Origin of the sequence: Psychrobacillus sp. FJAT-21963 (assembly GCF_001420585.1) — a bacterium.
Classification (GTDB): Bacteria; Bacillota; Bacilli; order Bacillales_A; family Planococcaceae; genus Psychrobacillus.
Map to the genome: position 1 here is coordinate 197,369 of NZ_LJIY01000004.1, position 57,671 is coordinate 255,039.

Here is a 57,671-nt window from a genome sequence, read left to right on the forward strand (position 1 = left end):
TTTGCTTTTACACTCTTTAATTCTTCTGAAGCTGCCATTGACTTATCATATACTTCTTGTAAAGTTAACTCACTTTTCTCAGTTACATCCTTCTCATTTGCCGGGGCAGCTGTTTCATTACACGCTGCTAAACCTAATGTTAATGTGGCTACAGCTAAAAGTGTCGACCATTTCTTCATATCGTTTATCATCCCTTCCCTATTGATAATAACTTTACGAGGAAAGTTAAGGAAAGGTTTCATTTATTTTCTATTAGTTTACTCCACGCATGTATCTTTGAATAAGTGGTGTTAAGAAGAATAGTAAAAATCCTATTCCAATTGCTACCGCACCTATGACCCCGAAGTAAAGAATTTCATTCTCTGGAGAATAAAATTTAACGACTTGTGCATTGATCGCTTGAGCAGAAGCACTTGTCATAAACCACAAACTCATCGTTTGTGCAGCAAATGCAGTTGGCGCAAGCTTAGTAGTTGTAGATAGACCAACTGGCGAAAGTAATAATTCACCAAGAACAACTAAAAAGAAACTCAATACTAGCCACCATGGACTAACAAGTGATTCAGTCCCATTTACATACGCTGGGATAATCATGACGATAAACGACAGACCACCAAATAATAGGCCGTATGCGAATTTTTTCGGTGTAGATGGTTGTCGATCCCCTAGTTTTACCCAAAGCCAAGCAAACACTGGAGCAAACCCAATGATAAATAACGGATTCAATGATTGGAACCATGCAGGAGATATCTCAAAAGAACCGATCGTTAAATCTACACGTTCGTCTGCATATACCGCCAAGATGCTTGATCCTTGTTCTTGAATTGCCCAAAACATCATCGCTGAGACAAATAACGGAATATACGCAAGTAATCTAGATTTTTCATCTACCGTTGTCTTTTCACTTCTATACATAACGATAAAGTAAAGCGTTGGAATAACAATCCCTAAGATAGATACGGTCATTGTAAATGCATCGAATGTCATAATACCTTGTTCAATTAAAAAGTATCCGATGATTAGAAGTAGTAATACTCCAACCCCAATTCTAGTGAATACTTTTTTGCGCTCTTCTCTTCCCATTGGATTTGGAGCATAAGAGCCGGCTAAACCTAAATACTTTTTCTTTGTAATTAGGAATACAATTAAACCAATTGCCATACCTATAGCTGCAATTCCAAATCCTAAGTGGAAATTATACTTTAGTCCAATTGTTCCGACAATTAAAGGTGCAATAAATGCCCCCATGTTAATACCCATATAGAAAATACTAAAGCCAGAGTCACGACGAGGATCAGTTTCTAAATACAAATCTCCGACGACACTAGAAACATTCGGTTTTAATAAACCTGTACCGACAATGATTAAAGCCATTGAAATAAACAATGGTGTCGTTCCACCAGGAAACGATAACACTATATGTCCAAACATAATGAGGACACCACCGTAAAATACGGTTTTAGTAGTACCAAAAAGTCTATCAGCAATCCAACCACCAATAATTCCAGACATATAAACTAATGAACCGTAGATAGCCATTATGGAGTTAGCTGTAGTACGATCCATCCCTAGTCCGCCTGCTGTTACTTCGTAGTACATATAGTAAATTAATATCGCTCGCATTCCGTAGTAAGAAAAGCGCTCCCAAAACTCCGTAAAAAATAGAGACAATAAACCTTTTGGATGCCCAAAAAACCCTTTCTGCGGTACCGACTGAACTATTTCTTCTTTTGTAGCCATGTTTTATACCTCTCTTCTAATTTAGAAAACTCAAAGTAATCAAAAAGTTGTACAGATGTCCGACCTTTGAGTGTTGCTTATAAAAAACATATTATAAACTTCCCTTTTTTTATTGTCAAAAAACATTTACTTATTTCGAATTCTGAAATTATTCTATATAATAGTCGTTATGACATAGGAAAGGAGAGTAGATTTCTGTGCTTAAAAAGTTTTTTGCCTTTTACAAACCGCATAAACGATTATTCATTATCGACTTTAGCAGTGCAGTGTTCGTAGCTATTTTAGAACTTGCATTTCCGGTAGCAGTTCAATGGTTCATTGATGACCTTTTACCAGGTGGAGATTGGAATATGATAGTAAGGGTGAGTATTTTACTATTTATCGTATATATAATAAGTACATTTCTTCAATTTATCGTTAGTTATTTAGGTCATAAACTCGGTATAAATATTGAAACGGATATGAGACAGCAATTATTTAACCATGTACAACGGCAATCATTCCGCTTCTTTGACAATACAAAAACCGGGCATATTATGAGCCGGATTACAAATGACTTATTTGATATTGGTGAGCTTGCCCATCATGGTCCCGAAGATTTATTTATCGCCATTATGACATTGATCGGTGCCTTTGCAATTATGTTCAACATTAATCCAGAGCTCGCAGTGATCGCCATCATTATGGTCCCGTTCTTATCTATTGTTGCTACATACGGAAATATTATGATGAACAAAGCATGGAAGAACATGTACGGTAAAATTGCAGACGTAAATGCTCGCGTTGAAGATAGTGTGTCCGGTGTTAGAGTAGTACAATCTTTTACAAATGAAAACTTTGAAATTGCTCGCTTTAAAGAAGATAACGGTCAATTTCGACTAGCAAAGCTTATTGCTTATAAAGTGATGGCTGGAACGCATTCTAGCATTTATATGATGACTCGCCTTGTAACATTGGTAGTCTTGGTTGTAGGAGCATGGTTCACATACAATGGGACGCTATCCTACGGAGAGCTAGTAAGTTTTGTCCTTTATGTTAACGTGTTAATAAAACCAGTAGATAAAATTACTGCACTTTTAGAACTGTATCCAAAAGGAATGGCCGGATTTAAACGCTTTTTAGAACTTATTGAGCAGGATCCTGAGGTTCAAGACCGGCCGAATGCATTAAATGTATCTCATTTGAATGGGGACATTGAGTTTGAAAATGTCAGCTTTCGCTATGATGAGCATAAATCAGTGCTCGAGAATATTAATTTATCGCTAAAAGCTGGAGAAACCGTTGCATTTGTTGGTCCCTCTGGAGCTGGTAAAACAACTATATGCTCGCTCATTCCTCGTTTTTATGATGTGAATGAAGGTGCAATCTCCATTGATGGTTTAAATATTCAGGATGTTACGATGCAATCCTTACGTTCTCAAATTGGTATCGTTCAACAAGATGTATTTTTATTTACTGGTACAATTCGAGAGAATATTGCGTACGGTAAAAAAGAAGCATCGGAAGAAGAAATTCAGGAGGCAGCGAGAAAAGCACATTTGGAAGATTTTATTAGTTCGCTTCCAGATGGATATGACACACAAATCGGTGAGCGTGGACTTAAATTATCAGGAGGACAAAAACAACGTCTAGCAATAGCTCGCATGTTCCTTAAAAATCCTCCAATTTTAATTTTGGATGAGGCAACTTCTGCCCTTGATACAGAGACAGAAAAAATCATCCAAAAATCTTTAATGGAGCTTGCAGAAAATCGTACAACCCTTATTATTGCCCATCGTCTTGCAACCATCCGTGATGCGGATCGAGTAATTGTTGTAACCGATGACGGAATTGCAGAAGATGGTTCGTATAGTGAATTAGTAGCGCAGGATGGAATTTTTGCCAGACTTCATAATATTCAGTTTCAAGAATTATAAGATTCTAATTACTAATAGAAAAAGGTTGTTCGCAAGTAAAAATCCTACTTGTGAGCAACCTTTTTTTAATCACTACTCGGCATATACAAACTCTAGAAAACGGTTGTAATCGGATTGTTTTAATTCTACTTTTACAAGAGTACCCTCTTCTTCATAAGAGGTGGACATAATAGAGGCATGCTCATTTAAATATGACACGATATCTCCTCGATCAAATGGTACGAGTAAAGAACATTGTACATAATTAGAAAAAATATGCTTTTTAATCAATTCAAGCAGCTCGTCTAAACCCGTTCCTTCTTTTGCAGAAATCCAAATGTTATTGCCGGATACATGAGGATACTTTAATTCTGCCAAATCTGATTTGTTATATACATAGATAGTTGGTACATCTTCTACCCCGACGGCATGTAAGGTTTCGTTTGTAACCTCCATCATATAGCGGTGCTCTTCATTCGAAACATCTACCACATGGAGAAGTAAATTTGCATTTCGAGCTTCTTCTAACGTTGAGCGGAAAGCTTTGACAAGATGATGAGGAAGCTTACTAACAAATCCTACCGTGTCAGTTAATAAAAACTCTTTCTGATCCTGCAATTTTATTTGCCGAACAGAAGTTTCTAATGTCGCGAAAAGCATATCCTTTTCAAATACTTGCTTCGATTCTTCTTGACCAATTTTATGAAGAAGTTGATTCATAATAGTGGATTTACCAGCATTTGTATATCCAACTAGTGACACAACTGGTATGGCATTTTTCTTCCGTTGCTTTCTTTGTGTTTCTCGTTGGTCCTTTACATGCTCTAGCTCACGTTTTAACTTAGCAATTTGGTCTTCAATTTTACGTCTATCTAGCTCCAACTTCGTTTCCCCAGCACCACGGTTTTTAAATCCGCCGCCAGTTCCCCCACCCTGTCTACCAAGTGATGCTCTTAGTCCTACTAAACGTGGTAACATATATTGGAGCTGGGCAAGCTCTACTTGCATTTGTGCTTCATTCGATTTAGCTCGACGTGCAAAAATATCTAAAATAAGCATCGTACGATCGATTACCTTACATTCTAATTCTTTTTCTAAGTTACGAATTTGGGACGGTGAAAGTTCATCATTAAAAATGACAAGATTTGCTCCTGCTTCTTCATAGAAGTTTTTAATCTCTTCCACTTTACCTGTACCAACATAATGGGATGACGTAACTCTTTCAAGATTTTGTGTCACTTCTCCTACAACTTCCACATTTAACGCTTTAGCTAAGTTATGTAACTCCTCTAATTCATATTCAAAATGCTCGTCACTTTGCAAATTGACAGCGACGACAATCGCCTTTTCTAATAATTCATCCAAACTGATTCCCCCTATTCGCAAAAACAATAAGTCCCTTGCTCATAATAAATCGGCTCCTGCTTTCCGTGGCCATTTACATATATACAAGCAAGTCTTTCCTGTTCTCCTGTCTCAAGCTTTTTAAAAACTAAATTTGTATTAGCTAGTAGTAATGTTTGGTTATCTTGTTCTTTTATCTCAAAGTAGTTTTTCCATTTATCCATTACTTCCCTAGGATTTCTCACATGAAACTCACAAGTTGAAATAGTCAACTCTAAATTACTATCTACTATTGTTCCATCCTTTTGTAATAATTGATAGCGTTCTTCATCATCTTCCTGCCATTCAATGAAGAACGGAGTCGGTAAATCATTACTTATCTCTTCCCTTACGAAAAGCATTTTCCACTTACGAACCAAGCCACTTGTCGTTTTTCTTTCAGCATGTAAAACTCCGGAGGTTTCTATACCTTTTCGTTCTAGTTGATTAAATAGACTCTCGATGTTTTCAGTTCGAATACAAACTGTTCCAAAACCTGGTTTCGTTTTCAAATCATGTAGTAGAAGATTGATTAATGGATGATTTGCATTTAATGCAATTTCTTCATTTTCTAGTGCAAGCCATTCAATATAACTAGTTTTTGTGTAAAGAAGCGCATTATACGTACCCCATCGCGTATGCTGTCCTCCTATAACAGCATGAAACCCATTACCTTTCCACTCTTCTACAACTTCTGTTGGTTTTTTTGTTACAAGATGAACAATGTGATCTAAATACATGAATACACCTCTAATTCTATAAATTTCCTTTGTAATAGTATACAACAAATCCAAAAAGCATCGCTTCTATAAGGTCTTTTCAAATCTCTTCGTTGATTTCCACTTCTAGCGCCTAGTAATAAAATAACCGTTCTACCTACTGCGAAAGTTATAATAAAAATCATTACAAAAAGCGTCAATCCTCTTGGATCAACGCCTGCTAGTTATTAGAAATTAACTTTAATCTTTAATTTTGAGTGGCTCCCGTTTCATCGTAAAACATTATCTCCCATTGATGACCATCTATATCTTGGAAACTCCAAACATACATAAAACCATGATCAACAGGCTCATATGATTCTTTCCCACCGGCTTCCAATGCTTTATTTACAATTTCATCTACTTTTTCTTTACTATCTGCCGATAATGCCAAAATCACTTCAGCACTGTTCTTTGTATCTGAAATTTCTTTTTTCGTAAATGTTTTAAAATAATCTTTAACTAACAACATAACATAAATATTTTTATTTATGATCATACACGTTGCATTGTCATCGGTCATATTTGCATCAAATTCAAATCCAATCTTCGAAAAAAATTCAACTGACTTTTTTAGATCTTCTACAGGTAAATTAATAAATATATTGTCCGCTTTTAAACTCAATCTCTGTCACCTCATAATAATTTTTTAATTTATATATGGACCATTCAATTAAACAATTTACTCTTAATTTTTCACCTTACTATTCATTACCCTTCTAGACTCCAATTATTCAATCATCCTATCTTTCCTATCACCTACATACATTAGACGATAAACGAGAAAATGTGACATTTTCCACGGTAAAAATTTTTACGTAAAATAATATGTGCTACCGCTTGATTCCCCACTTTTATTTGTCTCTTCCATTATTGAATATGCATCTATACTTTTTATGTCTATTTCCCAGGAAATATGTCGCTAATTATTAAACTTCAATTTTCTCTTTCGACATTTCCCTTAAAAGGAACTTTTGAATTTTACCAGAAGCCGTCATTGGGTATGAATTGATAAACTCCACATACTTTGGTATTTTATGAAACGATATTTTCCCTTTACAGTACTCTTTTAAATCCTCTGAAGTTATGCTTTCACCAGCCTTCAAAATGACCCAAGCCATTAGCTCTTCTCCGTATTTGGCATCAGGCACCCCAACTACTTGCACGTCTTGAATAGCAGGATGCTGATATAGAAACTCCTCTACTTCTTTTGGGTAAATATTTTCTCCACCACGGATCACCATATCTTTAATGCGCCCTGTAATATCGATGTAACCATCTTCATCCATTACAGCAATATCTCCTGTGTGAAGCCAGCCATTCGAATCAATAACAGATTTTGTTGCTTCTTCATTTTTATAATAGCCTTTCATTACAAGGTAACCTCTTGTACAAAGTTCTCCTGGAACTCCTGCCGGTGCTTCTTCTCCTGTCACCGGATCGATAATTTTAACTTCAACTCCAGGGTGTGCTTTACCGACAGAGGAAACCCGTTTTTCAATTGCATCGTCTGTTTTTGTTTGTGTAATAACTGGGGATGATTCTGTTTGTCCATATGCAATTGTAATTTCGGATGCCCCCATATCTTCCATCACTTTTTTCATGACTTCTATTGGACAAATGGAGCCTGCCATAATCCCGGTACGGAGTGTAGATAAATCAAACTGAGTAAATTTTGGATGGTTTAGCTCTGCTATAAACATCGTTGGTACACCATGTAAGGCTGTACACTTTTCATCTTGTACAATTTGCAGGACTTTTCCCGCCTCGAATTGTTCCGCAATGACCATTGTAGTACCATGAGTAATCGATGCAATTGTCCCCATCACACAGCCGAAACAATGAAAGAATGGAACGGGAATACATAGACGATCATGTTCTGAAAGATGAATATAATCTCCGACAAGTTGTCCGTTATTGACTACATTTTTGTGTGAAAGCATTACACCTTTTGGAAAGCCTGTTGTTCCAGAAGTATATTGAATATTAATCACTTCTTCATTATTAATTGATTTAAACGTTTCATCTAAAGTTTCTTCAGATACTCCTTTTCCATGAGCAAGTAATTCCGACCAAGTATAGATTCCAGGATACTGATTTTCGCTCATCACAATGACACGTTTAAAATGAGGAAGTTTTTCGGATTGAATATTCCCTTTTTCCGAGTGATAAATCTCAGGACATACCGATCTCAAAATATCTAAATAGGAAGTACCTTTAAAAGACTCACATAAAATTAGGGTAGTAGAATCAGATTGTTGTAATAAATATTCTAACTCTTTTTCTTGATAGTTCGTGTTCACAGTAACGAGTACTGCCCCCATTTTTCCAGTCGCAAACTGACTTAGTAGCCACTCTCTTTTGTTGTCTGACCAAATTGCAACATGTTCCCCTTTTTGTATCCCCATTCCAATAAAAGCTTTTGCTAGCTCGTCAGTTTCTTCATCGAATTCCTTATAAGTTTTTCGGATACCGTGCTCTGGGTAAACATATGCTTCTGTTTCCGGATACTTTCTCGCTGCTTCTTTAACAATTTCTCCTACTGTTTTTTCATTTAACAAACAAATCTCCCCTTTGATTGTTTATATGCAGTATCATTTTATCATAAAATTCTGAATAAATAATAGTGTTAAAAAATTACTAGTTTACTTGACAGGGCGCTGAAAAGTGGTAAAATCCTAATTACTTCAGTGATTGAAAGCGTTGAATCGCGAAAGTGAATTATATAAGAGTGATTGTCATAGTAGTCTGCATGTTTACAGAAAAAAGAGACTGAACGGTTGGTGAAAGTTCAGGTAGAATGACAGATGAATTACAACAATTTTTAAAGCTCTTTTTGAAATGAAGTGGTTGGGTATGTATGGCCCAACAAATAGGGTGGTACCGCGGAGATTCCTTCGTCCCTAACAAATAGGGATATAGAAGGTTTTTTTAATGTCTAATATTAATCACCTTGGAGGTTTTACAGTGTTTCGTATTCAATCAAAAATCACTCCGTCATTTTGGGAGTCAATACTGCTTACTTTATCAATTATTTCTATAATGGCCATTTGTATTATAAAATTTGATACAGTTCCACATATGCCTATTTTACTCGCTATTCTTTTACTCATTACGTACGGACTCATAAAAAAAGTACCTTACAAACAATTAGAAGATGGACTTGTTGACGGTTCAAAGGCGGGGCTTGGAGCCATTTTCATCTTTTTCTTTATAGGCATTTTAATTAGTAGCTGGATGATAGGTGGAACCATCCCTACACTTATATATCTTGGTTTTCAGTTCATATCGCCACACTTTTTCTATGCCATCGTATTTATCATTACATGTATAATTGGTTTGTCTATCGGAAGCTCGTTAACTACTGTCGCAACAGTTGGAGTTGCCTTTATCGGAATGGCAGGTGCGATGGATATTTCTTTAGCTATTACAGCTGGAGCAATTGTTTCCGGTGCTTTTTTTGGAGATAAAATGTCTCCTTTATCAGACACTACAAATCTTGCCTCTGCAATTGTTCGTGTGGATTTATTCGACCATATAAAGAACATGGGGTGGACAACTATTCCAGCATTTGTTATTTCGCTAATAGGCTACGGTATGTTATCGCCAAATAAAGATTCTCAACATTTAGAGCAGATTTCAAGCTTTCAAGAAGGCCTTCTTCAAACAGGTATGATTCATTGGTACACATTATTACCACTTGCTTTACTTATTGTACTTTCCATAAAGAAAGTGCCTGCAATATTATCTCTTGCTCTAACTTCTATTGCAGGGATTGTAGTTTCTTACTTCCATCAATACCTTACAGCTGGAGAAATATTAAACATATTATTCACTGGCTATTCATCTCAAACAGGTATTGAAGTAGTAGACTCCCTGTTATCCAGAGGTGGTATGAATAGCATGATGTTCACTATCGGTCTTGTTTTACTTGCCTTAAGTATGGGGGGACTCTTATTCACTCTTGGTATCGTACAAAGTTTATTACTAAAAGTAGAGAGTTCATTAAAAACTGTCGGATCCGTTATTTCGGCAGCCGCTTTTACCGCAATTGGAGTAAACACATTAATCGGAGAGCAATACTTATCGATTTTATTGACTGGGGAGGCGTTCCAAGCTCCATTCCAAAAGGTCGGTTTAGCCAATAAGAACTTGGCAAGAGTAATGGAAGATGCAGGTACTGTCGTTAATCCTCTTGTTCCGTGGAGTGTGTGCGGTATATTTATCACGAATGTATTAGCTGTTTCTACTCTCGACTATTTGCCATTTGCGTTTTTCTGCTTGCTTAGCCCCATCCTAACCATATTATTTGGAGTGACTGGTAAAACTCTGACTTATATCAAAGAATAACCCCTTCAAGACTGAAGGGGATTTCTTTTACATTCCAACTAAAGGTCCGATAATTCCAACTAAACTTGCTTATTTACCAACTAATCGGCCTAAAATTCCAACTAATATATTCATTTTTCCAACTAACCCATCCTTCTACCCTAGAATCTCCTTGTTGTGATACACTATTGCCAAGGATCCTACTAAAAGAAGGCGGTTTTTATGGAATTTCAAGAAATGAAAGATTATCTGCTAGAGCAAATAGAGAAAAAGCAGTTGGTTACTGCTACAGTCAGTCAGCCTCGTGCCAAGTCAAATGAAATTAAACGAGTAAAACTAAAACCGATTGAAATAAAAAATGTATATCATATTCAGCTAGAGTATCAATATGAACGTATTTTGAAGCATGAAAATATTACAATAGAGGCATTTGAAACAACACTGACCGAACTATTGGAACAATTTCGTCAAATTCATGCTGATTTCACAATGGAAAAAGTACAAATCCAACTCTCCAAGAAAAACAAAGTAATGTGGAAGTCCGAGAAATTAGCTACAGCAAAACCAGTAAACCTATCACATAATCGAAAAAAAAATTATTTGCTAGATGAAAATACACCGTATCCATTCCTTATACATTTAGGCGTCCAAACCGCTGAAGGAAAAGTAAAAAAACAAAAGTACGATAAATTTAAACAAATCAATCGTTTTGTTGAATTTATCGATGATACCCTTGTTCACTTACCAAAGGACAAAACCGTTCGAATTCTGGATTTTGGATCAGGTAAATCTTACTTAACATTTGCCCTCTATCATTATTTAAAAATTGAAAAGGGTCTCGACATTCGAGTAACAGGCTTAGATTTGAAAAAAGAAGTTATTGAAGAATGCGCGAAAATTGCTGAGGACTTAGGCTATGATCAGTTAGAGTTTTTAGTAGGAGATATTAATGATTACAACGAGGAAACTTCTGTGGATATGGTAGTCACGCTCCATGCTTGCGATGTTGCAACAGATATGGCTCTTGCCCGCGCTGTCAAATGGGGTGCTAGCGTTATTTTAAGTGTTCCTTGCTGTCAGCACGAACTGAATAGACAGCTAGATGCACCAGGTCTAGATATTATGATGAAACACGGTCTTATAAAAGAACGTTTTGCAGCACTTGCTACAGATTCTATTCGAGCTGAAATCTTAAATATAGTTGGTTACGAAGCACAATTAGTCGAATTTATCGATTTAGAAAACACTCCTAAAAACATCTTAATACGTGCATATAAAACAGGGAAAAAGGCAACATCTGAACAACTGGAAGGATATAAGCATTTTAAACAAATGCTCCATGCGAATCCTTTCTTAGAAAAAGAACTAAAAGAGTATTTTAATTGAAAAAAGTCGGTTCTCCTTGCTTGAGAACCGACTTTTCCCTATATAGCTCCTTACTAGGAGTTATTTCCTTCCATTTTCCTTTTTCTATAAAAAATAACTATTAACAGGGCAATGGCCACTATAAATATGCCGATATACACGAATCCTAGCGGAATTTCGATAACACCAAATAGAGATAAAGCTAAGACGATGCCTAGCACAATTAGGATTACTGACAATGTATTACTTAGCATTTCAAAACCTCCAGTTAATTGTTTTATGCTCCAGCCATTCCTATGCAGGCAAATCCACAGTCTCCAAAGAGTGCAGTATTAGCCTAGGCTACAATTCCTTTACTTGCTAAACAGTCATTAAAATTACTCACTAACCAGCTTCTGCAACTTGGGGTTATAATAAGGTTAACATAGAGTTACTCGGGTTAACACTTGTTGTGGCGATATAATGAAATCCCATTGCGATGTCCTTGAAAATAAAGAATTAAAACAAAAATTCAAAGTGAATTGAAACTAGTAAAGGAATTATCTTAAAAAGAAGTTATACTTATACAATAAGTTATTTTTAAAAGAAATGGAGCAAAATCAGTGAAAGAACCAACCTTAAAGAAAGTTGCTTATGGTATTGCCATGGCTATTGCAATCATTATCGTTCATTTTGTCGATGTACATGTATATCCAATGCCGCCAATTCTTGCTTTGGTTTTAGCAATTATCATTACTTATTTAGGAGTTAAATTCATTAACAAATCTGATCGATTCGATAAAAAAATTTCTCGTTCTAAATACAATTTAATAAATGCACTCGTTGTATTTGTTCTATTTATTGCTTATTTTACAATCGCACAATAAACAAGGTCGTCCCAATCAAGGACGACCTTTCTTTTATAATTCCTGTCTTAAAGCATTGATTACATCAATATTCGTTGCCTTTCGTGCGGGTCTCCAACCAGAAATCATTGCAACCCCTATGCTAATGATCGATGCAATAACAACAAGCTGCCATGGAATCAACGAAAAAGTAATGGATAGATTTTGAATATCTTCATCCCCTAACGCTGCTCCTACTACCATTGGTAATACCAAATTTGCCAGGAAACTCACTGCATATGAAATGATCACAGCTAAAACTGTTCCAATAATACCGATCCAAGCACTTTCCATTAAAAATAACCGTTGAATAAGTTTGGGACTTGCCCCTATCGCCTTCATGACTCCTATTTCTCGAGTTCTTTCAGTTACAGCCATAGTCATTGTGTTAAAGATTCCAATGGATGAAATCAATACTGCAACTGTGCCTACAAATATAAGGCCAATTTTAAATGCCATGAAAAAAACATCTATTTGTTCCAACTGTTCAGAGACCGAATAGACATTATAGCCTTTTTTCTTTAGATCTTCTGTAACTGATTTTACATGCTCTAAACTAGAGGTAAATACTTTCGTTTGTGCATAAAATAAATCTGCTTCTACTACTTCTATTTCTGAATTCGCAACAATTACTTCTTTAAACTTGTCCTTCCAAGATTCGTTGACCAACACATTTGTATCTATAATCCAATCTCTTGCTGGCTTTTCTGTAACTCCAACAATTGTAAAATTCCATTTCTCCTGAAAAGCTTCCTCAGTTTCATAAGACTGAAGTGATAAAGAGATTGTTTTTCCGATTAAAGAGTCCTTGTATCCTCCGATTTGTTCTGCATTTTCTTCTGCATTTTGTTCCATTTCTTTACGTTCTGCATCCGTTAACAAACTTTCCGCAAACTGATAGCCAACTATTATTTCATTATCCTTTTCGGGCATTCTGCCTTCTGATAATTGTAGATTTGATTTTTGTTCTTCGTCAAAGTTTGTAAGAATTACATTTCCTTGAAGGGTACGGTCCTCTATTTGAGAATTAGCCATAGCATTTAAATTTAACCTTTGTACAATTGCATCTACATGCTCAAGAGATCTTATTTGTGAAATATCCAGTTCCTCGTCAGCATTTGGATACACTTCTACTTCTGTAATCGCTTGATCTTGTAATATTTCTTTCCGCATTGTATCTTGAATCCCGAACCCGATGGAGGCAAGCACGATTAAAAATGCACATCCCATTGTGGCAGCTAGAACCGTCATAAATACTCTCAGTTTATTCTTCTTAATATGTTGACGTACAAAATCAACTTGGTCTTTAAACAACATATGGAGCACCTCCTTTTACTAGTTCCCCGTCATGCATTTTAAATTTACGATGTGCAATACTTGCAACCTCTTCATCATGGGTAATAATGACAAACGTTACACCTAATCCTTGATTAAGATCCTGTATAAGCAATAAAATGTCTTGCTCTGTTTCCGAGTCTAAGCTACCAGTAGGTTCATCTGCAAAGATAATCGGTGGATTAGTTATGAGTGCACGCGCAATACTTACACGCTGTTGCTGCCCCCCTGATAATTCATTTGGATAATGATCTGCTACTTCTTGTAGTCCAACTTTTTGTAGCAATTGTTTTACATTAGCTTTTCTTTTTTTAGAAGATACTCCCTTTAATTTAAGCGGAAGCTCTATATTTTCTGACGCTGTTAGTCCCGGCATCAATTGAAAATTTTGAAAGATGAATCCAAAATTATTTAATCGGAACTGTGCTCTTTCTGCTTCATTTAAATAAGCAGTTTCCTTACCATTCACAGTAATGGATCCTTGTTCAGGACTCATAAAACCCGCTATTGTGTGAAGCAAAGTAGACTTACCTGAGCCGCTTTTTCCAACTATCGCAACAATCTCTCCTTGCTCCACTTCAAAAGATAGCCCTTTTAAAACAGGCACTTTCTTTTCCTTTCCTTTTTTCCCGATTAAAAATGTATGATTTACATCCTGTACTTGTATCATTTTATTTCTCCTTCCGTTTACTATGAACATAGTATATCGATTGTTTCTTAACATTTTAGAAGGATAAATATGAAGAATTTCTTAAGAAAAGGGACATCGCCATTCATATTTACATTTGAAGGATTGTTGCTGGGGAAAATATTCTTTATATAAGGCAAACTTTCCACTCCAGTTCTTCGTCTAATTTTTGTTACATAATTATGTTACTGAAATGAAAAAGGAGTACAAAGATGTCATGACAAAAAAAGAAAAGTTTCAGCTAGTTGAAAACTATATTATTGAAAATCAACATGCGCATTATCGTCTTGCTTTTAGCTATGTTAAAAGTAAGGAATCTGCATTGGATATAATACAGGAAAGTATTATGAAGTCTCTACGATCCATTGATTCCTTAGACCATATTCATTATTTAAAAACGTGGTTTTATAGAATTTTAATCAATACCTCGATTGATTATATTCACAAAAATAAAAGAATCGCCTTAGTTGAGGATGATGTGTTAGACTTTCATCTACCAATTCAAGAGGACGAAATTCGAGATATTGATTTGTATGAAGCAATAGACCATTTATCAGCGCAGCACAAAACCATAATTATTCTTCGATTCTTTGAAGATATGAAAATCGAGGATATCGCCACCATGCTAGGAGAAAACACTAATACTGTTAAGACGAGATTATATGCTGCCTTGCGAAAATTACGAACAAATATGGAAGAGAAGGTGCATGCATGAGTAAGTTACATGATTCTAAAAAACAATACGATAATATTGGAATACCAACTGAGCTAAAACATGTTGTAAAGGACACCATTCGTGAGTCAAAAGGAAAGAGGAAAAAAAGTATGCCATTTAAAAAATGGGGCATCGGAATGGTAGCAGCGGCCGCTATCTTTGTGGCAAGTGTAAATGTAAGTCCCGCATTGGCCCAAACTCTATCATCTGTACCCGTGCTAGGTTCTATTGTTCAAGTAGTGACAGTACAAGAAATTCAAGTATCTGAGGACACATACAACGCTGATATAAAAACTCCTAACGTCACTGGACTAGAAAATGAAGAATTAGAAAATATTTTAAATGAAAAATATATTGCTGAAAACGAAGCACTTTACGAAAGCTTCCTAATTGAAATGGAAGCATTAAAAGAAGCTGGTGGGGGCCATCTTGGTGTAGCATCTACGTATGAAGTGGTCACCGATACAGAGGAAATTCTATCGATAAGTCGTTATGAAGTGAACCTTGTAGGTTCCTCATCTACTACGCTAAGAACAGATACAATAGATAAGAAAAATGAAGTTCTTATTACGTTACCGAGCTTGTTTAAAGATGATGCATATATAGAAGTAATTTCCTCCTATATCAAGGAAGAAATGATAAGACAAATGGAATCGGATGAAAGTATTGTGTATTGGATTGCGAGCGAAGAGGAAATAGGCTTTGAAGCAATTCGCCCGGATCAAACGTTCTCTATTACAGCAGACCATAAACTGACCATTTCTTTCGATAAATATGAAGTAGCACCGGGTTCAATGGGTCTCGTAACATTTGAAATTCCAACGGATGTCATACAAGAATCATTAGTGAGTAATGTATATATAAAATGATGGTTCTGCAGTTTTCCAAAACCGAGCAGTCGCTTCTCCATAACAATCTGTAACCTTCCTTCTATAGGAGTTTATGTTTTAACAGGAAGTGTCTGAGATGTAAATAGCTCTCTGGTACAAAATTTACAAGTTGCGGTGGAAACTTCTTCTTAAAAGAAAACAGCCCATTCTCACTAAATTAGTGAAACGGGCTGTTTTTTTATGATGGCATCGGTGTATCTGTTGGAGTTGCATAGCCTTCTTTATATGCTTCATCGATTGCATTTCGAATTTCTACAAGTGACTTACCCTCTTGTGTCATATTAATCGACATAACAGCAATTTCTAAACATGCTGCACAACGTGTACCATGGTCATCCCATACTACTTCGCCATTTTCTTTAATCTCCTGTACAAAGCAGTTAAAGTTACTCATGTGACCAGCACTGTCACCACATCCACAATAGCAAGGCATCCATTTTAGGATATCATTTGCTTTTGCCGCTGCTTGGTACACAAGCTTCATATCCTCAGATTGACTGTCTAAAAATGTTGGTAAAATTTCAGCTGATGCAGTTGTTTCTTGTATATCGCCATTTTCTGAATGAGCAATATGCTCGGCATGTTCTTCATGGCCTACTTCCGTCTCTTTCTGACCACACGCAGAAAGCACTAATATAGAACTTAGTAGTATAAACAATATCTTTTTCATTCTGATAGATAACCTCTTTATATTCAAATTTCACCTTAAGAAGATTTGCATACACCAATGATTTTTGGTTAAATCATTTTTTCAGGACGTACAATTTCATCGAACTTTTCAGAAGTCAATAAATCTAATTCAATTGCAGCTTCTTTTAATGTCGTTCCATTTTTATGTGCATGCTTTGCTATTTTCGCTGCATTTTCATATCCAATATAAGGATTTAAAGCAGTTACAAGCATTAATGAATTGTTCACATGATGTTTAATTGTTTCCAGGTTTGGTTCGATTCCCACAGCACAATTGTTGTTAAAGCTAATGATTGCATCACTTAGTAAACGAGTAGACTGAAGGAAATTGTGAATAATTACTGGCTTAAATACATTCAATTGATAATTCCCTTGGCTAGCTGCAAAAGAAATTGTCGTGTCATTCCCCATCACTTGAGCAACAACCATTGTCATCGCTTCACTTTGTGTTGGGTTTACTTTTCCAGGCATAATAGAGCTTCCTGGTTCATTTTCTGGAATAGTAATCTCTCCAATTCCGGAGCGTGGACCACTTGCAAGCAAGCGAATGTCATTTGCAATTTTCATCAAGTCAGCAGCAAGTGCTTTAACTGCTCCGTGTACATATACAACATCATCATAGCTAGTTAAGGAATGGAATTTGTTTTTAGCCGAAGTGAATTCAATACCTAGTTCTTTAGATATTTCCGAAGCAACTAAATCACCAAATCCCTTTGGTGCATTTAGCCCTGTTCCTACAGCAGTACCACCGATTGCAAGTTCCTTCATGTCATGAACTGCCTGGGTAATCATTTTTGCTGATTTCTCTAACATTCTGTGCCAACCACTAAACTCTTGTCCAAGAGAAAGCGGAGTTGCATCTTGTAAATGAGTACGACCAATTTTCACGATATCCATGAATTGTTCTGATTTTTTCCCAAGTGTTTCTTTTAAGACCTCAATAGCAGGCAAAAGTTGTTTTTCAACTGCTAGAACTCCTGCAATATGAAGTGCTGTTGGAAACGTATCGTTAGAGCTCTGAGATTTATTAACATCATCGTTTGGATGAAGACGCTCTTCGCTACCTTTTTCTTCAAGGATTTGATTACCTCGATGAGCTATTACTTCATTTACATTCATATTAGATTGTGTACCACTACCAGTTTGCCAAACAACTAATGGAAAGTGATGATCTAGTTTGCCAGCAAGAATTTCATCGGCAGCTACGGAAATGGCATCTTTTTTGGCTTCAGATAAATTCCCAAGAGAATGACTAACAATTGCTGCAGATTTTTTTAATAGGGCAAGGCCGTGTACAACACCAATCGGCATTTTTTCTGTACCGATTTTAAAGTTTTCTTTCGATCTTTGTGTTTGTGCTCCCCAAAGACTTTCTTGCGGAACTTTTATCTCTCCCATAGAGTCATGCTCAATACGATAAGTCATTTTTCTTCTCTCCTTTTTAATTCCATTCATAATTCTTTTCTTTTAACATTTTTAGAAATTCATCTACTACTAATGGGTTAAATTGGGTGCCTCTACCATTTTTAATTTCTTTTATCGCTTCTTCGAATGTCATAGCACCTCTGTATACACGATTTGTCGTCATTGCATCAAAAGCGTCAACTACCGCAACAATGGAAGCTTCTAAGGAAATTTCTTCGCCGATTAACCCAAAGGGATATCCCTTTCCATCATACCTTTCATGATGCTCCTCTACAATAAAAGCGGCTTGACGTAATCGTTCAATTTCATGATTTCTCATCATTTCTGCACCTAACGTTGTATGCATTTTAATGATTTTCCATTCATCATCTGTAAGCTTCCCAGACTTATTTAATATTTCAATTGGAACTGCTAGCTTTCCTATGTCATGAAAATACGATCCTGTACTTATGACCTTAATACTTTCACCAGGTTTTATACGCTTCCATAGTTCAATGGAATAATCTCTTATTCTTGCACAATGATGATATGTATATCCATCTACTTCTTGTATCCTTCTCGCATCGCGGTGCAAAATTTCTCGTTCTGTAAAATCTCTCTCAAAAAAAGGAGTTGTCATTTCCAATAATATCTCTACTTCTTTCTGTGCATAACAGGTTACAACGGACGGTTCCATACTAGCATTGATGACGTCTCCTGCTTGTAAAATAACCTTTTCACCTTTACGTTTAACTTCTAACTCTCCATCAACAATGGTATAGCGCTCTACATAATTGTTATATTCTTTTGAATAAAAATTAATCCAAGAAGTGCTGTTCGGTAGCAAAGTATATAAAGAATAAGAAATGTTATTAGCGCTTCCGATATACGTAGTGATAGTCTTATCTGTCACGACTTTAGATAAAGAATATTTAGTTTTGATATCCAGGATCTGCTCTTTAGTAAGTATCATTTGGCCTCCATGCGTTCTGACAGCATTTTAAACTATTTTTTCTTCCATTATATCTTTAACTACTCATGCACAAAATATAAATCTGATTATTCTGCCTATTTTTAAGGGAGTCTTATTTTGTTGGAATTTGACGAAATATTTATATTTATTATAACAATTAGCAAAAGCTTTTACACTAACATTTATGAAAGAAGCGTATATAGAAAAAAGCTACTCGATCCCTTTAATGACATAACTCGAAATCGTTACGGAGAGTTTTGGGCAGATTGTGTCTGGTGAGGCATCCCTAATATATAGGAAGTATCATACAGCTTTGAGTGTGCGGTTACCGCAAGCTCGCGTGAGCCTCCGCCGGATTAGTCTCTCCTTGGCCGTCTTCACAGAGCTTTTCTTTACAAAAAAAGACCGTCTCACTATTAAAGCGAACGGTCTGCATCTTTTTATTTGACTAGTGCTTCTTCTAAATCTTCTACCGACTGTGATTCACTTTTAGCAGTTACAGCATGAGTAAGCTGCTCAATGCTCGGACGAATATTTCCTTTTCCTGCGTAATTTTCAAGCATTTCTTTTACATCAATTCCGGAGGAAGCCTTCAATGTTTCCTGAAGAGTGGACATTAAATTGGTTGCATAAGAAGTAACTTTGTTTGCACCTCCACCTTCACCACTGCCTGTATCGACCACTGTAATCTTGTCAATATTTGAGAGCGGGCTTGCAATTTCCTTTGCGTACTCAGGCAACATCCGTACAATCATGTCTAGAACTGCAGCTTGCCCATACATTTCAAACGCTTCTGCAATTTTACGTTTTGCTTCCGCTTCGGCAAGACCTTTTAGACGAATAATATCTGCTTCAGATTCTCCTTGTGCTCTTTGAGAATCTGCTTTAGCAACACCATCTAATCGAACTTTTTCTGCCTCAGCCTTTGCTTTCGCTTCAATTCTGTATTTTTCCGCATCTGCTTCCGCTATCTCTCGAGACTTAGCTGCGGCTGCATTTTGTTCAATAGCATAACGATCGGCATCCGCTTTTTTCTTCACTTCCGAATCATATTGTTTCTCACGACGAAGTATCTCTTTCTCTTCCAATTCAATTTGCTTTTGACGTTCTATGATTTGAATTTGCATTTCTTGCTCTGTTACTTCTTGCTTCGATCTTGCAGTTTCCAACTCATACGCTTGGTCCGCACGTGCTTTAGCAATATCTTGTTCACGGCGGTACTCTGCTACTTTCAGTTGGTTCTCTTTTTCCGCTTCCGCAATTTCTGTAGCTCGCTCTAACTCAGCACGTTGTGCATCTTTTGAAGCTTCCGCACGTTTAATACGTGTTTCTTTTTCAGCCTCTGCAGTAGCAATATCTGCATCTCTTTTCACCTGTGCAATTCTTGGTTTACCTAGAGAGTCTAGGTATCCGTTCTTATCTCGAACATCCTTAATTGTAAATGAAACAATTATAAGACCCATCTTAGCCAAATCTTGCGAAGCAACACGTTGTACTTCCTGCGAAAACTTGTCACGATTCTTATAAATTTCTTCAACTGTCATCGATCCTAATATAGAACGTAAGTGACCTTCCAATACTTCCTTCGCTTCGTTTTCTCGATCTTCTTTTGATTTCCCTAAAAATTGCTCCGCCGCTGTTGCAATTTCCGAAATCGAACCACCTATTTTAATAATAGCTGTTCCATCTGCCATAACTGGAACTCCTTGTTCCGTGTACACTTCAGGTGTTGTAACCTCTAATTTACTTGACAATAAGCTTAGTGGTTGGCCTTGTTGAAATACTGGAAATACAAAAGTACCTCCACCACGAATAATTTTAATGCGATTGCCAGAGTCGTCTGTATGTACATTTTTCGACCCTAAATAACTCCCCGTTACGATTAGCGCTTCATCCGGTCCAACTGTTCGGTATTTTGTAATGTAAACTGCTAGGATAACAACTATCACAAATACAACAGCCCCAATTACTATTAAAAGTCCCATATCCAACATTTCATTTCCCCCTACCCCTTATATTTTAATGGCTCATATTCTTTCACTAAAAAAGTACCCGCATCTACATCAATGATTAATACTTGTTTACCGTAGTCAATCTCTTCATTGTCATACTCAGTTGCCCTTTTGGATATCAATCCATTAACTGTCTCAATAACAATTTCGCCAAAACCGTCCTTTGGAATAGGAACAATTACTTTTCCAACCTGTCCTTGAAGTGATTCATCCGTATAAGCTGTTGATACTTCTGATGAAGCCAACGGAACTAAAATAAAGTAATACATTAAAAAGGACAAAATACTAGAAATGATTAGTGCAGCAACGATAATAATCGTATTACTCCAGTCTGTAATTTTAAATAATATAAAGCCTGAAGCACATACAAATAAAACAAAAGATAAAATAACAGTAGGATTAAAAATCCCGGCATCTAGACCGTCAATCGCATCCGCAAACAAAACATATAAAATCGTTACAAGACCAACAATGATTAAACCGTATAAAAAGATTTGCTCGATTTTTATCACCCCTTTTTCCAACTACTTATATATACGGAAACACTTTCTGAAAGTTTCATATTTTTACTTTTTTTCAAAAATAGTTTTTTCTATCTTTTTGCTTAAATCGACAAATTTTTTCCTCTGAAAATATCAATATTTACTGTAAATTCAAATATGTAAACGTTTTCAATATGTTTTATCACCCTTATTTTAGGGAACAATGTTACAGCATTGTAAATTTCACAGTTTTTAAGTAAAAAGTGTGTAGATTTTGTAATTTTTTTGTTATGATATTTGAGATTAATCGACAAAAAAAATTCTAAAGTCCAGGAGGCTTTTATGATTAGTTCAAAAAAACAAGATCCATTTTTTACATCTTTACTTAAGGTAGCTCAGAACGTCCAAGAAGCAGCTCATTACGCTGACGACTTCCGTATCAACACTGTTGCTGATTTAAAAGAAATCAGTGTGCATGTAAAAAATTATGAGACTGCAGGGGACAAACTAATACACGATTTAATCGTGATGCTTAACAAATCCTTCATGACTCCTATTGAACGCGAAGATATTTTGTCATTAGCTGTTAGAATGGATGATATTTTAGACGGAATTGACGATTTCACTGCTAATCTAGAAATGTTCTCGCTCATTGAAATCGATGATTCTATGCGTACGTTTTTAGGTTATATCGTTAAAAGTACGGATGAAATTGTAAAAGCTATGGAGCTTCTTGCAAATAAGAAGTTACTTCAAATGCATGAACATGCTATTCTTATAAAAGATTATGAACGTAAGTGTGACGATGTACTTCGTTCGTCGATTAAACAATTATTCCTAAAAGAAAAAGATCCAGTTCGAATTATACAATTTAAAGATATATATGAAAAATTAGAAGAAGTCGCGGATTATTGTCAAAACGTAGCAACTACGATTGAAGCAATTATCATGCGAAATGCGTAGGAGTGCTTTAAAATGGAAACTATTTTCATTCTTACGATTCTAGTAGTATTTTTTGCTTTAGCCTTTGACTTTATCAATGGATTTCATGATACTGCTAATGCAATTGCAACATCCGTTTCAACAAGAGCTTTAAAACCAAGAGTAGCTGTTATGATGGCTGCAATTATGAACTTTGTTGGTGCCCTCACTTTTACAGGTGTTGCCAAAACAATTACAAAAGATATTGTGGATCCTTTTGCACTGCAAAACGGCTCCCTCATTATATTAGCTGCACTTCTTTCAGCTATTATTTGGAACTTGGTTACATGGTATTTTGGAATTCCATCCAGTTCTTCACATGCGCTGATTGGATCTATCGCAGGAGCTGCAGTTTCTGCTGCCGGCTTTGCCATTTTAAATTGGGCAGGGTTCATTAAAATAATTCAAGCACTAATCCTTTCCCCATTCCTTGCACTTGCAGTCGGATTTCTTATGATGTCTTTGTTTAAAGTCATCTTTAAAAAAGGAAGCCTCTATGGGACAAACAAAGGATTCCGTATATTCCAAATTGGTACAGCTGCACTTCAATCTTTTACACACGGAACTAATGATGCGCAAAAAGCAATGGGGATTATTACGATGGCATTAATTGCTGCAGAATTACAAACTACGGATGATATTCAGATGTGGGTACGTATTTCTGCTGCATTAGCAATGGGTCTAGGTACATCCATTGGTGGTTATAAAATCATTAAAACAGTTGGCGGTAAAATTATGAAGATACGTCCGATCAACGGTGCCGCAGCTGACTTATCATCTGCTATGATTATATTTGGTGCTACAACCATTCATTTACCAGTATCTACAACACATGTAATTTCTTCTGCTATTATGGGAGTTGGAGCTGCACAACGTGTGAAAGGTGTAAAATGGGGAGTAGCTAAAAAAATCGTTTTAACATGGATTATTACACTTCCAATCTCTGCGATAGTTGCAGGACTTATCTACCAAGTACTAAACTTATTCTTTTAATAGAAAACCCCTCGTCTTAGGACAAGGGGTTTTCTTTATTCTATTATTTTTAATCCTAGTGACTTTGCAAAACCAATTGCTTGTTCAGTAGACACTTTACAATCTCTAAGCTTCTCAATGGAAACAGTTAATTGCTCATATGTATTGGAACTTAAATCAATGTCCTTCATGGAAGTTTCCGTGAAGTTAGCGTCGTTTAGTTCGCATTTCTCAATCTTTACTTTATCAAAAGCAACCTCTATGAAATCTGCTCTATTTAACGTGACTTGTTTAAAGGCTACTTTCTTTAGTTTAGAAAAACTCAAACTTACATAATTTGCAACAGAGTCCTCTATTTTTACTTCTGTTAGTCTGCTCTGTGAGATATTTGCACCAATTAACTTGGAGCCTCGAATTTCTACACGATGAAATACCGCGTCCCCAAAGTCTACATTGGACAAATCACATTTATCAAATAAACAATCGATAAATTCTACTTGATGAAACCGAACTCCTTCCATCGAAATGTTTTGAAAATGGATTTGATCGAATATAATTTTATCCTCTTGTTCCTCTTCGAAATTTAATTCTGTAACGATACCGCTTGAGACATAATTATCTTCCTGAAGTGCACTTTGGATGTCCAGTTCTTCTAACGAGCTAGATAGTTTCGGTGGAGTAATTTTCATTTACTAAACCTCCCTTTCATTGTTCCTATTATATTAACATTATATTAGTATGTTTTCTCTTCTTTACAGTACAATGGGGTTAGATATTTTGTTAGGGGGAAATTTATGCGTTTTTTATCTAATATAGTCATCCGTTATTACAAAGCAATTCTTATTGCTTGGTTAATTCTGTTTATTGGGTTGGGGTTTTTGGCTATTCGTTTACCGGGTTTATTGGAAGGCGATGGCTTTAACACAGATGGTGAACATCAGAAAGTTATGGAAGAACTAACGGAGACATTCGACTTACCTGCTGAAACATTATTTGTCGTGTTTGATAACACCTCGGATGCAACAATCGAAAAAACGTTAGCTAATATTGAGGATTTAGATATTGCCGAATCAATTCAATCCCCTTTGGATGATCCTGCTCTTTATAAGGACCATGTGGCTTATGCTATGCTTCATTTTAATAGTGATACTAATGGGGTAGTAGATAAGTTACGTGAAACAATTGATGTTGAAAAGGGCGTTACATTAACTGGCGGCGCTGCGATTAATGAAGATATTAATAGCGCTAGTCAAAAAGACTTAGTAAATGCAGAAACAATTGGTTTACCAATTGCTATCATTGTTCTTTTATTAGCATTTGGTGGTGTAGTAGCTGCGGTAATACCTCTTCTTGTTGGAGTAATTACGGTTGTTTCTACCTTCGGATTAATGACATTATTCAGTAGTACGATGGACTTGTCCATATTTGTTATGAATATCATACCAATGCTTGGGCTAGCGTTAAGTATCGACTTCGCTCTATTACTTATTAATCGATACAAGGAGGAATTGCTGAAGCAATCTGTACAAAATGCAGTTTCCACTGCTATTCAAACTGCTGGTCGTTCAATTATTTTCTCTGCTGTCTGCGTATTTATTGGATTAGGGGCCATGCTTGTGATGAAAGTGGATATTTTCCAAAACATTGCACTTGGCGGGATGCTTGTGGTGTTCATGGCTGTTCTTGCATCTATCACTTTATTGCCATCCATTTTACTTTTACTAAAAGGACATATAAATAAGTGGACAATTCTACGAGTAAAACCAGGTGCATCTACGAGATGGCGTAATTTTGCTGCATTTGTTATGAAGAGACCAGTTACGTTAATTGTTGTAGCACTTATTGTTTTAGGAATTGGTATTATTCCTGTAAAAGATATGGAACTCGCTATTCCACAGGTTGATTCTCTCCCTATTTCGTACGATTCTCGTAAAGCATATGAATTGATGGATGATGAGTTTGGATTAGGTGATCAATCAACTATCTATATAATTGCCGAACGAAAAGATGGTTGGGACAATACAAAAGGTTTAGAGGAAATAAAAAACTTAGAAGACCAGTTGTTAGCGGATAAAGATGTAGATTCTGTTAATACCATTTTTACAGCTAGTGAAATCGCTACTGTAGAGCAATGGGAACAGAGTATGCAAGTTCCTGAAATAAAAGCTCAGCTAACCCCTTTGACGGAATCGTTTATACAAGATGATAAATTACTTATGCCAGTCACTCTTAACTTAAACGGATCGTCTACAGAGGCACAGGATTGGGCTCGTGAATGGTCTGAAAAAGATGTAGGCGTGGACATCATGCTTGGTGGACACCCAAAATTCAATCAAGAAATATTTGATGAAATATTCGATAAAGTAGGGTTATTACTGGCAATAATCCTAGGTTCAACCTTTGTTATTCTAATGATTGCATTCCGTTCTATATTAATACCGTTGAAAGCAATCATAATGAATGTGATCGGACTCTCTTCTACTTTCGGGATCTTAGTATACATTTTCCAATATGGTCACTTCGGCATAGAGGAAACAACGATTGCACTAATAATACCAGTCATTGTATTTAGTTTAGTGTTTGGGTTGAGCATGGACTATGAAGTGTTCTTAATTTCTCGTATTCAAGAGGAGTATGCAAAGAATCTCGATAACACTGCAGCTACGATTGATGGGCTTACCTCTACAAGTAAAATTATTACATCGGCTGCACTTATTATGATTGTCATCACTGGTGCATTTGCATTTACCGATGTGATGCCAGTTAAACAAATTGGAGTTGGAATTGCCATTGCAGTTGCCATAGATGCTTCCATTATTCGTTTGCTATTAGTACCAAGCTTAATGAAGTTATTTGGAAAATGGAATTGGTGGATGCCTTTTAGTAAAGGTCCATATAAAGCAAGTAAGTGGCATTAACAAAAAAGGCAAGCAGATGAGATTTTCTGCTTGCCTTTTTTACATGGATTCGATTATTTAACTCCGTTTTTCGTCCAAATATCTTGTGGAACCACTCGATTATTTGGGATAGCCATTCGATTAAATTACGAAGCCACTCGATTATTCGGGATAGCCATTCGATTAAATTACGAAGCCACTCGATTATTCGACTCAACCATCCGATTGTTAGAATTTAGTTTGGTACCAGTTTTTTGCTGCTTGCACTTCATCTTGCGTTAATTGATGACCATAGGAATGCCAATATAGTTCTACTTCTGCTCCTGCATTTTGTAACAAATCACGTAATTCCTCAGATTCAGTAGCAGGACACATGAAATCATTTTTTCCTGCTCCAATAAAAATTGGGGCACCTGTAAGTGGAGGTAATTCTACACCACGTCTTGGAACCATTGGATGATGTAGAATGGCTCCTTTTAAGACATTCTCATATTCAAATAAAAGATTTCCCGCTATGTTTGCCCCGTTGGAATAACCAATAGCGACTACATTATTACGATCAAACTCATAATTCTCTGCTGCTTCATCGATAAAGTTTTTCAATTCTTCTGTACGGAGCTTCAAGTCCTCCAGATCAAAAACACCTTCAGCCAGACGTTTAAAGAAACGTGGCATCCCGTTTTCTAATACGTTACCGCGAACACTTAATATATTTGCTTCACCGTCTACTTCTTTCCCCAAGCCTACTAAGTCATGCTCATTCCCACCTGTACCGTGTAAAAGCAATAATGTTGGTCTAGTAGAATCTTCACCTTTATAAAAAACATGCTTCATGTATAAAACTCCTTTTATTTATCTTGAATTTGAGATAATTATAACTTGATTCATTATATAGGTCAAACAAAAGGATGTTTTCACAGTTAAATGTCTTGCAACAGATGCTTCAACTTTTCCGGTTCATCCACTCGTATAGCAAACTCTGTTACACTCTTTTTCATTCCCAAAAACATCGTAGCTTGAACAGCTTCGTGAAGGTAGACAATCGCTTGTGGGTCTACTTCCTCAAAATCTTTATACATAAATTTCACGGTATTCTTGCTTGGTGGTGATCCTCCCCATTCCACTTCTTTAATGTTAGAAAGTGGAACAATTATTCGAGATGCAAATCCTTGAGTAATATATAATTTCCCGCTCTTTATTTCCATTGGATGTAGTCTAGTTACTTGAATGTCAGCGAGAACAAAAGTAACTGAGTAAATATTCAAAAGTAGGAGAACAATTGACAGAATGAGTGATTTTTCATGCAACCACCAGTGCAGTCCGATTGTTTCAATAAGAATTGCGTGTATAAGCATTATATTAATGGCTACAGCACTCGTCTTTTCATGCATTGTCACAACGCTAGCATAGCTTGGCGCTTTCTTTTTCCAAGTGAAAAATGCATAATACATCATTAAAATTTCGGACATGAAAATTTGGATAAAAACATTCTTCGTTACTACTTTTTCGATGGCAGGCAACATGCTGTAAATTGGGTCTTCATTCATTTTCTTCATTTGTTTTCGAATCTGTGGCACTTTCCAAATAACTAGAAATAAAAGACCTAGTTCAGCTAGAACGAGTAAAGCTTCTATAGCAATTCCTGTATACAGTATTCCAGCAAAAGGTGCAAATAATTCAAAAGGAATAAAAATCCGTGCAATTACTAAACCAGCAACCATTAAACCAATAGTTTGTTTAATCGTAATTTTAAAAGCAGCATAAAAAAGAAGCGGTGCAATGATTGCTAAATCAATTAAAGAGCCAATTGCTACGCCACTAGTCACCTGTAACGATAAAAATTCTTGAACTCCCGTTTGATACAAAAGAAAATTGGAGGTTAATACTAAAAAAAGAAAGGCCATTGCTAAATGAGCCTTACGGTTTTTACGGTACACCATAAATATCTCTCCTTTTCTTCGTTCTTTCTTTAATTATAACTTTCTGTTTTTTTAAAATACTAGTATAATTCATCAATTCAATCAAAAAAGAAGCACAAATTTATGACAGACACAAAGTTCTTAGTTAGTGTTCAAAATAAAAAGCCTAACCATTGATAGTTATGGCTAGGCGTAGCAATTATGATTAAATTTTCATAGCTAATCTTCTAATATTAACTTATTTGTACCCTTCCACATGATCGATCCAATCATCGTAATAACTAGGACAACTAACCCTAATACAAACGGATATATAATATGCACATCATACAATAATCCGGCAAGAAGTGGTCCTAATACATTTCCTATACTCATATATGCATTATTCATCCCCATTGCAAATCCCTGTTCTTGACCAGCTAGCTTGGATATCAATGTTGTAAGGACCGGACGTAATATAGAAGTAGACAGGAAAATAATCATCGTAATTACAAAGAAAAACGTGTAACTCGAGGCTACTATGGAAAGGAAAAATCCAAATGCTGTGATACCTAAAAAGATTTTTAATACATTAGCTTCGCCAAAGCGACGTACAACTATATCTACAGCGAACAGTTGAACAATAACACTGACAATTCCCGTTGCGGTCACCATCCAAGCTATATCTTGAGGAGAGGCACCAAATTCATTATCTACAAATAGACCAAGGACCGACTCATACGCCATTAATCCAAAGCTCATCACTAGTGTAATGACAAGGGGGATAAAGTAAGGCTTTTTAAAGGACTGTACGATCTCTTTTACCATAGGCTCCGGCTTATTTTGAGGGCCAACATTTTCTAACGCTTTACTTTCTTTCAATACGAACATGGAAAAGATTACTGCCAAAACACCAACGATGGCAGAAATAAGAAGTGGAATTTTTAAACCGAAATCTGCTAAAAATCCTCCGATTCCAGGACCGATTACTATACCAAGCGACATCGACGCTGAGATTAAACTATTCCCTTTTGCACGTTGTTCCATTGTCGTAATATCAGCTACATAAGCGAAGATCGCCGGAATTAATAGCGCAGCTCCTACACCACCGATAATACGAGACACATACAAGATACTTACGGAATCGGAAAGATAAAAAACAAACATAGATAATGCTAAACCACTTAAACCAGCGATTATCATTATCCTCCTACCATATTTGTCTGCCCATTTTCCTGCGATTGGAGACATTACAAGTTGTGCTCCAGCAAATATGGCGATCATTAATCCTGCTGCCGTTCCTCCTTGACCAATGGACTTTAAATAAGCAGGTAGAATCGGAATAATAATACCAAAACTTGCAACCGCTATAAACATATTAATCATTAATACAGACAGTTTCTTACGTTGATCCTTCGTCATTTATTTCCAACTTTCATATAATTATTGTTGTAAGAGAACAACATGCTTTTAATAGTAACCAAGAAAACTACTTGCCCAAACTAACCGAGGGGCAAGTAGCTTTATATTACTGTATCTTTATTCATTTAACTTCTCAATTGTCTTGGCTACACCTTGCATTGGATACGACTCTGCTAAAGCATCATGCCCGACCTTTACTTCATCGTATTTCTCTAGTTTATTCCGTTGATCCATCGTTAAAGAAAACCAGGTTGCATCTTTACCTTGTTCAATCGCGTCTTGAACAGAAAGGGTTATAGCCTGTTCTACGGACAAGTCACTTACGACTAATATATCTCCATCCTCGTTCATGTCTATAATAACTCCAGTAATATAGCCAGTTGGCTGAGGCTGTGTAGGATTATCTTCAAAAAACTGCGTTATAAAATAAAAGGCGGCTCCAATAGCAAAAAGGAGAACAGCCACTAGGAGTATAACCGTAGATTTACCTTTCATCGGAACGCCTCCTTACTTCTTCCCTACTCTGCGAAAGCCTTCTTCTAATAGATAAGTTGTCGCTTCTTCATACGAACCAAAGCTATCCTCTAAGTTGTATCCATGATAGATATTCCATAGCGTATCTTCTTGCAACAACGTTAGTTTAGAGTTTTCTTTATTTTTCCACTCTTCTTCTACTTCTTCCTCGAGAAATTCTTCTTCCTCTGTAGCTAAGTAAGAAATAGAGTCTTTGATCATTTGTCTTAATTCATCTGCTGAAACTTCACGAATATTCACAAGTCCTTTTTCTTTAGCTGTATATTGAGGAAGATCTCCTACATAAACAAATCCATTACCATTTGGGTGAAGGTGATAAATAACAGTTGTTTTATCATATAAACTATCTTCGTAATGGTAATTCACTCGTTTCATGGATACTTCCTTACGAGTTAACTCCGGAAATTCCTGAATGATTACTTCTTTTTCTTCAAATGTTAGCATATGAAACCTCTTTCTCTTCTAATTTCAACCCTAGTATAGCATATCCCTTATCCTCTACGCGTCCACCATTCCGCTAAAAGAATAAAACATATGACGACCGCAATGACAAGAGCAAAAAACCAATCTGGTAAGCCACTCACATTTGTTCCTCCTTACCCATTCGTTTCAAAAATCTCGCAAAATTTTGAGAAGTAAATCCTTCTACTTCATTCGCTGAATAGCTTTTTAATAAATATTTTACTAAGTTTTGTGTTTTCGATGCATCTTCCAGCCCTACAACAAATTCTCCAATTCCATCAAAATCAGAACCCAATCCAACCAGATGTTTACCTCCAAGTTCAGTAATATGATTAATATGCTCAACCAGGTGTTCCATTTCTACAGGTTTGTTGGAAGTGTTAATAAATTGTGGATAATACACAACATGAATGGGAGATTCTCTTGCAATCAAAGCTTTTAATTGATCATCTGTTAAATTTCTTGGCGTATCACATATAGCTCTTGCATTTGAATGGCTCGCCATCAACCATTTTGCTTTCGGCAACACATCCCAAAATGATTTTTCACTCAAATGAGAAACATCAATTATAATATTTTCTTCATTTAATAAATCCACTACTGTTTCTCCAAAAGAGGTTAAGCCAGTTCCCGAATTTCCCGATGCTCCATCTGCAACTTCATTTGCTCCATTCCAAGTAAGGCCTACCAATTTAACTCCGTGTGATAATAATAACTTTAATTTCAAAAGATTTCCATCAATCATATCGAGGCCTTCCAATGAAAGGACAGCACCGATTTGGCCCTCTTTTAGGGATTCTAGCTGCTCCCACTTATTAATCGCTACGACATTATCATGTTTTCCTACAATTTCCGTATAGAAAAACTCTATTTGGCGAATTGCCTCCATAAATTGCTTTTCTTTAGGAAAGCCTTCTGACACAAACACAGCAAATAATTGAAGTGCTACCTGTCCTACTTCAAGTGCTTCTTTATTTGCTTGAAGTAAGGAAGAGTTCGCAAAGGATATTGGAGTTTCTGCTTTTGCCAATTTATACAATACGTCACAATGCAAGTCGTATACTTTCATTATTTTCCTCCTAAAGAAAACCGGTACTCCTTTCACAGGGTTACCGGTTTTCTTTTATAATAACAAACTCCGTTCGATGTAGTACTGCCGATTTCGGAGTCAACAAGCCATCTAATATAGGTAACTAGTTACGCTACATGTGAAACTTAGACTCTCACTCCGGTGCTTCTCCAGCAAAAGCCAACCATTCTTCTTTAGAGGGACCATACATTCCAGGAATAACGAGCCCTGCTTGACGCATAAGCACAGTCATTTGACCTCTATGGTGTGTTTGATGAAAAGTTAGTACTTGTAGGATATTTGCAATCGTCCATACCTCACCATACATATCTTTTTCTTCCAACAATGTTTCATCTGTCCATTGTTCTTTTATAGCTCGGACCATAGCGTCACTTGAATCTTTGTATGCCTTGGCTATTTCCTTAGCAGCTTCGGGTTTAGGTGCGTCATGCGGTGTAGCTGTAAATTGTAATCCCGTTTTTCCAATCATCTCATCAATCGTTACAACAAGATGCCAAGCAAGTTGCCCCAGTGTTCTGCCCTCATCGTAAACTTTTTGTTTTAAAGAGTCATCTGTTAATGTTTCAAGTATTTTGAGGGTAGAATCACTCTCATGTTTCCAATTTGCTAAAAAGTCTTCTAATTTTCTAATCATGTCTACATTCCTCCAATGTTTAATTATAATTATTATTTCTATACTTCTAAAGCTTAATCCTGCTATTATTCATTTTTGTTCCGAATAGATATTACTAAGAGAATATGGTAGACTAAAGGCCAGACAATAAGAGGACGTGAGTGAATGATTAAAATCGAACTACCAAAACCAACTGTAACTATTACGCAACGTGAGCAAGTGCGCAAAGAGGGAGAGCCAGAAATTCCATCCATTTATGGATTTATCGACTTTCACCAAATCCCTCGAGATAAAGGCGGCATCTTCATGTTCTATAACAAAAACGATGAGCTATTATTCGTAGGAAAAGCGCGTAAAATTAGACAGCGTATTAAAAAACATTTTGAAGACAATGTTTCTCCGATGATCAAACATCGCGACGAGGTCTACAAAATTAGCGTATGTGTAGTGGATGAAGCAATGGATCGTGAAATATACGAAACATATGCTATCAACACACTGAAAGCAAAATACAATATCGACAAAGTCTTTTACAAGTAATATAAACACCAAGAGAATAATTGCTCTTGGTGTTTTTTATTTTCTTTAATTGCATTAGCAGCGGATTGGTTACTTAAACCTTTACTCTTTTGCTTACTGGAAATCTACAAATCACCTTATTCAAAAACACTTGTACTATGTGGAGGTTGAACACGTGATTTTGGGTCAATAAAGGCTTTAATATGACTAATCGCAATGGGTACTTCTCCAAATCCTACTGCAATCAGTTTTACTTTCCCATCATGCGTGCAAACATCCCCTGCAGCATATATCCCTTCCATGTTCGTTTCCATTTTTTCATTCACAACTACCGAATTTTTTTGCATCGTGAGACCCCAATTCTTCAAAGGACCTAGTGATGCTACATTTCCATAATTGACAAGGACATGATCAACCGGGATTCGTTGTTCAGATTTATCTTTTGCAACGATTACAACCTCTTGAATGGAATTACCATCTCCAACTAATTCTTTAATTCCAAAAGGTGTCTTTATATGCACCTTTGAATTCTTCAGTTGTTGAACCGTCATTTCATGAGCTGTAAACTCTCTGCGATGGCAAATAGTTACGCTCGCAGCTACATCTTCAAGCATTAAGGACCAATCCAACGCAGAATCTCCGCCACCTAATACAAGTACAGTAGAATCTTTAAAATCCTGTAAGTTCTTTACTTTGTAGTGAAGATTTTTCCCTTCATATTCTGCAGCTCCTGGAACATTTAATTTACGAGGTTGGAACGAACCGATGCCAGAAGTAAGTAAAATAGTTCTGGTAAAATGCACCTCTTTATCCGTCGTTAATTTAAAATGATCGTTGAATCTCTCAAGAGATGTTGCCGTTTCCTCTAGGCAAATTGTTGGATTGCTATAAGCAGCCTGTTCCTCCAAGTTTGCTATTAAGTCTCTAGCTAGAATTTTTGGAAGCCCTCCAATATCGTATATATATTTGTCAGGATAAAGCTCCATTAACTGTCCACCAAGCTGCGGTAAACTATCGATTATTTTCACCTTAAGACCACGTAGTCCTCCATAGAATGAAGCAAATAATCCTGTCGGACCTCCACCAATAATAGTAACGTCATACATTTCACTGTTCATAGTACTAAGCACCTCTATTTTTATCTCATAAAAATCGATTTCTCATTTCAGGAGACGGAATTGTACAGCTTTCTTTTTTGCCAAACCATTTATACCGATTATTCGCAACAAATTTATACAGAGTATCTCGAAATGTCTTGGGAATAATCTTAAAAACATAAAAAACCTTCCATAGTCCATTTAAATGTTTACATATAAAAATTGCAGCGTCGGAGGAATCATATACTGTATTATCTTCAATTACTAAAACACTATTCAGCTTTTCAGGAATAAGATGCTTTATTTTAAGTTCCCTTCCTATATCACTCTGCAAGGCAGCAAACTGAAAAAATCCTTTGGGATCTCTTGCGATGATAAATTGAACACTTGCATCACAAAAGTTACACTCCCCATCAAATAAAACAATAGCAGTCACATGAAAACCTCCTTTCTCTCAGTGTACTATAGTGGGTTACTTTTGTTGAATTATATGCATAATAAAAGGACGTCCTAAATTACAGGACATCCTTTGTTTTACTGTTTATCTTGAGGAGTATCCGATGATCCGACTTCTTCTAATATTTCAAAGCTGTTAGAATAATCTCGCACTCGTGGATCTTCATCCTCCACCGGTTGATCAGTAGTTGAATTCAGAATATCTTCTTCTACTGGACGAATATCCTCATTTACCTCTTGTCTTGCATGTTCTACGCAAGTTAAAGCAGTTGGTACAGCCTCTAATCTTTCCATCGGAATCTCTTTCGAGCATTCTGTGCAAGTACCATATGTTCCTTCTTCCATCGCAGCTAGTGCTTCTTTTATATCTTGCATTTCATCCTCTTCATGCTTTTGCATTGCCAAACGAGTATGTTGAAGCGTTAAATCAGTTGCACTATCGGCAGGATGGTTATCATAAAAAGATAACTCCGTTGTATTAAACTCCTCATTATTATCTCTACTATGTTCCAATTCGTTTAAACGCTCAAGTAATGTATCTTTTAATTTATCGTACTTCGTCGTCATAAGAACTCCTCCTTTTATTAACAGATAAAAAATCAATTATCTGTCCAAAACCCAAAGCCTCGCCTATCGGCAGATATTCGCGCTCGCGTTTATTTAATAATAGGATTCCCACTTTTCAACGAAATAAAACAATATGTACTTCTTGATTTAGTAATAGCAAATATTGATACAATTGCATTCGATGATGCACCAAATGATTAATAATTTGAATAAACCATTCACCCTTACTATAATCACTTCCCCAATATGTGGTGAATCTTTCCTTTAAGTCGTCTTCAGCTATGTTCTCATAATAGATTAGAAGTTCTTGAATACCAGTTGTAAATCGATTTTTTACTTCTGCTATATTCTTAGACATATTTGTTTGATAATACTCCGTCATTTGCTGTGCCGAATAGCCTTTTTGAATATGCAAATCTGCTCCTGGTATTTGGGAGAGATGCATGCAAACTTCCCATACACTCATTTTATTTACGACTGGACTTTTATGCAGTATTTCTTCATCCACTAGTTCAAAAAGTTCTAAGATTGTTTCTGAAATAAATTGTAATTGTTTTATAGCATCATTGCTCATTTGTACGCTCTTTTCCTACTTCTGTATGTGCGAATTTACGTACCATCTTTTTAATATTTTCTACCTTACGAAACCTAAGTGCTGACCAATCTTCATCAATTGCAATATTTCGAACGGGTTCAAAACCTTCTTCGGCAAGCACTCGTGCAACAGTATCTCTGCTACAATCTGAGCCTTTATATACTTTGGAAGATTTTTTAGGATAACATAACCATAAAAGACCATCTTCTTCAAGAAAATCAACAACTGATTTAGAAAGGTTAACTATCTCTTCGTTGGAAGTTCCAAACACTTGAATAAACCCATAATTTTCTTCTTCCACTTTTTTATCTACTCTTCCTTCAAAAGCAGTTAAAACCTCATTATAAGAAGATGGGGCATTTAAAATGAGCACTGCTTTTCCTGTTTCTTTCCATTGTAGCTTCTTTAGCACTGGTTGAATTTCAGTCATTGTTAATCCTTCTTTCATTTTACATTCATAGTACCTTATTTTTTGGTTATCTTACAATTATGCTTTCATTACAATATTTTCGAATTTTCAAGTATGATAATAAAAAGGAGTGATTGTGAATGGGTATTCATAAGTTTTTTATGAGCATGAACGATTTAGAAAGAATTATACGTGCCCCAGGACGTTTTAAGTTCGAGGATCATAATGTTGCTGCACATTCATGGAAGGTTTCTCAATACGCGATGTTTTTTGCAACAATCGAAGAGAACAATGGAGCGACTATTAACTGGAAGTCACTTTATGAAAAAACGATTAATCATGACTTTGCTGAAATTTTTATCGGAGATATTAAAACTCCAGTAAAGCATGCTTCACCAGAACTTAAACAGATGCTTTCTCATGTAGAAGAAAAAATGATGGAGAAATTTATTTTAGATGAAATCCCAGAGGAATTCCAACCTGTTTTTTTCGACCGAATGAAAGAAGGAAAAGACGAAACCATTGAAGGCAGACTACTTGAACTTGCTGATAAACTCGATCAAGTGTATGAAGCTTTTGCAGAATTACAACGCGGAAATACGGATATTGAGTTTTTAAAAATGTACGATAATGCTTTAAGAAAAATAGTTCATATGCCTTTAGAAAAAAGTGTTAATTACTTTAAAGAAGTTATGTTACAAGACATTATGGAGGAAGAATCTGTAATTGATGTGAGAGCTCTTACCTTAAAAATTTTGATGGAATAAAACTTTTTTAACAATAAATGCGATATACTGTATAATATAGTGTATAATTTTGTTAACTATTAAGATTTTTGAAGGAGGGTTGTCACATGCCGATACCAGTTAATCATACAAAACCTGTAAGAACTACCGCAAAACTTCATGCTTTTAATCAATTACAGCAATGGATTATCGATGGTACATTACAACCAGAAGAAAAATTAAATGATATCGAGCTTGCACAGGCACTGGGAGTTAGTCGAACTCCCATTCGTGAATCACTTCAGCTCTTAGAATCACAAGGCTTTGTCACCATGCAACCAGGAAGAGCTACGCAAGTAACTGCAGTAGAAACAGACGACATTAATAATCTTTTACCACCATTAGCAGTATTGCAAGCGCTTGCAGCCGAACTCTCTATTCCTAATATGGATGAGAGCATACTTGAATTACTAGAAGAAAAGAACAAGCAATTCGCGGATGCGCTTCGGACAAAGGAATTTACCACTGCATTGAAAGTAGACGAAGAGTTCCACCAGATTATTGTGGATAGTGCCAATAATCCATACATACTTTCTATGATAGAAATGCTTCAAGCACATGTGCGAAGATTGTTCTATTATGAAAAAATTAATCTTAGAGAGTATTCCGTAGAACAACACGCTGAAATAATTCGTTTTCTTAGAGAAAAGGACACAAAAAAAGTAACAGAAGTTATGCGCGCAAATTGGATTTATACTATAGAAGAATTTTAATAGAAAACAAGCCCATTTACATTAAGTAAATGGGCTTGTTATTTTTATGCTTTTTGCATTTTTGCAATTATGCCAGTTATAAGAGTTACAACTATGAAAGGAATTAACCAGCCCAGACCTACACTATAGAACGGCAAATAATTCTCATATAATGATACGATTGGTTTCATCCATCCAAAATAATCAATGCCTAGTGAATCACATAATGCTTTAAAACCGTCAATAACACTAATTAAAAAAGTTACGAGTACAACACTTACATAAACAATTCTTGCGTGATTAAATAACGGTGAAAGGAATGTCAACAAGATCATTACAATTGCTAATGGATATAGCAGCATCAATACAGGAATTGAATATGTAATGATGTTTGATAATCCAAAGTTAGCAATAATACATGTAAACACACTAAAGAATATGACAAATGCCTTATAACTAATTTTCGGCATCAACGTATGAAAATACTCCCCACATGCAGTTGTTAAACCAATACTAGTTGTCAAACATGCTAAGAAAATAATAACAGATAAAAGCACTGCTCCAAATGAACCGAAGTAATGCTCAGAAGCGCTACTTAAAACGGGACCACCATTATCAAACAATCCAAAAAGACTTGTACTTGTTGCACCTAAATAAGCAATCCCTGCATATATAACGCCTAAAAAGAATACAGCAATTCCACCAGACTTAGCTGTTGCAGATATAATTCCTTTTGTCGAATTAACTCCCATGGAACGAACTGCATTGATCACGATAATACCAAATACAAGTGAAGCTAAAGCATCCATTGTATTGTATCCCTCTGTAAAGCCGGTCATAAATGCATTATCCACATAACTTCCTTGAGGAGCTTCAAACCCACCCATAGGCTTCAAAACAACAAAGAGTAATAAGATAAATAACCCAATAATTATTCCCGGTGATAAATATTTCCCTACATTATCTACAATTTTCGAAGGATTAAGAGAAAATAATAATGTAATTCCAAAGAAAAGTATTGTAAATACGAGTAATCCAATTTGTGCATAGTCAGCATCTATAAACGGTTGAATTCCAATTTCATAAGAAACGGCTCCTGTTCTTGGCAAAGCGAAGAAAGGTCCTATAGTTAAATATAACAAAGAGGTAAAAATAACAGCGAAAATAGGATTTACTCTACTTGATAACTCCTGTAGATTTTTACTTCCTGAGAATCCCATTGCAAGCGTACCTAGGAAAGGTAATCCAATTCCCGTTGCCAAAAATCCAATTACCGCTGGCCATACATTCGTTCCTGCGTTCTGACCTAAACTAGCTGGGAAAATTAGATTTCCTGCTCCAAAGAATAGTGCAAACAACATTACTCCAATAACAAGATGATTGGAGAATGATAATTTTTTATCCATAATTATTCTGCCTCCTGTAATGATAAACAAAATCATTTTTGTTTTAGCTTGTGTATTTTCTTAGATGAATTTGCATAAATGATTTTTATCATTTCTTCAGCTTGCAAATATATCAGACCTGATAATACTATGTATTGACGCAGAATGCAATATATCAGACGAAATATATAGAAAATTGTCGTAATTATAATAATATTATTTACATAATTACCTGAATCATGTTACTATTGGTAAAATTTATATGCGATGAAGAGAAGAGTAGATCGATCAATTCTTTTGAAGAGAGCTCCGGGTGCTGAAAAGGAGTAAGAATTATTTATTGAACCAAGTCTCGGAGCATCACAAAGGACCCTGCTAATAGGAGATGGTGTGACGGGAGCTCCCGTTATCGGGCTCAGGTATTCGCAAATCGTAGTTTATTTGCCGTACCGATTAAGATTAATATGGTGACATATTAATAAACTAGGGTGGTACCACGACTTTCTAAATCTCGTCCCTAAGACATTTGTCTTGGGGGTGGGATTTTTTTATTTGCAGTTTTTTAATAAATGCTCTGTTACTATAGTGGCTCATGCGGACGTGCTAATTGCAAATAGATTCGTATAATCCCCGTATGATTTTAACTATTAACAGCAAAGTTTAAAAAGCCATTTAATTGAGAAAGGAGTATAACAGGACAATGAATAAATTATATTCATCATGGAAGTACCCATTTATATTATTAGTGGGAATTGGCATTTCTAATCTTGGTGCATGGGTCTATTTAATTGCACTTAATTTAATCGTGTTGGATATGACGAACTCCCCTCTTGCTGTTGCCGGACTTTATATTGTTAAACCTCTGGCTACCTTGTTTACGAATAGTTGGGCTGGTAGTGTAATTGATCGAATCAATAAAAGAAATTTAATGATAGTGCTTGATCTATTTCGAGCAATGTTTATAGCATTTCTACCGTTTGTTTCAGACATTTGGCTAATATATTCCCTTGTCTTTATAATCAATATGGCAAGTTCTATATTTGAACCAACATCTATGACCTATGTTACAAAGTTAATACCAATCGAACAAAGAAAACGATTTAATTCGCTGCGAAGCTTAATAGATTCTGGAGCTTTTTTGATAGGACCGGCGATAGCTGGAATTCTATTTTTACTAGGCACACCCACAGTAGCAATTTTTATTAACGCGACTGCCCTCCTATTATCAGGTATCGTTACTTTATTTATGCCTAATTTGGAAAAGTATCAGGCGATTGCACAAGCAGATGACCATTTTACATGGGCGGTATTAAAAAAAGATTGGAGTATTGTTTTAAACTTCAGTCGGCATTTTCCTTATATTATGATCATTTACTTTTTGTTTAGTTGTGTGATGGTAATGGCGACTTCTTTGGACTCTCAAGAAGCTGCATTTGCAAAATCAGTACTTTCCTTATCGAACACGGAGTATGGGTTTCTTGTAAGTATCGCAGGGGCAGGTATTATTACAGGGGCTATAGTGAACTCCATATTTCTAAAAATGCTGAGGACGTTTATTTTAATTGGCGTTGGTTCTTTATTTGTTTCAATTGGTTATATTGTATATGCTTTTTCGAGCTCCTTTTTAGTAGCAGGCATAGGTTTTTTTATCCTTGCCTTTTCTCTAGCATTCGCTAATACAGGATTTCATACGTTTTATCAAAATAATATCCCAGTAAATATGATGGGCAGAGTTGGCAGTATATACGGGTTAATTGAAGCATTCTTCATTATTTTAAGTACAATAGTTATTGGGATTACAGCAGAACTCGTCTCCATCCAGTTCGTCGTAATTTGTGGTTCATTACTAATGTTAGCCCTAACCGTTCTATTATTGTTTTTAAGTACAGCTCCTTCTAAAAGGGAATATTACAATGAATAAGGAATATGTATATACATTATTTTTGTAAAAAACCTCAAGCCAAATCGAGAACACTGTAAAGTCTATAGAAATTGTCTTTACTAAATAATGTCGTCCGAATAAGAAAATCGTTGAAACGGCTCCCTTTCCGCGGGCGTTGCCTCAGCATCCTAGGCCAACACGATGTTGGTCATGCAATCGTTGCCGCAGGATGCGGCGAACTTAGATTGCCTTCCTCTCAACTGCGGGGTCTTCGGCTAACGCTATTCCCGCAGGAGTGTCGCCTTTTTCAACGATTTTCTATAAATACTAATCGAAAAAATGTAAGTGATAAAAACTTGCTTTTTTATAGCATAAGGGTTTCCTAAATGAAAAGCGGATAATAGTTTATTGGAGTGGAAGGCGGCGACTCCAGCCGGAATAGCAAATGTTTTCTGCACCGAAAGCGAAGCGTCAGGTGCATGAGCTGAAGACCCTGGACTGAGCGTAGCGAAATTAATTTTTGCGACGAGCTTGCGCAGGAGCAACATTTTTTCTGCGACGAGCTTTGCGCAGGAGCATTGTTTTTTTGCGACGAGCTTTGCGCAGGAGCAAGGGAAGCGGCTGAAGCCATGCCGGTGGAAAGCGTCCGCCTGGAACGGAAATTAACGAGTCCTAAATAAAAATCGAGTATGTGAACGACTTGTCGTTCACATACTCTTATAGAAATCTCAGTGAGGACTTTTTAGTGCCCTCGCTAAATCTTGGAAGGTGTTGATTTACTTACTTTTCTCTTCTGGAAATAAAACTTCCTTCAATTCGTCCTCCGCTGAAGAATTAGAAAGTTTCACTCCTGAACGATACGCCGCACGAGTTATGAGATGCCCCGAGACAGGTGCTGTTAAAAAAACAAATATAATCCCTAAAATTAACCTTACGCTAATAAATGCATCATGTACCCAAAAATAAACAAACGCTCCAGAAAGGGATAATAATACAGCTAACGTAGAGCTCTTAGTAGCCGCATGTGAACGGGTATAAATATCAGGGAGAGTTATAATACCAAAAGCACTAATAACACTCATAATACTAGCTAATAAGATTAATATAGCTGCACCAAGTTCAATTATCTGACTTGCGCTCAACGATAATCCCCCTTTCGATGTACTTCGAGAATGCAATTGTACTAATAAAAGCAAGAATACCTAAAATAAGAATCGCCTCTAAAAAGGCCATTGTTTTTAATACCATCGAAATAACAGCAATCGAAGATAGAAGATTGACACCAATCATATCTAAAGCTATTGCACGGTCTGGCATCGTTGGCCCTTTAATCATTCGAAAAAGAGCAATCGATATGGAAATGGCAAAAAAGGCGAGTGCAACTAAAAGAATCATCTCTATCATCAACGTGTCACCTCCATAATCGCTTTTTCAAATCGCTCAATTGATCTTAATACATCTTCTTTTGATTTCTCAATATCCATCGCATGAATATAAAACATATCACCTTCAGGATTTACTTCCATTACGACAGAACCTGGAGTAAGTGTTAATAACATGGCGAGTGCTGTGATTTCCCAGTCACCTCGTAGTTCAGTTTTATAAGTGAAAATCCCAGGTTTAATTTTATGTCTAGGATTTAATATTTGTTTAATAATTAAAATGCTTGAAAACGTTAGCTCTGATATAAAGATAAATATAAGTTTTAATATAGAAACTAATCTTCTTAAGTAGAATTGCGTACCAAAAAAACGATGCATTAAAAAGATAATCCCTATCCCTACAAGGAAACCAGCGATAAAGGTTGTAATTCTTAGCTCATCTTCATCCTGTAATAACATCCATAAAAACGCGATAAACAAATTAAGTAAAAACTGTGCAGGCATGTATATTCACCTCTTCCTCTACTTTTCTCCACCTAAAACCGCTTCAATATAGATAGCGGGATTGACAAGAGTTTTTGCAGCATCACTTACATAGGTAGATATAAATTCTGCCCCAAGTCCTAGTGAAGCTGTTCCAATGGCTAATAAAACAATTGGAATTAGCAATCCTTTCTTAAGTGGCATTTCTTCTCCTAAACTAATAATTGTTTCACCGAAGAAGGAGTTTAAAAATATGCGAAGTAGTGAATACAACACCACAATACTAGATATAAAAGCTAAAGCCAATAAAATATATGAACCTGCTTCCACTGCTCCTTGCCCTACCAGTATTTTCCCAACAAAACCACTTAGTGGAGGTATTCCTGTAAGAGACAATGTAACGATGAAAAATAGCCACCCAAACATCGGATAGTTCCGAATAAGACCACTTATCTCATCTATTTTATTTTTTCCAGTAAGTAGAATCATCGTACCGACAAGTAAAAATAACATAGCCTTTGCAATCATATCGTGGATAATGTAATAAATAGATCCTTCAATCGAAGCGGGTGTCGCAACTGCTAGTCCAATTAAAATAAATCCAACTGCAATGACTACATTATAAGCAACAATTTGACGCACATCCTTGAACGCAATCGCTCCCATACAACCTGCCACAATAGTGATTCCTGCCATTACACCGATTAAACTATGCGTAACATCTGGTTCATGATAAAAAATCAGCGTAAAAGTACGGAACAATGCATATATTCCTACCTTCGTTAGTAAAGCTCCAAAAAGTGCGGCTACTGCAGTCGGAGGAACACTATAAGAACCTGGAAGCCAATAGAATAATAACAATCCTGCCTTTAAGCTAAACACTAGCAAAAAGACGATGGCTATCGTTGTAAGTAATGGATCTTGTCCTGCTTCCGCTACTCTTTCTGCTAAATGAGCCATATTTAAAGTTCCAGTTGTGCCATATAGAAAAGCTAATGCTACTAAGAAGAACCAAGATGCAACCACGTTTATGACCACGTACTTAATCGATTCTCTTAATTGTACCTTTTCCCCTCCAAGCGTTATAAGCGCATAAGAGGCTAAAAGCATCACTTCGAAACAAACGAATAAGTTAAACATATCACCAGTCAACAAAGAACCATTTACCCCTGCTACTAAAAATAAGACAAATGGGTAGAAAAACATTTTCTCATGTCTTTCTCCGATTGAAGAAAAGGCATAAATTAAACAGATTGCTGTTACAATACTTGCTGTTAATACTAGTAACATGGAAAAAGAATCTGCGACAAAAAGTATCCCAAATGGAGGCTCCCAACCACCAAAATCTAACCGCAGAATACCTTCCGATTGAATGGTATTTAAAACAAAGACACTAACACACGCCACTCCAATCATTGCTATCAAACTAATGATTCTCTGTAAACGTATATACGAACGTAGAAATACGAGTATCACTCCCACCATAATCGGAATGATTAACGGCAAAACAATTAAATTATTCATCATTTGTTCCTCGCAATGCATGAAGATCATCCTGCCTATTTACTTGATAAGATCGATAAGCTAAAACAAGTAAAAAGGCTGTCACCGCAAAGCTTATAACAATAGCAGTTAAAATCAATGCTTGTGGGAGAGCATCTGTATAAGGAGCGTCTGCCTGCTTAAGTAAAGGTACATTACCTTTTTTTAAGCCTCCAATTGTTAAGATCAACAAATGAACTGCATGAGACAGAACAGCGGTCCCTAAAATTACTCGAATAATATTTCTAGAGAGGATCAAATAGGTTCCAACGGCTGTTAGTATTCCGATTAATATCATAATTAACGTTTCCATCTCTACTCATCCTCACTTATACTCAAAATAATTGTTACAACTACTCCGACAACGGTTAATGCCACACCAGCCTCGAAAATAGTCACTGTGGTGAGCTCTGTTTTCCCAAAGATAGGGAGATCAAAGTAGCCAAAAGACTGCGATAAAAAAGGCACACCCAAAATTATAGAACCAAATCCTGTAGAAGTTGCCATTAACACACCTAAGGCAGCTACTAGTTTAAAATCAAAGGGAAGACTCTTGCTGATCGATGCTATATCATGTGTTAAATAAAGTAGCACGATAGCAGAACCAAGCACTAAGCCACCTATAAATCCACCACCAGGTTTATTATGACCAGACAAAAACAAATACACACCGAAAGTCAGTATAATAAACACAACAATTCTAGTAACTGTCCGTAAAATAACATCATTGATCTTCAATGTCTTCTGCCCCCTTCTTTGCTCGTAACTTAATGAGAGTATAAACTCCTAAGCCGGCAATAAAGAGTACAACAACCTCTAACATCGTATCAAATGCACGGAAATCCCCTAAAATGGCATTCACAATATTTGCTCCACCAGCTAGTTCATAAGCATTTTCAAAAAATACCGATATCGATGCAAATGAATTGTAATTGATGACTGAAAAACCTATTAGCATGACAAATGCCCCAACAGCAATCGAGATGATTGCATTAATCATCTTATTATTGGATGATGATTTCTCTTTCTTCCAATCCGGTAAATGAGAAAATGCCAAAAGAAATAAAGCCGTAGTGACAGATTCTACAACAAGCTGGGTTAGCGCCAAATCTGGAGCACGGAATATAACGAAAAAGATAGAGATAGCGTAACCCAAAACACCATTCAAAAGAACTGCTGTCACACGAGATTTCGCAAATATCATTGCAACTGCAGCAATCGCCATTACGCCAACAAGTATACCTTCATACACTCGAATTGGAGCATTGTTAGCAGTGCTAAACGAAAATGCTGATGAAAATAATAAAAAGCCACCTGAAGTTACTATAAAGAACAAATAAATATAAACTAAATAATCTCTCAAAAATCCAGTCATATAAGACTTCGTTGTTAATGTAGAACTTACTTCACTGTCTGCAAGCAACCTATTATAAAACGCATTAAATGTGTATTTTTGAGAAAATAAGCTGTATATTGGCTTCCAACTTTTTAGTCGATAATACAGTATTGCCCCTACCAAAATAACACCAATCGTCATAAGTAATTCTGGTTTAATTCCATGCCAGGCAGAAATTTTCGGAGTGAGGCTTTCTGCCTCCGCGAATGTCGGATATACACTAAACATCGCTGGACGTAGTATATATTCACCTAGTAAATTAGGGAATAAGAATATACCTACCACAAATGCAACTAATATAAATGGAGAAATAAGCATTCCTATAGGTGCTTCATGAATTGGTTTGTCTAACTTTTCTGGTTGAGCTGGTCCTAAAAATGTTTTAAAAATGATAATCATACAATAAACAAACGTAAAGACACTTGCTATCCACGCTACGATTGGGAAAATGATACCTATGGAGTCGAGCGAGAAGACATTAGCATCAGTAATAGCTACTGTGGCTGCAAAAAACATCTCTTTACTTAAAAAACCATTAAAAGGTGGCAATCCTGCCATCGATAAACTTCCTATTGCAGCAATCGTAAATGTAAACGGCATGAGTGCCATTAACCCACCGAGCCTTCGTATGTCACGGGTCCCAAGTTCATGATCGACAATTCCCACTACCATGAACAAAGCACCCTTAAAGGTTGAGTGATTGATCATATGAAAAAGTGCGGCAAAAGTTGCTTGCGTATAAATAATCGAATCCTTCGAATACCCCAAATGAAGTGCAATCGACCCTAAGCCGAGAAGACTCATAATTAGACCTAGCTGACTAACAGTTGAATACGCTAGCAAAGCCTTTAAATCTGTTTGTCGAATTGCATTCAAAGAACCCCAAAATAATGTAATCATACCTACTCCACTAACCGCCCAAAACCAAACTTGTTCTCCACCAAAAATAGGTGTAAAACGGGCTACTAAGTAAATACCAGCTTTAACCATTGTAGCGGAATGTAAGTATGCACTCACGGGAGTTGGAGCTTCCATCGCATCAGGTAACCAAATATGAAATGGAAACTGTGCTGATTTTGTAAACGCCCCTATTAATATCAAAATCATTGCTGGTATAAAAAACGAGTGATCTGTCATCTCGATTAGACTTGAAATAATCTCACGAATACTATATGTCCCAGTCATAGAGTGAAGCATTATAAATCCAATAAGCATCGCTACTCCGCCACTCACGGTAATAAGCATTGCTTTTTGAGCTCCTTGTCTTGAGCCTTTACGATGATGCCAAAAGGCGATTAATAAGAAAGAAGAAACACTTGTTAACTCCCAAAATACATATAAAACCATTAAGTTGTCCGAGAACACAACTCCCAGCATGGCACCCATGAATAGTAGTAGGTAGCAATAAAAATGTTGAAGGGATTCTTTAGATGAAAGATAAAAAATAGAATATAGAATAACTAAACTACCTACACCAGTTATAAGTAAACCAAATATCATACTTAAACCGTCTAAATAAGTAGTGAAATTAATTCCTAAATGAGGTATCCATTCATAAGTATGGATATATGTTTTACCACCTGCTATCGAGGGAATTAGCCTAGCAAGCATGACTAACAAAAAAATAGGGACTAAAAGGACAAACCAGCCTACATGAATTTTGGTAAATCGCCTATATATAAACGGTACGATTGCCGCAATAATAAATGGAATAACAATAATTAAACTAACAGGGAACAAAATTTAACCTCCTACTTGACAAATTTTGTAGAATTGTAATTTTACAGAATTATTTCATTTGAACTAGATGCTTGACTATACCACTAACTAGTAGCATAATAGGAATCCATATGGAGTCCTTATGTATTTTTGGAGATTTTTGAGGTGTAGTACAATGAAAGATTTGTGCCCATTCCTTGCCATGGGATATAAACCTAATTGAGGGATGCATGAATATACTTTGTAAATTATACACTAAATAAGCGCTTTTCGCACTTGAAGTGCTTGAGGATTAAACAATTTGAGATGAAATTAAATGGAAAGACGATAAAATTATTTAGCTGAAAAAGAGGTGTAGACTACCGTGAAACACACGAAAGGCAGAATGGATGAGAGTATATTGGTCTGCGTATACTATGGTCCTAATGGCGAACGTTTAATAAGAAGAGGTCATAAGATGGCTACTATAATGGATTGCCCTCTCTATATTCTTACAGTTGACCCTCTTCCATACGATGCATTCGATGCCGAGAAATCAAGTTATATTGAACAATGGCAGAATTTAGCTGAAGAACTAGAAGTAGACGAATTTATCATTCGCGATAACGAAAAACGCCCTTCACCAAAAGTAATAAAAGAAGTAGCTCATAAACATAATATAACCCAAATAATTATTGGACAAACTGCCCAAAGTAGATGGGAAGAGATTACAAAGGGCTCTTTTATGAATGTGTTATTACGTGAAATTCCTTTTGTTGATTTCCATGTTGTTTCCGTAGAACGATCTGTCAAAGACGAGGAAGATGGCATTTTCGAAAAAGGAGTACGTGCGTATTTGGTCGCGGATGGCGATGATTATAAAGTATCCTTTACATGTGCTAAAAACATGTGCCAAGAAGGTATTTTCTTTAAAGAAATTGGTACAGATTTTGATAATGGGATTTTTAAATTCATGCATAACAGCAAGATGCACCAAGTCCATATTCAAGAGAACCTGGTAACAGACAACTCTCAAGTTCCAGACGGGTGCAATGTTAAGATTAAACAATAATTTTTAAAGGAAACTCCGATGAGTTTCTTTTTTTTGAGCTTTTTGGCATTCGCGCTGGCAGCAGGCTGCCAAGGCGCGAGTGCCGTTGTCTTCTCTAAATAAGGATTAAAGAAGATTCTATTAATTGCAAAAAGATTTCCATGGGCTATTTCTAGGATGTGTGATGCTCATGAGCACGAAGAATGAGCCCTAATAAAATGAACAATTATCAATAACTTAGCCTAAATAAAAGGAATTTCGTTACCTTCTATTAAGGCTTTTAAATTTGCTAATGACTCATCGAAGCCACCTGAATTCATCGTCACTCTAGCCCCATTATCTTCCTTTTCTATTACAAAGGATAGAAGAGTTTGTTGCGAGTCCAAATAAAGAGAAAATTCCTTATAAGTTCTTAGAACTACAATAGTTAAAGGCATCGTCAGTTTCTCGGAAAGATTATTATGCACACTAGGCATTAACGTAAATGTCGCTTTCTCCCCTACTTTCAGATTAGGTATTTCCCACGGAGAACCCGGAACATACCATCGTGAGATTTTCTTCTCTTCCGTTATAGCATCCCAAACAGTTTCTATATCCCCATCAATCCACACTGAACTTATATCTTCCATATCACTCATTACAATTTCTCCTTCTTTTAATAGAACCCCCTATTTCTTCTTTACTTTTGAACCGCTATTTTGCGATCTGTTGGTAAGGCAAGCGCAACCAATCCGATAAGGGGTAGCGTTGAAACGATAATCATCGTTGTGTATACACCGACGTTATCCATTAATATACCTATTAAGACCGCCCCTATTGCACCCATACCAAAGGCAAGTCCAACTGTTAAACCCGCCATAGTACCAATTTTACTAGGTACAAGTTCTTGTGCATAAACGACAGTGACTGAAAAACTTAACATGATGGAGAATCCAATAATTACTAGTAGTAAAACAACTGCCCAAATTGGGACATGCGGCAAAATGAGGCTTAAAGGAATTGGAACAGCCATTGAAAGTAAAATGACGTTTTTTCTACCAAATCTGTCTGCCATTGGACCACCAAAGAATGTCCCAACTGCTCCTAACACAAGGAATATAAAAATAAAAAGCTGTCCTTTTTTAATCGATAAATCGTAGTTTTCCATCAAATGAAAAATATAAAAGTTTGTCATATTAGTTACGTAAAAAGATCTCGCAAAAATAATGATCATTAAAAGTGTAAGTGCTATACCCACTTGTTTTTTAGAAAGAGGTGGCAAAGAAGAAAGTATTGTTTTTTTCCTTTTAGAAAGTTTCTCAACTTCTAACTCTTTCTTATACCAAATAGAAATTCTGGATAATAGAAAAATACCAATAGCTGCAACAATTAAGAAAAGTGCAGCCCCCTTTTGACCAAATGGTACTAGAATAAATGCACTTATTAATGGAGCAAGAGCTTGTCCAGAGTTCCCTCCGACTTGATAAATGGATTGCGATAGCCCTCTTTTAGAACCAGCAGCCATAAAGGAAACACGAGAACCTTCTGGGTGAAATATGGCAGAACCAAAACCAAGGAATACAACGGAAACAAGAATCATCCAATATTCCGTAGAAAATGCAATACCCGCTATCCCAACAAAGGAACTTATCATACCTAGCGGAAGTGCATATGGCATAGGTTTTTTATCACTTATAAAACCTACTACCGGTTGTAAAACTGAAGCGACGATATTCAACATGAAAGATATTAAACCTAACTGTGTAAACGTCAATCCTCTTTCTTCTTCTAAAACCGGAAACATTGCTGGAATAACCGATTGTAGTGAATCATTAAACAAATGACAAACTCCGATCGCAAACATAATAGGATAAACTGGATTTCCCATTTTATGCGAGGCATTAGCTATAGACATATCTTTCACATTCTTTCTAAGATTGATATACATGAATAGTTTTATTATAGCGCAAATTTCGACAATTAATTATAAATTAACAAGAAAGCAAGAATAGTTACTTTTTTCTAGGCAACACTAAATAGAAGTCATTTTAAAAGAGGTGTTTGAAATGAATATGGATACATTTTTCGAGTTAAACTTTTGGGAAATGTTAATTAGAACAACTTTTTCCTTTATAGTGCTATTAATATTAGCAAGAATATTAGGAAAGAAACAGCTGAGTCAATTGACCTTTTTCCATTACATCACAGGAATAACAATAGGATCTATTGCCGCTGAGATTGCCGCACAACACGAAACACCTTTTCTTGATGGCCTAGTATCACTAGTGTGGTGGACACTTCTTACACTATTAATGAGCTTTATATCACTGAAATCTCCGAGAGCGCGTGTCTTAATAGATGATGAACCTACTATTATTATTAAAGACGGACAACTTGTGGTGAAGTCTTTAAAGACTGCTCGTTTACATATGGATGATGTGTTAATGCTGCTACGAGAACAATCTATTTTTTCCATACAAGACGTACATTATGCAGTTCTGGAGACAAACGGAGAATTGAGTGTATTTAAAAAAGTAGGTCAGCAAGAAGCTACTAAGACAGACGTAAAGGCTACAATTACTCTTCCAACATTTTTACCTTCTGAAATAATAGCGGATGGTAAAATAGTACAAAAAAATCTTACTGAATTAGATTTATCTGAGGAGTGGGTAATGAAAAAACTTCGAAAACAAGGAATCGATTCAGTGGATGAAGTGTTTTATGCACAAGTACAAACGAATGGTTCCTTATACATTAGTTTATATAATAAATAACATACACTTTTTAGAAGACCAATTCACAGAAAGTCGGTCTTCTATTAACATTAAAAACCAGAAAAAAAGGGGCTTTTAAATAGACTTTTCTACATTTTAAAGGGTTGGTCGTGACTATCGTCACGACCAACCCTTCTTTTCAGGAAAACGTTTTCGAGTTCATCTTTCTTCAAAGATTTTAACCAGTTCTTTTGGCGCCTCGTACATACTCATATGTCCTACATCCTTTAGCACTACTTGTTTTATATTAACTCCATTTGCCGTGAAGGTTTTCTCAGATGGGATAAGTTGATCTTCCGCCCCAGCAACAAGCACTACTGGTAATTTAGTAATATTAATTATCTCTCTTCGATCTTTTCTATCTCTCATTGCCATTAGAGCATTCTTAGCACCAATTGGAGAAGTTGAATATCCAATTTTAATCGCTTCCTCCACTAAGTTTTGATGACTCTTCACGTTATTTGGTGCAAATAGTTTTGGTATTAATCCGTCAACAAATACTTCTATCCCCTCATCGTCTATTTTTAGAGCTGAAGTATCTCTTCCTTTTTTAGCCTCCTCTGAATCGGGGAATCCAGTTGAGTGTATTAAGGAAAAGCCATTTAATCGTTCGCTATATTTTTCTGCGAATGCGAGTGTTATATAACCACCTAAAGAATGACCAAGCATTGTTACCTTGTCTAGCTCCAAAGAATCTAAAAATTGGTGGATGAAATCCGCATAATTGTCAATTTGATTCACACTGTCCTGTACCTCCGATTCTCCATGACCCGGTAAGTCTATCGCAATTACACGATACTGATTAGCCAGTAGTGGAACTACTCTACTCCAATATGCAGAACTTCCACAAAAACCATGAATTAGAAATAATACCTCTCCCTGCCCTTCATCTATATAAGCTACACTTGAACCTTTTATTTGCACTGTTTTCATCTTTTCATCTCCCTAATATTTGTACGATGGTTTGGTTTAACTCTTCTATGTTTACCCTATCTACTCGCTCATTACTCAGTTTATACTTTTCTTTTAATAATAGGATTCTTTCCACACTGGTATTTATTCTTTCCTCTGAAATCTGTCCTTCATTAACAGCTAATAAAATGGAGTCTATCGCTTCCTTAATATTGACATAATCATGAGCAATTAAAACAATATCGTTACCAGCTTTCACTGCTTCTACAGCAGCCTCCCCAATTTTATAATTATCTAATATCGCCCCCATCGTCATATCGTCCGTTATTACAACACCTTCGAACTTCAGCTTCTCCCGCAGTATATTTGTGATTAACTCATTCGACATCGAAGAAGGATAAGTTGGGTCAATTTTTGGCATAAGAATATGTCCAACCATAACAACGTCTGCACCATTTTTTATCGCATCGTTAAAAGGTATTAATTCTAATGCTTGTAATTCTTCTAAACTCTTTTGAATAATGGGTAGCTCTTTATGAGAATCTACAGCTGTGTCACCGTGCCCAGGGAAATGCTTCACTACTGGAATAACTCGTTGATGTTGAATGCCCTTCATCGTTTGAATTCCAAGGGTACTAACAATGCGTGCATTGTTTCCGAAGGAACGATCCCCAATAACCGGGTTTTTAGGATTGCTATTTATATCTAGTACCGGTGCGAAATCAAGATTGAAGCCAAACGCATTTAACTCTTTTCCTAATAGATTACCGATATTATAAGAGAGTGAAGAATCGTTTAGCCTCCCAATTTCTTGATTTGTAGGCAATTGTATAAGTTCAGGTAGTCTGGAAACTCTCCCGCCCTCCTGATCAACACCTAGAAATATAGGAAACTTATTTTTCTCATTCTCTCCTTTCAATTCATTTAATAAGGAGATGGATTGATCGACATCCTTCAAGTTATCTTTAAATAAAATTATTCCACCAACTTTATCATTGGAAATTAGCAATCTTGACTCTTTAGACAAGCTAGTTCCGTCTATACCAGCGAAAATCATTTGCCCAACTTTTTCTTCCAAACTCATTTCCTTAATAACCGCGATATCAGTACTAACCTCCTCTTTCACTTCTGTAAAAATCGAAATATGGTCAACTTTAGGATTAGGTATACTTTCTGTTGGCTTTGGCAGTACCCACTTAAGTTGATACGTAGAAGTAACATTATATACAAGAATAATTTGATTGGTCTTTGCATCTTGATAACTTCGGACTTCATCAGCTTGTCCCTTTAGTTTCTTAATATCCTCTAATTCGATTTGCTGAATTTCTGGTGAGCTTGAGCGTATATCAAAAACAAGATTGGTGAGATGACCGATTGTTGCATCTTTAGAAAAATAGTCTTCATAAATCTTCGAGGAAAGTTCGTTCATTTTCTCTGGAGTCCCCCATAATTGATGGACTTCCTGAATATCTGTTTCTCCCACGAAAAACGGAATATCCCAGGCTTGTCCCTTTTCTGCCGCATCAAAAACGAGAGAAACAAGATTCTCATTTTCTAAAGGCATTTCTCTTATGGGTACTTCCTCCTGATGATTAACTTCTTTTATTTCTTGTTTGTTTCCCAAATACATTTTTACCGCAATCATAATGACAAATACTAAAAGGATTATCCCTACTTTTTTAATCATTTCAGAACCTCCTGCATAATAACCTTTCCCACTCTGCTTTCTCTATTCTTATCCAATATTCCTTTATATTATAATTTNATATATTTTTTATATCATAATATACTTCTATTAGAATCGAGGGAATGAATAACATGAAAATTTGCCCATATCTAGAATCATCCTTTCAAATACTTGGCAGACGATGGAACGGTTTAATCGTGCATTACTTATCCAATTGCCCAAATTATACAGCTCATTTCTCAGACCTGAAAAAGGACTTAACTGATATTACACCTCGTGCTTTATCGTTAAAATTGACGGAACTTGCAGAACACGGTTTAGTCGAGAAGAATATGAGCACGGAGCAGTCAGTTCAAATCTCCTATCACCTAACAGATACAGGTCAGGAGCTTGCGGAAGCACTTAAACCAGTGCATGCTTGGGCAAAAAAACATATTTCTTTAGAAAATTAATGAAAAGAGGGACAGATATGACGAATAAAAACGCTATGATGTGTGACTTAGAAACAGGTATATGCGGTCCTGTTGATGAAGGAAATACTGCAATGGGGCTAATCGACCTAACTGCTCCAAACAAAAAAATAGATGTATATTATGTTACGGATCCAATTTGTTCACACTGTTGGGCTCTAGAACCCACATTACGTAAATTTGTAGAAGAATACGGAAATTATATTAATATGCATATTTTAATGGGTGGTCTACTCGAAAAATGGGATGGATTTGCAGATGTTGCTAATGGAATTTCTGGACCAGCGGATGTTGCTGCCCATTGGCGAGAGGTAGGAGACCACACTCGTATGCCAATAGATGGATCATTTTGGTTAGAAGACCCTGTGTCATCTTCTTATATTCCATCTCGTGTATTTAAAACCATTCAACAACTAGATGCAAACTTAGCACCTATCTTTTTACGTAAAGCGAGAGAAGCAGTATTTCCATTCAATAAAAACATTGCAAGTGATGAAGTATTAATCGACATCATCAATGAAATGGGATTAAAAGGTGAGGAAATTGTGAAAGAATCTCACCTTGCAGCAGCACAAGCTAGCCTGGAAGAAGATTTTAAAATGGTTAGTAAATTAGGTGTTCGAGGATTCCCTACTATTATTTTCTTAAACGAAGAACAAAAAGGAGTTAAAGTGGTAGGGGCCCGTCCATATGAATATTATGTGCAAGCATTACAACAAATGCTTCCTGATGAAAATATTCAACCTAAGAAGGCTCCAAAGCTACAAAATATATTAGTAAAAGAAGAGCTATTATTCTCCCGTGAAATTGAAGAATTATATGGCTTAGATCAACAGGATATTGCTTCATTTGTTGAAAAGGAATTAGTCGAAGGATCCTATTATGTGGATAGAGTACTTGGAGAGAATTATTTTAAGCTGAATAAATAAATAGGAAAATGCCCTCAAGTTTTAGTCTTGAGGGCATTTTAGTGATTACTTTTGCATTGTCGTTAATTACTTTCATATTAAAGTTCGTCTTTTACATCGTTTCTTACCCAACCACATTGGTCTCTCTTTGCCAATACCTTATAATTTTTCATACGCCAGCTTACGAATGATTTGTTCATGCTGTGGATATTTGTCTAATAACTCGCTTTGAGTAAAAAGCTCAAAATCTTCATATTCAAATCCTGGTGCAACCATGCTTCCAACGAGAGAAAAAGATCCATTCTCCATAACCGAAGATCCGAAAATAGAGTTTTTCGGTACAAGGACTTGTGGGGTTTCTCCATTTTCAATATCCAACCCTACCCTGTGCTCTACGTAGTTACCATCCTCATCAATCACATGCACTAATAACGAGCTACCACCATGAAAGTACCATAGTTCATCGGACTTCAGACGATGAAAGTGTGATACATCATCAGCTCCTAGTAAAAAGTAAATGCTAGTATATAACTTTCTACTGCTTACTGATTCTTCCGAGGCAAAGGTACTTTTAAAATATCCTCCTTCTGGATGAGGTTCTAACCCAAGCTGTTTTATGTAATATTCTGCATCCATCATTAAACTTCCCTCGCTTCTAAGTGCTTCATACAATTAAACAAATGACATAAATTTTTATTTTCCTTTAATTCAACTACCGTTACAGATGTATTCCCAATATCCTTTGAAAATTCTCCATTAGGAATAAGTGCATTTAATAGTCTACTAATGAAGCCTCCGTGACTTACCACCAATACCCGTTTGCCTGGATGTGCTTGTTTCACATCTTCTATAAAAGACATCCCTCGAGAAATAATGACCTCATCTGGCTCAAATCCCAAGTCCTGATCTCTCCATGCTGCTCCCCATTTGGCTACACGTTCTTCTTCGGTCGTTCCTTCTATTATGCCCCCACCAATTTCCCCTAACCGCTTATCTGTAAAAAGTTCAGCGCCAGATTGTTTTTCGGCTATGATCTCTGCAGTTTTTTTCGCTCGAACTAATGGACTTGTATAAATGACATCCCATTCTTCCAATTGAATTCTATCGGCAACGCGCTCTGCCATTTCAATTCCTTCCTCATCTAACGGAACATCTGTATTTCCTTGCGCTCTTCCTTCTTTGTTCCAAGCTGTCACTCCATGCCGTACAAACCCTATTGTTGTCATATACTATTGCCCCCTCATACTTAGTTCTTTAAGTATAATAAAATGAAACAAAATGAACAATTCATACTTGACCTTGACGTTGCGTAAAGGTTTAGACTGTAGTTATTAGGAGGTGATAGCGTGGAATATACGGTGCAAAAGCTTGGCCAGCTTGCAGGAATTAGTACGAGGACTCTTCGATATTATGACGAGATCGGACTACTTAAGCCCGCACGTATTAATTCATCTGGTTACCGTATTTATGGGTCTGCCGAAATAGATAAATTGCAACAAATTTTGTTTTATAGGGAGCTTGGAGTGAACCTAGATCTGATTAAAGAAATTATGACTTCTGTTTCATTCGACCGTTCCATTGCACTGAAAGAACATCGAGAAAAACTGTTAGAAAAAAGAACACAATTGGATTTATTAATTGCAAACGTCGATAAATCCATTCAACAAACGGAGAGGGGAATTATCATGTCAGATAAAGAGAAATTTGAAGGGTTTAAGCAAAAACTGGTGGAAGACAATGAGAAACAATATGGGAAAGAAATTCGTGAAAAGTACGGAGAGGAAGCAGTAAATAAATCCAACGCAAAAGTAAAAGGAATGACACAAGCTCAGTATGAGGAAGTTACGTATTTAGGGGAGGAGATTGCAGTAAATTTAAAAGCAGCAATGGCAACTGGTGACCCTAATAGTGAACTTGCTCAAAAGACAGCAGATTTACATCGCCAATGGCTAAGCTTTTACTGGAACGAGTATACGAAAGAGGCACATGCAGGTGTTGCTCAAATGTATGTGGACGATGAACGGTTTACCGCATATTATGATAAAATTCAACCTGGTGCGGCTGAGTTTTTAAGAGATGCGGTTCACATATACACAAAAAACTAAAAGGCATATTGCCTTTTAGTTTTTTTGCATGGAGATAACTGTTTGGATAATGTCTACATCTTCAGGATAGGCAAGAGGCAGCTTAGAAAGTTCTTCCACTGGTTGCCAAGCAATTTCATGAATAAATTCGTCTGGATCCTGAATTGTAATTTCTCCGCTGACTATTTCGACTAAGAAATAATCTACTTTGTAGGATATTCCATAGTCACTCAGTACCCCACTTTTGTAATGAACATTTTCCAATGTACGTACTCTGAAACCTGTTTCCTCCCAAAACTCTCTTTCGCAGCATTCTTCAAATGTTTCTCCTTCTTCTAGTGTGCCTGATGGAACAGTCCATTTCTTCTCTTCTCCCGGAGCAGCTTGAAGTACCATTAAAATTTCATTTTGATCATTTATACAAATTCCTGCTGCACCTTGCCAGCTAAACATATCCATTCCATTTCCTCTTCTCTTTAAATAAGATCTTCTTCAAATACAAGTAC

61 protein-coding genes and 1 other annotated feature (2 of these 62 running past the window's edge) are annotated in these 57,671 nt (G+C 36.2%); of the genes, 18 read left to right on the plus strand and 43 right to left on the minus strand.

Going from position 1 to position 57,671, the window contains the following annotated elements; genetic code table 11:
* On the minus strand, positions 1–179 hold the 5' portion of the coding sequence (locus AN959_RS11745; RefSeq protein ID WP_156316831.1) for a DUF6612 family protein. Its footprint begins 667 nt before the window's first position; the window shows 179 of its 846 coding nt (coding positions 1–179); the start codon lies at positions 177–179; the stop codon falls past the left edge of the window.
* A gap of 73 nt (positions 180–252) precedes the next feature.
* Positions 253–1,740: a peptide MFS transporter gene (locus AN959_RS11750; RefSeq protein ID WP_053591601.1), complete on the minus strand. Its 1,488-nt coding sequence runs from the start codon at positions 1,738–1,740 to the stop codon at positions 253–255.
* 197 nt (positions 1,741–1,937) lie between these two features.
* On the opposite strand from AN959_RS11750, the gene AN959_RS11755 reads away from it, so the two are divergent.
* Positions 1,938–3,656 carry an ABC transporter ATP-binding protein gene (locus AN959_RS11755; protein ID WP_056830966.1) on the plus strand — a complete coding sequence of 573 codons (1,719 nt, stop codon included), beginning with the start codon at positions 1,938–1,940 and terminating at the stop codon, positions 3,654–3,656.
* A gap of 72 nt (positions 3,657–3,728) precedes the next feature.
* On the opposite strand, the gene hflX is transcribed toward AN959_RS11755, so the two are convergent.
* The 4 genes from hflX to AN959_RS11775 all read right to left on the minus strand — a co-directional run bounded on the left by hflX (position 3,729) and on the right by AN959_RS11775 (position 8,337).
* Positions 3,729–5,000: a GTPase HflX gene (gene hflX, locus AN959_RS11760; RefSeq protein ID WP_056830968.1), complete on the minus strand. Its 1,272-nt coding sequence runs from the start codon at positions 4,998–5,000 to the stop codon at positions 3,729–3,731.
* Between the two features lie 11 nt (positions 5,001–5,011).
* Positions 5,012–5,758 (minus strand): VOC family protein, encoded by a 747-nt coding sequence (locus AN959_RS11765; protein WP_056830970.1) that lies wholly within the window; start codon positions 5,756–5,758, stop codon positions 5,012–5,014.
* Between the two features lie 226 nt (positions 5,759–5,984).
* Positions 5,985–6,401, minus strand: a complete 417-nt coding sequence (locus tag AN959_RS11770; RefSeq protein ID WP_056830971.1) for a VOC family protein — start codon at positions 6,399–6,401, stop codon at positions 5,985–5,987.
* A 304-nt stretch (positions 6,402–6,705) separates the two neighbouring features.
* Positions 6,706–8,337 carry an AMP-binding protein gene (locus tag AN959_RS11775; protein WP_056830973.1) on the minus strand — a complete coding sequence of 544 codons (1,632 nt, stop codon included), beginning with the start codon at positions 8,335–8,337 and terminating at the stop codon, positions 6,706–6,708.
* Between the two features lie 373 nt (positions 8,338–8,710).
* Here AN959_RS11775 and nhaC point away from each other — a divergent pair, with 373 nt between their 5' ends.
* Together nhaC and AN959_RS11785 are read left to right on the plus strand one after the other, a co-directional pair.
* Positions 8,711–10,126: a Na+/H+ antiporter NhaC gene (gene nhaC, locus AN959_RS11780; protein WP_056830975.1), complete on the plus strand. Its 1,416-nt coding sequence runs from the start codon at positions 8,711–8,713 to the stop codon at positions 10,124–10,126.
* A gap of 201 nt (positions 10,127–10,327) precedes the next feature.
* Positions 10,328–11,491 (plus strand): SAM-dependent methyltransferase, encoded by a 1,164-nt coding sequence (locus tag AN959_RS11785; RefSeq protein WP_056830977.1) that lies wholly within the window; start codon positions 10,328–10,330, stop codon positions 11,489–11,491.
* A 53-nt stretch (positions 11,492–11,544) separates the two neighbouring features.
* Here AN959_RS11785 and AN959_RS11790 read toward each other — a convergent pair whose 3' ends face one another.
* Positions 11,545–11,724: a hypothetical protein gene (locus AN959_RS11790; RefSeq protein ID WP_056830978.1), complete on the minus strand. Its 180-nt coding sequence runs from the start codon at positions 11,722–11,724 to the stop codon at positions 11,545–11,547.
* A gap of 348 nt (positions 11,725–12,072) precedes the next feature.
* Between AN959_RS11790 and AN959_RS11795 the strand changes: the two genes are divergently transcribed.
* Positions 12,073–12,336, plus strand: a complete 264-nt coding sequence (locus tag AN959_RS11795) for a hypothetical protein (RefSeq protein WP_053591593.1) — start codon at positions 12,073–12,075, stop codon at positions 12,334–12,336.
* Positions 12,337–12,369: 33 nt separating this feature from the next.
* Here the strand turns inward: AN959_RS11795 and AN959_RS11800 are convergent, their stop codons facing one another.
* Complete coding sequence (locus AN959_RS11800) at positions 12,370–13,671, minus strand: ABC transporter permease (protein ID WP_056830981.1); 1,302 nt, start codon at positions 13,669–13,671, stop codon at positions 12,370–12,372.
* Positions 13,661–14,359: an ABC transporter ATP-binding protein gene (locus AN959_RS11805; protein WP_053591591.1), complete on the minus strand. Its 699-nt coding sequence runs from the start codon at positions 14,357–14,359 to the stop codon at positions 13,661–13,663. The genes AN959_RS11800 and AN959_RS11805 overlap by 11 nt, the downstream gene beginning before the upstream one ends.
* Positions 14,360–14,594: 235 nt before the next feature.
* On the opposite strand from AN959_RS11805, the gene AN959_RS11810 reads away from it, so the two are divergent.
* Together AN959_RS11810 and AN959_RS11815 are read left to right on the plus strand one after the other, a co-directional pair.
* Positions 14,595–15,092 (plus strand): RNA polymerase sigma factor, encoded by a 498-nt coding sequence (locus tag AN959_RS11810; RefSeq protein WP_056830983.1) that lies wholly within the window; start codon positions 14,595–14,597, stop codon positions 15,090–15,092.
* Entirely contained in the window at positions 15,089–15,961 is an 873-nt protein-coding gene (locus AN959_RS11815; RefSeq protein WP_056830985.1) for an anti-sigma-V factor rsiV, read from the plus strand. Before AN959_RS11810 ends, AN959_RS11815 begins: the two co-directional genes overlap by 4 nt.
* A gap of 199 nt (positions 15,962–16,160) precedes the next feature.
* Here AN959_RS11815 and AN959_RS11820 read toward each other — a convergent pair whose 3' ends face one another.
* The 5 genes from AN959_RS11820 to AN959_RS11840 form a co-directional block, all read right to left on the minus strand.
* Entirely contained in the window at positions 16,161–16,652 is a 492-nt protein-coding gene (locus AN959_RS11820; RefSeq protein ID WP_056830986.1) for a PCYCGC motif-containing (lipo)protein, read from the minus strand.
* Positions 16,653–16,720: 68 nt separating this feature from the next.
* Entirely contained in the window at positions 16,721–18,097 is a 1,377-nt protein-coding gene (gene fumC / locus AN959_RS11825; protein ID WP_056830988.1) for a class II fumarate hydratase, read from the minus strand.
* Between the two features lie 16 nt (positions 18,098–18,113).
* Positions 18,114–19,049, minus strand: a complete 936-nt coding sequence (locus tag AN959_RS11830; RefSeq protein WP_056830990.1) for an HD domain-containing phosphohydrolase — start codon at positions 19,047–19,049, stop codon at positions 18,114–18,116.
* 440 nt (positions 19,050–19,489) lie between these two features.
* A complete protein-coding gene (locus tag AN959_RS11835; RefSeq protein ID WP_371256544.1) occupies positions 19,490–21,043 on the minus strand; it encodes a flotillin family protein in 1,554 nt (517 codons plus the stop codon).
* An 11-nt stretch (positions 21,044–21,054) separates the two neighbouring features.
* The gene (locus AN959_RS11840; protein ID WP_371256545.1) at positions 21,055–21,573 is read right to left on the minus strand and encodes a hypothetical protein; all 519 of its coding nucleotides are present in this window, start codon (positions 21,571–21,573) and stop codon (positions 21,055–21,057) included.
* 312 nt (positions 21,574–21,885) lie between these two features.
* Here AN959_RS11840 and AN959_RS11845 point away from each other — a divergent pair, with 312 nt between their 5' ends.
* Positions 21,886–22,506, plus strand: a complete 621-nt coding sequence (locus AN959_RS11845; RefSeq protein ID WP_053591585.1) for a DUF47 domain-containing protein — start codon at positions 21,886–21,888, stop codon at positions 22,504–22,506.
* Between the two features lie 12 nt (positions 22,507–22,518).
* Positions 22,519–23,517, plus strand: coding sequence for an inorganic phosphate transporter (locus AN959_RS11850; RefSeq protein WP_053591584.1), 999 nt, complete (start codon positions 22,519–22,521; stop codon positions 23,515–23,517).
* A 35-nt stretch (positions 23,518–23,552) separates the two neighbouring features.
* On the opposite strand, the gene AN959_RS11855 is transcribed toward AN959_RS11850, so the two are convergent.
* On the minus strand, positions 23,553–24,185 hold the full coding sequence (locus AN959_RS11855; RefSeq protein ID WP_056830991.1) for a pentapeptide repeat-containing protein: 633 nt from the start codon (positions 24,183–24,185) through the stop codon (positions 23,553–23,555).
* Positions 24,186–24,290: 105 nt separating this feature from the next.
* Here AN959_RS11855 and AN959_RS11860 point away from each other — a divergent pair, with 105 nt between their 5' ends.
* On the plus strand, positions 24,291–26,414 hold the full coding sequence (locus AN959_RS11860) for an MMPL family transporter (RefSeq protein WP_056830994.1): 2,124 nt from the start codon (positions 24,291–24,293) through the stop codon (positions 26,412–26,414).
* Positions 26,415–26,621: 207 nt separating this feature from the next.
* On the opposite strand, the gene AN959_RS11865 is transcribed toward AN959_RS11860, so the two are convergent.
* The 7 genes from AN959_RS11865 to AN959_RS11895 all read right to left on the minus strand — a co-directional run bounded on the left by AN959_RS11865 (position 26,622) and on the right by AN959_RS11895 (position 32,433).
* Complete coding sequence (locus AN959_RS11865) at positions 26,622–27,227, minus strand: alpha/beta hydrolase (protein ID WP_056830996.1); 606 nt, start codon at positions 27,225–27,227, stop codon at positions 26,622–26,624.
* Between the two features lie 86 nt (positions 27,228–27,313).
* Positions 27,314–28,333 carry a hypothetical protein gene (locus AN959_RS11870; RefSeq protein WP_056830998.1) on the minus strand — a complete coding sequence of 340 codons (1,020 nt, stop codon included), beginning with the start codon at positions 28,331–28,333 and terminating at the stop codon, positions 27,314–27,316.
* Positions 28,334–28,531: 198 nt separating this feature from the next.
* On the minus strand, positions 28,532–29,713 hold the full coding sequence (locus AN959_RS11875; protein ID WP_056831001.1) for an MFS transporter: 1,182 nt from the start codon (positions 29,711–29,713) through the stop codon (positions 28,532–28,534).
* Between the two features lie 117 nt (positions 29,714–29,830).
* Positions 29,831–30,208, minus strand: a complete 378-nt coding sequence (locus tag AN959_RS11880; RefSeq protein WP_056831003.1) for a DUF3221 domain-containing protein — start codon at positions 30,206–30,208, stop codon at positions 29,831–29,833.
* A 12-nt stretch (positions 30,209–30,220) separates the two neighbouring features.
* Positions 30,221–30,691 (minus strand): hypothetical protein, encoded by a 471-nt coding sequence (locus AN959_RS11885; protein ID WP_053591577.1) that lies wholly within the window; start codon positions 30,689–30,691, stop codon positions 30,221–30,223.
* A 136-nt stretch (positions 30,692–30,827) separates the two neighbouring features.
* Positions 30,828–31,778 carry a dipeptidase gene (locus AN959_RS11890; RefSeq protein ID WP_056831005.1) on the minus strand — a complete coding sequence of 317 codons (951 nt, stop codon included), beginning with the start codon at positions 31,776–31,778 and terminating at the stop codon, positions 30,828–30,830.
* 154 nt (positions 31,779–31,932) lie between these two features.
* Complete coding sequence (locus tag AN959_RS11895) at positions 31,933–32,433, minus strand: DinB family protein (protein ID WP_056831007.1); 501 nt, start codon at positions 32,431–32,433, stop codon at positions 31,933–31,935.
* Positions 32,434–32,577: 144 nt separating this feature from the next.
* Between AN959_RS11895 and AN959_RS11900 the strand changes: the two genes are divergently transcribed.
* On the plus strand, positions 32,578–32,952 hold the full coding sequence (locus tag AN959_RS11900) for a nucleotide excision repair endonuclease (RefSeq protein WP_053591574.1): 375 nt from the start codon (positions 32,578–32,580) through the stop codon (positions 32,950–32,952).
* A 116-nt stretch (positions 32,953–33,068) separates the two neighbouring features.
* On the opposite strand, the gene AN959_RS11905 is transcribed toward AN959_RS11900, so the two are convergent.
* The 5 genes from AN959_RS11905 to AN959_RS11925 all read right to left on the minus strand — a co-directional run bounded on the left by AN959_RS11905 (position 33,069) and on the right by AN959_RS11925 (position 36,076).
* On the minus strand, positions 33,069–34,049 hold the full coding sequence (locus AN959_RS11905) for an NAD(P)/FAD-dependent oxidoreductase (RefSeq protein WP_056831009.1): 981 nt from the start codon (positions 34,047–34,049) through the stop codon (positions 33,069–33,071).
* Between the two features lie 25 nt (positions 34,050–34,074).
* Complete coding sequence (locus tag AN959_RS11910) at positions 34,075–34,464, minus strand: thiol-disulfide oxidoreductase DCC family protein (protein ID WP_056831011.1); 390 nt, start codon at positions 34,462–34,464, stop codon at positions 34,075–34,077.
* A gap of 98 nt (positions 34,465–34,562) precedes the next feature.
* Positions 34,563–35,051: a TraR/DksA C4-type zinc finger protein gene (locus AN959_RS11915; protein ID WP_056831013.1), complete on the minus strand. Its 489-nt coding sequence runs from the start codon at positions 35,049–35,051 to the stop codon at positions 34,563–34,565.
* A gap of 115 nt (positions 35,052–35,166) precedes the next feature.
* Entirely contained in the window at positions 35,167–35,625 is a 459-nt protein-coding gene (locus AN959_RS11920) for a DinB family protein (RefSeq protein WP_056831015.1), read from the minus strand.
* Positions 35,615–36,076: a hypothetical protein gene (locus tag AN959_RS11925; protein ID WP_053591569.1), complete on the minus strand. Its 462-nt coding sequence runs from the start codon at positions 36,074–36,076 to the stop codon at positions 35,615–35,617. The genes AN959_RS11920 and AN959_RS11925 overlap by 11 nt, the downstream gene beginning before the upstream one ends.
* 119 nt (positions 36,077–36,195) lie before the next feature.
* Here AN959_RS11925 and AN959_RS11930 point away from each other — a divergent pair, with 119 nt between their 5' ends.
* Together AN959_RS11930 and AN959_RS11935 are read left to right on the plus strand one after the other, a co-directional pair.
* A complete protein-coding gene (locus AN959_RS11930; protein WP_053591568.1) occupies positions 36,196–36,822 on the plus strand; it encodes a YfbR-like 5'-deoxynucleotidase in 627 nt (208 codons plus the stop codon).
* A gap of 86 nt (positions 36,823–36,908) precedes the next feature.
* On the plus strand, positions 36,909–37,553 hold the full coding sequence (locus AN959_RS11935; protein WP_053591567.1) for a GntR family transcriptional regulator: 645 nt from the start codon (positions 36,909–36,911) through the stop codon (positions 37,551–37,553).
* Positions 37,554–37,597: 44 nt separating this feature from the next.
* On the opposite strand, the gene brnQ is transcribed toward AN959_RS11935, so the two are convergent.
* Positions 37,598–38,938 (minus strand): branched-chain amino acid transport system II carrier protein, encoded by a 1,341-nt coding sequence (brnQ, locus tag AN959_RS11940; protein ID WP_056831017.1) that lies wholly within the window; start codon positions 38,936–38,938, stop codon positions 37,598–37,600.
* 237 nt (positions 38,939–39,175) lie between these two features.
* Positions 39,176–39,439: a binding site (T-box leader), on the plus strand.
* A gap of 178 nt (positions 39,440–39,617) precedes the next feature.
* Between brnQ and AN959_RS11945 the strand changes: the two genes are divergently transcribed.
* Entirely contained in the window at positions 39,618–40,838 is a 1,221-nt protein-coding gene (locus AN959_RS11945; protein ID WP_056831019.1) for an MFS transporter, read from the plus strand.
* A 737-nt stretch (positions 40,839–41,575) separates the two neighbouring features.
* Here AN959_RS11945 and AN959_RS11950 read toward each other — a convergent pair.
* The 7 genes from AN959_RS11950 to AN959_RS11980 are packed head-to-tail and all read right to left on the minus strand — an operon-like array spanning position 41,576 to position 47,342.
* Complete coding sequence (locus AN959_RS11950) at positions 41,576–41,941, minus strand: Na+/H+ antiporter subunit G (RefSeq protein WP_082355309.1); 366 nt, start codon at positions 41,939–41,941, stop codon at positions 41,576–41,578.
* Positions 41,919–42,203, minus strand: coding sequence for a Na(+)/H(+) antiporter subunit F1 (locus tag AN959_RS11955; protein ID WP_053591564.1), 285 nt, complete (start codon positions 42,201–42,203; stop codon positions 41,919–41,921). Before AN959_RS11955 ends, AN959_RS11950 begins: the two co-directional genes overlap by 23 nt.
* Complete coding sequence (locus tag AN959_RS11960; RefSeq protein WP_053591563.1) at positions 42,203–42,685, minus strand: Na+/H+ antiporter subunit E; 483 nt, start codon at positions 42,683–42,685, stop codon at positions 42,203–42,205. Before AN959_RS11960 ends, AN959_RS11955 begins: the two co-directional genes overlap by 1 nt.
* A gap of 18 nt (positions 42,686–42,703) precedes the next feature.
* Entirely contained in the window at positions 42,704–44,188 is a 1,485-nt protein-coding gene (locus AN959_RS11965; RefSeq protein ID WP_056831149.1) for a Na+/H+ antiporter subunit D, read from the minus strand.
* Positions 44,181–44,519: a Na(+)/H(+) antiporter subunit C gene (locus AN959_RS11970; protein WP_053591562.1), complete on the minus strand. Its 339-nt coding sequence runs from the start codon at positions 44,517–44,519 to the stop codon at positions 44,181–44,183. Before AN959_RS11970 ends, AN959_RS11965 begins: the two co-directional genes overlap by 8 nt.
* A 2-nt stretch (positions 44,520–44,521) precedes the next feature.
* A complete protein-coding gene (locus tag AN959_RS11975) occupies positions 44,522–44,944 on the minus strand; it encodes a Na(+)/H(+) antiporter subunit B (RefSeq protein ID WP_053591561.1) in 423 nt (140 codons plus the stop codon).
* Complete coding sequence (locus tag AN959_RS11980) at positions 44,931–47,342, minus strand: Na+/H+ antiporter subunit A (protein WP_056831021.1); 2,412 nt, start codon at positions 47,340–47,342, stop codon at positions 44,931–44,933. The genes AN959_RS11975 and AN959_RS11980 overlap by 14 nt, the downstream gene beginning before the upstream one ends.
* Before the next feature lie 343 nt (positions 47,343–47,685).
* Here AN959_RS11980 and AN959_RS11985 point away from each other — a divergent pair, with 343 nt between their 5' ends.
* On the plus strand, positions 47,686–48,372 hold the full coding sequence (locus AN959_RS11985; protein ID WP_053591559.1) for a universal stress protein: 687 nt from the start codon (positions 47,686–47,688) through the stop codon (positions 48,370–48,372).
* Between the two features lie 221 nt (positions 48,373–48,593).
* Here AN959_RS11985 and AN959_RS11990 read toward each other — a convergent pair whose 3' ends face one another.
* Together AN959_RS11990 and AN959_RS11995 are read right to left on the minus strand one after the other, a co-directional pair.
* Positions 48,594–48,989, minus strand: a complete 396-nt coding sequence (locus AN959_RS11990) for an SRPBCC domain-containing protein (protein ID WP_253278914.1) — start codon at positions 48,987–48,989, stop codon at positions 48,594–48,596.
* Positions 48,990–49,030: 41 nt separating this feature from the next.
* Positions 49,031–50,245 carry an MFS transporter gene (locus tag AN959_RS11995; protein WP_156350781.1) on the minus strand — a complete coding sequence of 405 codons (1,215 nt, stop codon included), beginning with the start codon at positions 50,243–50,245 and terminating at the stop codon, positions 49,031–49,033.
* Between the two features lie 157 nt (positions 50,246–50,402).
* On the opposite strand from AN959_RS11995, the gene AN959_RS12000 reads away from it, so the two are divergent.
* A complete protein-coding gene (locus AN959_RS12000) occupies positions 50,403–51,104 on the plus strand; it encodes a DUF421 domain-containing protein (protein WP_082355386.1) in 702 nt (233 codons plus the stop codon).
* Between the two features lie 159 nt (positions 51,105–51,263).
* Here the strand turns inward: AN959_RS12000 and AN959_RS12005 are convergent, their stop codons facing one another.
* Positions 51,264–52,037: an alpha/beta fold hydrolase gene (locus AN959_RS12005; protein WP_056831023.1), complete on the minus strand. Its 774-nt coding sequence runs from the start codon at positions 52,035–52,037 to the stop codon at positions 51,264–51,266.
* Between the two features lie 4 nt (positions 52,038–52,041).
* On the minus strand, positions 52,042–53,703 hold the full coding sequence (nagZ, locus tag AN959_RS12010) for a beta-N-acetylhexosaminidase (RefSeq protein WP_056831025.1): 1,662 nt from the start codon (positions 53,701–53,703) through the stop codon (positions 52,042–52,044).
* Positions 53,704–53,834: 131 nt separating this feature from the next.
* Here nagZ and AN959_RS12015 point away from each other — a divergent pair, with 131 nt between their 5' ends.
* Both AN959_RS12015 and AN959_RS12020 read left to right on the plus strand, forming a co-directional pair.
* Positions 53,835–54,155 carry a helix-turn-helix domain-containing protein gene (locus tag AN959_RS12015; protein ID WP_056831027.1) on the plus strand — a complete coding sequence of 107 codons (321 nt, stop codon included), beginning with the start codon at positions 53,835–53,837 and terminating at the stop codon, positions 54,153–54,155.
* A gap of 17 nt (positions 54,156–54,172) precedes the next feature.
* The gene (locus tag AN959_RS12020) at positions 54,173–55,102 is read left to right on the plus strand and encodes a DsbA family protein (protein ID WP_056831028.1); all 930 of its coding nucleotides are present in this window, start codon (positions 54,173–54,175) and stop codon (positions 55,100–55,102) included.
* Between the two features lie 138 nt (positions 55,103–55,240).
* Here the strand turns inward: AN959_RS12020 and AN959_RS12025 are convergent, their stop codons facing one another.
* Together AN959_RS12025 and AN959_RS12030 are read right to left on the minus strand one after the other, a co-directional pair.
* Entirely contained in the window at positions 55,241–55,717 is a 477-nt protein-coding gene (locus AN959_RS12025) for a cupin domain-containing protein (protein WP_056831030.1), read from the minus strand.
* 2 nt (positions 55,718–55,719) lie between these two features.
* The gene (locus AN959_RS12030; RefSeq protein ID WP_056831032.1) at positions 55,720–56,307 is read right to left on the minus strand and encodes a histidine phosphatase family protein; all 588 of its coding nucleotides are present in this window, start codon (positions 56,305–56,307) and stop codon (positions 55,720–55,722) included.
* Between the two features lie 120 nt (positions 56,308–56,427).
* Here AN959_RS12030 and AN959_RS12035 point away from each other — a divergent pair, with 120 nt between their 5' ends.
* Entirely contained in the window at positions 56,428–57,186 is a 759-nt protein-coding gene (locus tag AN959_RS12035) for a MerR family transcriptional regulator (protein WP_056831034.1), read from the plus strand.
* Between the two features lie 15 nt (positions 57,187–57,201).
* Here AN959_RS12035 and AN959_RS12040 read toward each other — a convergent pair whose 3' ends face one another.
* Together AN959_RS12040 and AN959_RS12045 are read right to left on the minus strand one after the other, a co-directional pair.
* On the minus strand, positions 57,202–57,618 hold the full coding sequence (locus AN959_RS12040; protein WP_082460981.1) for an NUDIX hydrolase: 417 nt from the start codon (positions 57,616–57,618) through the stop codon (positions 57,202–57,204).
* Positions 57,619–57,641: 23 nt separating this feature from the next.
* Positions 57,642–57,671 carry the 3' end of an MGMT family protein gene (locus AN959_RS12045; protein WP_056831037.1) on the minus strand. The gene runs 306 nt beyond the window's last position, so 30 of the gene's 336 nt are visible here — the last part of the coding sequence; its start codon lies off the right edge, out of view; the stop codon is at positions 57,642–57,644.

Coding starts and splice junctions, on each gene's coding strand:
- AN959_RS11750 (WP_053591601.1), bottom strand. CDS start 1,740: ATGGCTACAAAAGAAGAAATAGTTCAGTCGGTACCGCAGAAAGGGTTT.
- AN959_RS11765 (WP_056830970.1), bottom strand. CDS start 5,758: ATGTATTTAGATCACATTGTTCATCTTGTAACAAAAAAACCAACAGAA.
- nhaC (WP_056830975.1), top strand. CDS start 8,711: ATGTCTAATATTAATCACCTTGGAGGTTTTACAGTGTTTCGTATTCAA.
- AN959_RS11785 (WP_056830977.1), top strand. CDS start 10,328: ATGGAATTTCAAGAAATGAAAGATTATCTGCTAGAGCAAATAGAGAAA.
- AN959_RS11790 (WP_056830978.1), bottom strand. CDS start 11,724: ATGCTAAGTAATACATTGTCAGTAATCCTAATTGTGCTAGGCATCGTC.
- AN959_RS11800 (WP_056830981.1), bottom strand. CDS start 13,671: ATGTTGTTTAAAGACCAAGTTGATTTTGTACGTCAACATATTAAGAAG.
- AN959_RS11805 (WP_053591591.1), bottom strand. CDS start 14,359: ATGATACAAGTACAGGATGTAAATCATACATTTTTAATCGGGAAAAAA.
- AN959_RS11810 (WP_056830983.1), top strand. CDS start 14,595: ATGACAAAAAAAGAAAAGTTTCAGCTAGTTGAAAACTATATTATTGAA.
- AN959_RS11815 (WP_056830985.1), top strand. CDS start 15,089: ATGAGTAAGTTACATGATTCTAAAAAACAATACGATAATATTGGAATA.
- AN959_RS11820 (WP_056830986.1), bottom strand. CDS start 16,652: ATGAAAAAGATATTGTTTATACTACTAAGTTCTATATTAGTGCTTTCT.
- fumC (WP_056830988.1), bottom strand. CDS start 18,097: ATGACTTATCGTATTGAGCATGACTCTATGGGAGAGATAAAAGTTCCG.
- AN959_RS11830 (WP_056830990.1), bottom strand. CDS start 19,049: ATGATACTTACTAAAGAGCAGATCCTGGATATCAAAACTAAATATTCT.
- AN959_RS11835 (WP_371256544.1), bottom strand. CDS start 21,043: ATGTTGGATATGGGACTTTTAATAGTAATTGGGGCTGTTGTATTTGTG.
- AN959_RS11845 (WP_053591585.1), top strand. CDS start 21,886: ATGATTAGTTCAAAAAAACAAGATCCATTTTTTACATCTTTACTTAAG.
- AN959_RS11850 (WP_053591584.1), top strand. CDS start 22,519: ATGGAAACTATTTTCATTCTTACGATTCTAGTAGTATTTTTTGCTTTA.
- AN959_RS11855 (WP_056830991.1), bottom strand. CDS start 24,185: ATGAAAATTACTCCACCGAAACTATCTAGCTCGTTAGAAGAACTGGAC.
- AN959_RS11860 (WP_056830994.1), top strand. CDS start 24,291: ATGCGTTTTTTATCTAATATAGTCATCCGTTATTACAAAGCAATTCTT.
- AN959_RS11865 (WP_056830996.1), bottom strand. CDS start 27,227: ATGAAGCATGTTTTTTATAAAGGTGAAGATTCTACTAGACCAACATTA.
- AN959_RS11870 (WP_056830998.1), bottom strand. CDS start 28,333: ATGGTGTACCGTAAAAACCGTAAGGCTCATTTAGCAATGGCCTTTCTT.
- AN959_RS11875 (WP_056831001.1), bottom strand. CDS start 29,713: ATGACGAAGGATCAACGTAAGAAACTGTCTGTATTAATGATTAATATG.
- AN959_RS11880 (WP_056831003.1), bottom strand. CDS start 30,208: ATGAAAGGTAAATCTACGGTTATACTCCTAGTGGCTGTTCTCCTTTTT.
- AN959_RS11885 (WP_053591577.1), bottom strand. CDS start 30,691: ATGCTAACATTTGAAGAAAAAGAAGTAATCATTCAGGAATTTCCGGAG.
- AN959_RS11890 (WP_056831005.1), bottom strand. CDS start 31,778: ATGAAAGTATACGACTTGCATTGTGACGTATTGTATAAATTGGCAAAA.
- AN959_RS11895 (WP_056831007.1), bottom strand. CDS start 32,433: ATGATTAGAAAATTAGAAGACTTTTTAGCAAATTGGAAACATGAGAGT.
- AN959_RS11900 (WP_053591574.1), top strand. CDS start 32,578: ATGATTAAAATCGAACTACCAAAACCAACTGTAACTATTACGCAACGT.
- AN959_RS11905 (WP_056831009.1), bottom strand. CDS start 34,049: ATGAACAGTGAAATGTATGACGTTACTATTATTGGTGGAGGTCCGACA.
- AN959_RS11915 (WP_056831013.1), bottom strand. CDS start 35,051: ATGACGACGAAGTACGATAAATTAAAAGATACATTACTTGAGCGTTTA.
- AN959_RS11920 (WP_056831015.1), bottom strand. CDS start 35,625: ATGAGCAATGATGCTATAAAACAATTACAATTTATTTCAGAAACAATC.
- AN959_RS11925 (WP_053591569.1), bottom strand. CDS start 36,076: ATGACTGAAATTCAACCAGTGCTAAAGAAGCTACAATGGAAAGAAACA.
- AN959_RS11930 (WP_053591568.1), top strand. CDS start 36,196: ATGGGTATTCATAAGTTTTTTATGAGCATGAACGATTTAGAAAGAATT.
- AN959_RS11935 (WP_053591567.1), top strand. CDS start 36,909: ATGCCGATACCAGTTAATCATACAAAACCTGTAAGAACTACCGCAAAA.
- brnQ (WP_056831017.1), bottom strand. CDS start 38,938: ATGGATAAAAAATTATCATTCTCCAATCATCTTGTTATTGGAGTAATG.
- AN959_RS11945 (WP_056831019.1), top strand. CDS start 39,618: ATGAATAAATTATATTCATCATGGAAGTACCCATTTATATTATTAGTG.
- AN959_RS11955 (WP_053591564.1), bottom strand. CDS start 42,203: ATGATAGAGATGATTCTTTTAGTTGCACTCGCCTTTTTTGCCATTTCC.
- AN959_RS11960 (WP_053591563.1), bottom strand. CDS start 42,685: ATGCCTGCACAGTTTTTACTTAATTTGTTTATCGCGTTTTTATGGATG.
- AN959_RS11965 (WP_056831149.1), bottom strand. CDS start 44,188: ATGAATAATTTAATTGTTTTGCCGTTAATCATTCCGATTATGGTGGGA.
- AN959_RS11970 (WP_053591562.1), bottom strand. CDS start 44,519: ATGGAAACGTTAATTATGATATTAATCGGAATACTAACAGCCGTTGGA.
- AN959_RS11990 (WP_253278914.1), bottom strand. CDS start 48,989: ATGAGTGATATGGAAGATATAAGTTCAGTGTGGATTGATGGGGATATA.
- AN959_RS11995 (WP_156350781.1), bottom strand. CDS start 50,245: ATGTCTATAGCTAATGCCTCGCATAAAATGGGAAATCCAGTTTATCCT.
- AN959_RS12000 (WP_082355386.1), top strand. CDS start 50,403: ATGGATACATTTTTCGAGTTAAACTTTTGGGAAATGTTAATTAGAACA.
- AN959_RS12005 (WP_056831023.1), bottom strand. CDS start 52,037: ATGAAAACAGTGCAAATAAAAGGTTCAAGTGTAGCTTATATAGATGAA.
- nagZ (WP_056831025.1), bottom strand. CDS start 53,703: ATGATTAAAAAAGTAGGGATAATCCTTTTAGTATTTGTCATTATGATT.
- AN959_RS12015 (WP_056831027.1), top strand. CDS start 53,835: ATGAAAATTTGCCCATATCTAGAATCATCCTTTCAAATACTTGGCAGA.
- AN959_RS12020 (WP_056831028.1), top strand. CDS start 54,173: ATGACGAATAAAAACGCTATGATGTGTGACTTAGAAACAGGTATATGC.
- AN959_RS12025 (WP_056831030.1), bottom strand. CDS start 55,717: ATGGATGCAGAATATTACATAAAACAGCTTGGGTTAGAACCTCATCCA.
- AN959_RS12030 (WP_056831032.1), bottom strand. CDS start 56,307: ATGACAACAATAGGGTTTGTACGGCATGGAGTGACAGCTTGGAACAAA.
- AN959_RS12040 (WP_082460981.1), bottom strand. CDS start 57,618: ATGTTTAGCTGGCAAGGTGCAGCAGGAATTTGTATAAATGATCAAAAT.